Here is a 49,834-nt window from a genome sequence, read left to right as displayed (position 1 = left end):
AGCGAACTAGGTATTAACATAGAAGGCGGTGACGATGTTACCGTTGACCTTTCCGCTCTTGAGGAATCAGCGGATATTACAGCTGTGGACAATAAAGTGGATGCTCACATTCTTGCAGATGAAGATGTTTCTGCAACGAACGAACTTTCAGATCTGAGCTTGAGTGCGACCAACATTCTTACCTTAACGAATCCTGCAACGGGTACGAACCAAGTTGATTTGAGTACTGTTTCTACGGATGATCAAACAGTTGAAATGTTTGCTTTTAATGGTTCTACATTTGAACTATTATTAAAAATTGAAGATGACCCTACAACTCAGGTAGCAAATTTATCATCTTTATATGCAGATGGAACTGAAACTGTAATTACAGCAGGTACTGGCATTCAAATATTAGGTGATGGTTCTAGCTCTTTACCATATACGATTACTAATGTTTTCACAGAGATTGATGGAAGTGTAACCAATGAAACTAACACTAGTTTTTCTACAGTTGACGTTGCTGGCACAGATTACTTAAGAATATCAGATTCTAATGGAGACTTAGACGTACCGCTTTCAGACTTATCACATACAGGTACTACAGGTTCTATTTTCTTTGCTGATACCGACGGAACGCCAACAGAAAATAACGGTCAATTATTCTGGGATAATACCAATAACAGATTAAGTATAGGCAATCCGCTAGCTGGCACGAACAAATTAACTGTAAACGGTGCAACAAGAACTAGCGGCTTGAATAACTCTGACGGTACTTTAAGCTTACCATCATATAGGTTTTCTGACGATTCCGATACAGGTACTTACAGTCCTGCAGCAGATGAAATAGGTTTAGTTGTTGGTGGTATAGAAGCTTTAAAAGTTGAAGAAACATCAAATAAAACTTCTGTAATTATAAACGAAACTTTAGAATTAGAGGGTACCGTATTAGATAAAAATGATTCTGCCGGTACAGCTAGGCAAGTACTTAGTTCTACGGCTACAGGTACAGAATGGGTAGATAATTACAACCCAGTTAAAGCAATAGGTAAAATCAGCTCCACCGGTACAGTTACCAAGGCAACAGCCGGAGTTACTGTTGCTAGAATTAGCGTTGGTTACTATCGTGTAACCTTACCTGCAGGTTCAGTCTCTGATGCAGATTACATTATACAATTATCGCAACCAGGTAGAAATGGTGTTGGTAATGATGACCCAGGTATTTCTTATTCTAACCAAACTGCAACTAGCTTTGAGGTAATTATTGGAGATAATGATAATGGAGGTACTGATAGAAGTCGTTTCGATTCTGAATTTATGTTTACCATTTTAGATTTATAGTAGTATGAAAAAAATATTAATTACATTATTCATTCTTTGCTTTAGCTTCTGCTATTCGCAAGCACCTACTGCAGGTGATCTTGTAGCCATACATTCAGCTACTTTAGCTGAAATAAATGCAATTGCCGGTCCGCATGAAGGCTCCTTAATCTACAATTCTGATGACAGTTTTCTGTATCAGTTTACAGGTAGTGCATGGCAAAAACTAACCCCAGAAGGTAATGAGACAAAAATTATATCTGACGGAAATGTCAATGTTACCGGTACTGGTACATCGGCAGATCCTTATATTGTTTCGTCTATAAAGCCCACGTTCACAACAAATCCTGATGGGTCTTTTACCTTTTCTAATGGTGTTGACCCAGATGTAGACTTCTTACCAACTATTCCAGGTAATACTCCTATTGTTTCAAATTCTGATGCTGGTACAGGCAACTGTTCTTTATTTGGAACTAATGAAACCAGAAATGTAATTATTCAAGGAGCTTATTTTGATGGTGCTTCTACAGTAGCTATTACAGGACAGACAGTAAATTCAGTAGTTATTAACAGTTCTTCTCAAATTACGGCTAATGTAACTTCTGGTTCTTCTTTTGGTAATTATGACATTTCAGTGACTAATAATGCCGGTACTAGCACATTATCAGGAGGGTTTGTTTTACAGTCATCTACAACTTTAACGACCAATAGCATTGGTATTGCAGATATGATTTTGACTGGTTCTATGACATATGATGGAAACAAATTATTAAAGACAGCCACAGCAGGTTGGAATGCACAAGGATATTCTTCAACTCATGCCATTAGCGCTACTTCAGGCGGACACTTAGATTGGACTGCCGATCAATCTAACAAATACGTTATGATCGGTTTAAGCACTACACCATCAACTTCCGCATCTTATACTAATTTAGATTATTCCATGTATATGGTCACTAACAGTCAAATTCAAATACGAGAAAACGGAGCAAGCTTAGGATATGTTAGTGGATATTCAGCTGGAGATAGATTAACGATCAATGTAGATTGCTTAGGTAATGTAACCTATTTAAAGAATGATATTGTCATATATTCTTCATCTAAAAAAGCAACTAACCCATTATATTTTGACTCTTCATATCATAGTGTAGACGCATCAATTTCTAATATAACAATGACATATTAAAATCATGAAAATATTAAAAATCATACTTGCCTGCTTACTACTACAACATACCATTGTAGCACAAGATGCTGTGCATAATTATGGTAATATTCAAATTCATGACGATGGTTTAGTCGGTTTTCATATGGATGTTATAAATAATGGCGCATTCAATCAAAACAAAGGTCTAGTTGGTTTTTATTCTTTCGACAAGGCTTTAACAATATCGGGCGGATCCAATCCTATTTTTTATGATTTTGAAGTTGCAGTAGATAATGATCTTTATATTGATAATACGGTGGGCATTCAAAATAACGCAAACTTTATTGCGGGTGACATAGTTACATCAAGAGTAGCATCTGAAGTAAACATCAATTTTATAAATGATTCATTTTATACAGGGGAAGCAAATTTCACAAAGGTTGATGGTTACACTGCCATAAGCAAGAAGTCTGAATTTACGTTTCCTATAGGGCAATTTGATAAAATACGTCCTTTAACCATTGAATCAATAGGTTCTAACGATTATGCAAAATCTGCTTATTATTATGAGGACCCTAATACCCCAAGTGTATTTAATACAAGTTTTAGTACATTCATTAAAGAGAACGAAGCCTTATCAATTAGTGAGTATGAATTTTGGCATTTAGAAAGCACTATACCTTCAAAAGTAACTTTAACCTGGGACGAAGAAAGCAATGCATATCTATTTGGAGAAACTATTGCGGAAATAAAAGTGGTAGGCTGGAGTGTTATTGATAATATTTGGGTCGATTTAGGAAACACAAATGTTGAAGGTGATTTCACAAATGGATCGGTAACTTCTGTAGAATTTATACCTAGCGATTATGAAATCATAACTCTTGGCGGTAATTCTGATATTATAGAAACTCTTGACAATATTACTCTAGATAATTATTACATGACCCCTAACGGCGATGGCATTAATGACTATTTAGAAATTGAAGGTATTGACAGTTCACCCAACAATGTTTTACAAATCTATAATAGATATGGCAGGTTGGTATTCTCTAAGAACAACTATAGCGATGAGTTTACGGGTATATCAAATGTAAATGGTGTAATTGCTAAAAATATTGGTTTGCCTTCTGGCATCTATTTTTATATAGTATCCTTGAATGATCTAAACTATAAACATCAAGGGTATTTATACCTTACTACATATGACGAAAATTGACCATAAATTCTATTAAGATCAATTTTCATTACTTTTACTTTAAGATTGCATGATTTACTACTTTCAAAAGTTTTTCTCTTTTGATATAGTTTGGCAAATCTTTTGCATTACATAACACAACATACAATTATGCAGAGAAGAACATTTATTAACAGAAGTAGTTCGGCAGCTTTGGCGCTTGCCCTTGCCCCTACTCTTTTTATTCAAGAAGATACAGAGTATAGTATTTTAGAACTTATGGGTAAAGAAGATATTGAGTTGTACGGAAAAGATATCAACCTACGAAAAGAAGCCCATGATGCCTTTGTAGAAATGAAAAAGGCTGCTTATAAAGACGGTATCGATTTAAAAATAGTTTCAAGCTTTAGAAGTTACGATAGACAAGAAGCAATTTTTGAACGTAAATATTTAAAATACACCGACGATGATGGCATGAACCCTACAGATGCTATTGACAAAATTATTGAATACTCTACCATACCTGGTACGAGCAGACATCATTGGGGTACCGATATTGATGTTGTAGACGGATATAGAAAAGTAGATGGTGATGTTCTTGTACCACATAAGTATGAAGGTGAAGGCCCTTATGTTGATTTTAAAAAATGGATGGATGAAAACTCTGAAACTTACGGATTTTTCTTAGTTTATACCAACGAAGCTAAAAGAAGAGGTTTCAAATACGAGCCATGGCACTATAGCTACGCCCCATTATCGATACCAATGCTTGAACAGTTTAGAAGTAAAAACATCGCATCTATTCTTATTCGTGAAGATTTTTATGGTGCCGAAAATTTTACAATGAGCTTTTTAAAATCTTACATACAAAATAATATTTTAGACATTAATAGAAACCTACTGTAAGCATTTCGTACATTAGAGCCTGTACTATAATACATTACCATGAGAAGAGGAAGTTGGAAAATTAGAATATTTATCGGTTTAGCAATTGTTGCCTTTGCATTTATACAAAAATGTAGCAACACCGAAGAGAATCCATATACTGGTCGTTCGCAACATATTACTATGTCTTCTGAACAAGAAATAGCTATTGGTTTACAAAGTGCTCCGGAAATGGCGCAACAACATGGTGGTTTATATCCTGATCAACAATTACAGGCATTTGTTGAATCTGTTGGTAACAAACTGGTTCAAAATAGTATTGCCAAAGAAACGCCTTACCAATATGATTTTCATTTATTGGCAGATGATCAAACCATAAATGCCTTTGCATTACCAGGCGGTCAATGTTTTATTACATACGCCTTATTCTCACAACTTAACGAAGCACAATTAGCTGGCGTTTTAGGTCATGAAATTGGTCATGTAATTGGTAGACATTCTGCAGAAAGAATAGCCGACAGCCAAACTTGGCAGACAGCAACTATGGGTGCTACTGTTGGTGCTGGCGATATGGGTAGTATTTTAGGAAGTATTGGTCAAAACACACTACTAAAAAATGGTCGTGGTGATGAATTGGAAAGTGATGAACTAGGAGTGCTATTTATGATCCAATCTGGATATGATCCTTACGAGATGATTAAAGTGATGGAAATTTTAAAAGCCGCTGGCGGTCCAGATCGTACTCCTGAATTTCAGAGCACCCACCCTGATCCTGAAAATAGAATAGAAAAAATCAGAGAAGCCATAGATAAATACAAAAACCAAGGTTAATCGGTTTTTTAGTACACTTAATCTAGAGGACCATACGCAGTGTTTATATTTTTGTACATTTGGCGAAGTCCCAAGCTTATTTTGCCATATTGAATTACCTTTATAGCTATGATTTAATCATAGAAGAACACTATAATGGGAACAATTACACATTTCAGAAACTTATACGTGCAGGCGTTTGAGAACTGTAAACCAATAGTTTTGGTTACATTTTTAAAAGTCTACTCAGTATTTTGTGCCCTAATGATATTTTCGGCACTGTATGCGTTTGTTGTTAGAGCAGCAAATGGATTTGATTTTTAACGCGTTTTACTCTTTTACCTGAACACTATTTGAAGTAGAATTACGTAGTATTAAAAAGGGCTCATTGATATTTCAATGAGCCCTTTTTATTTTCATAAAAATATAACTATGAATCTTGCTTAATTACATCTAATACATCTTTAGCATTCGACATTTTCGCATAGTCTTTTGCAGTATAACCTTGATCGCTTTTAATACTTAAATTAGCGCCGTTCAGTAATAACACCTTTAATACTTCTGCCTTATTGTATCTGGCAGCGTACATTGCAGGTGTAAGTCCTAAAGACTTTTCGTTTAATTCTTCCCCTATAGCGATAAGACTTCTAACTTGGTCAATATCCCCTTTCATTACCGCCTTGCACAATGAGCTAATTTCATCATTTATCGAAACAGATACCGATTCATTTAAATTGATGAGATTACTAGTATTTGCATAAACCCCTGTTAATGTAAACACGCTAATGAATAACAAAATTGAAATTGATTTTTTCATAATATTTACGTTGTTTTGATTAATAATTTTATTGATAACGTAAATTTACACATATAATTATATTAATTTCATTAAATTAAGAAAGAAATAATAAATATTTAACAATTAAAAAACATTAAAAAAAACCCTATACCCCAATTTCTTTAAAAATCGGGGTATAGGGTTTAGTTTCTACAAGTAGAAATCTTTTAAAATGAACTTAGCTTCCTACTGCTATTTCAATTAATTCAAGTGCCTCAGAAGCATTTGATAACTCTGCATAACGCTTAGCAGTATACCCTTGACTACTTTGAGCTTTTAAATCTGCACCGTTATTAATAAGCATTTCCAACACCGCTACTTTATTATAACGAGCAGCGAACATAGCGGGTGTCATACCTAGAGACTTTTGATTAACATCTTCGCCTAAATCTATCAACCGTTTTACAGTCTCTAAATCGCCTTGTATAACAGCTTTACAAAAAGAGCTAATATCTACTCTTGACACAAGGTCAATAGTATTCGTTGGTGCTAAAGTTTCATTTTCAGCAGCTAAAACAGTTGTTCCTATGGTAAGAACTACCATAGATAATGTTAGGATTACTTTTTTCATGATGATTGATTTTTAATTGATGAGTACAATAGTGTACATTTAAAAGACGCTAGTTATCGCCAATTGTTTCATCCTTTAACATTGTTATAACTAAACTTTAACAAACAAATCTTCACCCAAACTGAAAAAATGTTGCGATACACTACCAAAATGAAAAAGGTAGGTAATCTAGTAGCTTAACTTGGCAGAACATAGTACTTTTGTACTCCTAAAACCTTATGAAGATGAACAAAAAAGTAATCTTAATGATATTAGATGGATGGGGCAAATCTCCTGATCCATCAATATCTGCAGTAGATAAAGCCAACACACCTTTTATAGATAGTTTATATACAAAATATGCTAATTCTAACCTTCTTACAGATGGTATGAACGTAGGGCTACCTGAAGGTCAAATGGGTAATAGCGAAGTTGGTCATATGAATTTAGGGGCTGGTCGTATTGTTTATCAAGATTTAGCTAAAATCAATAAGGCTGTAAAAGAGAATACCTTAAGTTCTGAACCGGTTTTAAAAAGTGCTTTCGAATACGCGAAAAAGAATAATAAAGATGTTCATTTTTTAGGGCTTTTAAGTGATGGTGGCGTACATAGCCATACCAATCATATTAAAGGACTTATTAAAGCTGGCAAAGAATCTGGTGTTGAAAATATGTATTTACATGCTTTTACCGATGGTAGAGATGTAGACCCAAAAAGTGGAAAAGGTTTTTTAGAAGATATCGTACATTTTGGCGCTGACAAAAACACGAAACTAGCTACCGTTATTGGTAGATATTACGCTATGGATCGTGACAAACGATGGGAGCGAGTTAAAGAAGCTTATGATGTTATTGTAAACGCAGAAGGTGAAAAATCGACTGATATTGGCAAAACCATTCAAAAAAGCTATGACAATGACATTACCGATGAGTTTATAAAACCAATAGTAATGACCAGTACAGATGGCACTCCTGTTGCTTCTGTAAAAGAGGATGATGTGGTTATATTCTTCAACTTTAGAACTGATCGCGGTAGAGAATTAACACAAGTACTAAGTCAAGTAGATATGCATGAGCAAAACATGCACAAACTCAACTTATACTACGTTACGCTTACTAATTATGATGAATCTTACGAAAAGGTTCATGTTGTCTATAATAAAGATAATATCGTTGAAACTTTGGGTGAGGTATTAGCTAACGCAGGTAAAAAGCAAATACGTATTGCGGAAACTGAAAAGTACCCACACGTTACTTTCTTTTTCAATGGTGGTAGAGAAGTTCCTTTTGATGGTGAATCGCGTATTTTATGTCCGTCACCAAAAGTGGCTACATATGACCTTCAACCAGAAATGAGTGCTTATGAGATTAGAGATAAAATCATTCCTGAAATTCAAAAAGGAGATGTTGACTTTATTTGCTTAAACTTTGCCAACCCTGACATGGTAGGTCATACTGGTGTTATGGAAGCTGCAATTAAAGCTTGTGAAACAGTTGATGAATGTGCAAAAGATGTTATAACAGCAGCTATCGAAAAAGATTACTCTGTAATTGTTATTGCCGATCACGGTAATTGTGAAACTATGTTAAATGAAGATGGAAGCCCTAACACGGCACATACCACCAACCCTGTTCCTCTAATTTTAGTAGACAAAGATATTCACCATATCAAAGATGGTGTATTAGGAGATATTGCACCTACCATCTTAAAAATGATGGGTGTAGAAAAATCGAAATTTATGACCCAAAATTCATTGGTATAAATTTAGGTACAACCGAAAGTATTTTATTTTATGATTAAATTAAAAACAGCCGAAGAGATTGAATTAATGCGCGAAAGTGCGCTTATTGTTTCTAAAACTTTAGGAATGATAGCCTCTGAAGTTAAACCCGGAGTCACTACACTTCAATTAGACGCTATGGCCGAAACTTTTATTCGTGACCATGGTGCAGTACCTGGTTTCTTAGGTCTATACGATTTCCCGAACTCATTATGCATGAGTCCAAATGCTCAAGTAGTACATGGTATTCCAAATAATACCCCTTTGGTTGAAGGGGATATTATTTCAATTGATTGTGGTGCTTTAAAAAATGAATTTTACGGTGACCATGCTTACACTTTTGAAGTGGGAGAAGTTAGCCCAGAAATCAAGAAATTATTAGAGGTTACCAAAAAATCGTTATATGTAGGTATACGAGAATTTAAAGTTGGTAATCGCGTTGGTGATGTTGGGTATGCCATTCAGAAATTCACTGAAGACCATGGTTATGGTGTAGTTCGTGAATTGGTTGGTCATGGTCTTGGTAAAAAAATGCACGAAGGTCCTGAAATGCCTAATTACGGCAGACGTGGTAGAGGCAAGAAATTTGTTGAAGGCATGACGGTTGCTATTGAACCTATGACCAATATGGGGACCAAGAATATCAAACAGCTTAAAGACGGTTGGACTATACTTACTGCAGATGGTAAACCGAGTGCTCATTTTGAACATGATGTTGCCATAGTCAACGGAAAACCTGAGTTACTTTCTACCTTCAAATATATTTATGAAGCTTTAGGCATTGTAAGTGATGAAGAAGATGAGTTCACAAAATCTACCTTAAAAAGTTAGAAAATACAGATGAAGAAAATTTTTAAATTTTTTCTTAACCTTGTTCCAAGGCCTGTATTAATTTCTTTAAGCTATATAGTAAAGCCTTTTTTTAAGGCTTACTATCGTGGTAACACCTATGAAGACCCTATTGACGGTAATACTTTTCGTAGCTTTTTACCTTATGGATATGAAAAACCACGTGAGAACGTGCTTTCACCTTCTACCCTATCATTAGAACGCCATCGTTTACTGTGGTTATTTTTAAAGGAAGAGACAGATTTTTTCACTGCTCCGTTACATGTTTTGCATTTTGCACCTGAACAAGCTTTCTATAAAAGATTCAGAAAATTGAAAAATCTAAACTATGTAACTACAGATCTAAATTCTCCTTTAGCAGATGTTAAGGCAGATATTTGCAATCTTCCGTTTGAAGATAATATGTTCGATGTAATTCTGTGTAATCATGTACTAGAACACATACCAGATGACACAAAAGCAATGTCTGAATTGTATAGAATTTTAAAACCTGGTGGCTGGGGTATTTTTCAAATTCCGCAAGATTTAAATAGAGAATCAACTTTCGAAGACGACTCCATAACCGACAAAGTCGAACGCGCAAAAATATTTGGTCAGTACGATCATGTACGTATTTATGGCAAAGACTACTTTAATAAATTAAGAAGCATAGGTTTTAAAGTCGAAGAAATAGATTTTACAAAGCTTATGAGCCAAGAAAACATCAACAGATATCGCTTAGCTCCCGGAGAGATAATTCCGTTCGTAAAAAAATAGTTATTTCACTACAAGCGCTTTAAATCCTTCTGTTGAAAACTCTTTTGTTTCACCATTCTCATCTAAATAAACAATATAAGCTTCTAGTTTTTTATTTTCTTCAACGAGATTAAAAGCATCATCTAAATTCATCGCCATTAAAGCCGTAGCATAAGCATCTGCAGTAGCACAGTTATCTGCCAATATAGTTACGGCAAGTGTTTTGGACACCTGTGTATAGCCTGTTTTTGGATTTACAGTATGCACGAATTTTTTACCGGTTTCTTCATCAATTCTAAACTTTCGATAATTGCCTGATGAGGCTAACGCCCTATCATTTAAATGAATTAATATTTTCGTAGCTCTATTCATTTGCTCTTCTGGATCATCAATACCAACTACCCAAAATTTATCTTTAATTGTATTCTTTCCTTTAGCCACCAATTCTCCGCCTACTTCAATTAAATAGTTTTCTATACCCTTAGCATCTAACATAGCCGCAAGCCTATCTATAGAATAACCTTTAGCAATAGCATTAAAATCTAAGTAGATATTAGCATTAGCTTTTACTATATGATTGCTTTCATCTAAAGTAACTTTATGCAATCCAACAAAATTCAGTAAACTATCAATTTTTAGACTATCCATTGATATTTGACGTTCAGGTCCGAAACCCCATGCGTTTACAAGAGTACCTACCGTTGGATCAAAAAAGCCATTAGTTTCTTTGTGTATTGTTTTAGACAAATCAAATACTTCTCGAAACATCATATCAACAGCAACAGTACTATCTCCTTTATTAATTCTAGAAATATCAGATTCCGGAATATAAGTGGATAGAGAGTGGTTAATTACTGCGAATACGGAATCTATATCCTTTTGTAAATCTAATTTCTCGCTAGAGATTGAAATTATACTATAAGAAGTACCTAAAGCACCACCTACATTTTCATTTCTAAATTTAGCGTCATTATTCTTCTTACAAGATTGAAACAATCCTATTATGGCAACGATTACTAAAATACATTTCTTCATAATTCTATTAAACCATCAAAATCAACAATATACTCTTCATCTAAATATACTGGCAAATTGTGATCTACAGCATTTAACAGTCCTACACCTGCATAAAAGGTAGTTGCTTCAAATTTAACAGCATGTTCTTTCATTTTAGTAAGGTCAGACATAAAGAAATCCATATCCTTGGGATCACCCGGGTATTCAATTGCCTTAACTACCACAAAGCGCATCTTCTTATCTTTTGTACAAACAAACTGCGGATTCTTGCGCAATTCACTGTTCACAGCTAAAAATTCAAAACCTTCATCTTCTAATTGCTTACCAACAATATTCATTGCCAAATTATGGAGTTCTTGTTCTGTTAATACATGCATACTTAACTATATTTTATAAAAAAACCGATACATTACATATCGGTTAGTTTTAATTATTTAAAAGACTTAAAGCTTATCCACCAAAGTCATCAAAACGTATATGTTCATCTGGGATACCGAAATCTTCACCCATTTTCTGAACAGCTTTGTTCATCAAAGGAGGTCCACAGAAATAAAGTTCAATGTCTTCAGGAGACTCATGAAGGCTTAAGTAGTTATCAATTACACAATTGTGAATGAAACCTACGAAACCATCACCTGGAGCATCAATATTCTCTTTTACCTTCCAGTTATCTTCTTCTTGTGGTTCAGATAATGCTAGGTAAAATTTGAAATTCGGGAATTCTTCTTCTAATTTATAAAAGTGATCTAAATAGAATAATTCTCTTTTAGAACGACCACCGTACCAGTAAGATACTTTTCTATTAGTTCTTAATGTTTTGAATAGGTGATATAAATGAGAACGCATTGGCGCCATTCCAGCTCCACCACCCACGTATAACATTTCTGAATCTGACTCATTGATAAAGAATTCACCGTAAGGTCCAGAAATAGTACAATCATCACCTGGCTTTAAATTAAAAATGTAAGAAGACGCAACACCAGGGTTAACATCCATCCATCCATTTTTAGCACGATCCCATGGCGGAGTAGCGATACGTACATTCAACATAATCTCTCTTCCTTCCGCAGGAAAAGAAGCCATTGAATACGCTCTTTCAACCGTTTCTGGATTCTTCATTGTTAAAGGCCAAAGGTTGAATTTATCCCATTCTGCTTGAAATTTATCTGGAGTTTCATGTTCCTCAGGGTGTGCTGTAATATCAATATCAGCATATTTTACTTCACACTCAGGAATTTCAATTTGAATATAACCACCAGCTTTGTAACCCATATCCTCAGGGATTTCAACTACAAATTCTTTAATAAAAGATGCTACGTTATAATTACGAACAACTTTTGCTGGCCATTTCTTAATACCGAATACCTCTTCAGGAATGGTAATATCCATGTCTTGCTTCACCTTAACTTGACAAGCTAAACGTGCACCATGGTTTAATTCTTTTTTAGAGAAATGCGGAGTTTCTGTAGGTAATGCTTCACCACCACCAGAAAGTACATGACACTCACATTGAATACATGTTCCACCACCACCACAGGCAGATGGCAAGAATATTTTTTGGTTACCTAAGGTAGATAATAAAGATCCACCTGAAGAAACTTCAATTTTCTTCTCTCCGTTAATTGTAATGGTTACAGGACCAGATGGAGATAGTTTTTGTTTAGTAAACAGAAGTAATGCTACTAATGCCATCAAAAGGATTAGAAATGCGACAACAGTTATTAGAATAGTTCCGCCTGTACTTGCAGCTAAAATCATGTTTATTTATTTACGTCGTTATAAGAAATTACCTTTTCGTCAATTTCTTCGTTTTTTTCTACTACTACTTCCTCTACAGGTGTTACCATCTCTGGTTTAACAGACTGAATAACTTGCTCATTAGCTTCTTCAGCATCATCACCACCACCGGTTAACATACCTCCAAAACTTTGAAAGCCAATACCCATAAGACCAGTGATAATAAACGTAATACCTAACCCTCTTAAAGGAGCAGGAACATTACTATATCTAATTTTCTCACGAATAGCTGCAATCGCTAAAATTGCTAAGAACCAACCAATACCAGAACTAACGCCATAATTGAATGCTAAGCCCAATGTTTCGATTTCTCTTGCCTGCATAAATAAAGATCCACCTAGAATTGCACAGTTTACTGCAATCAATGGTAAAAATATACCCAATGAGTTATATAAAGAAGGTGAAAATTTCTCAACTACAATCTCTACTAATTGTACCATTGTAGCAATGGTAGCAATGAATAAAATAAAAGATAAAAAGCTAAGGTTGTAATCTGCATACTCAGGACCTAACCAAACTAAGGCTCCGTCTTGTAACAAATACTTATCTAACAACCAGTTCATTGGTACAGTAACCGCCAATACAAATATAACAGCAGCACCTAAACCAACTGCAGTAGCCACTTTTTTGGATACCGCTAAATAAGAACACATCCCCAAGAACACGGCAAACACCATGTTATCGATAAAGATGGACTTAAAAAATAATTCTACATGTTCTAACATAATTTCTACTTAAATGTCTGTTTAACTCTCTTCTACTAGCGCAGGATTTCTTGAACGTTGTACCCAAATTATGATACCAACAACAATTAATGCCGCTGGTGGAATAATCATAAATCCATTATTCTCATAACCTGTTGCATACAAACCTGTTTTTGTTATTGGATCACCTAATACAGGATATCCAAAAAGTGTACCTGAACCTAAAAGTTCTCTAAAGAACCCAACAATAATTAGAATAACACCATAACCTAAAGAGTTTCCAATTCCGTCCAAAAATGAACGCCATGGTCCGTTTGCCAAAGCAAAAGCTTCAAAACGACCCATAATTATACAGTTTGTAATAATTAGACCTACGAATACAGCCAAGGTTTTACTCAACTCATAAGCATATGCCTTAAGGACCTGATCCACTATAATCACCAATGTAGCAACTACGATTAACTGAACAATAATTCTAATTTTCGATGGAATTATATTTCTCATCAATGAGATAACTACGTTACCTGCACCTAATACGAACATTACAGAAATAGCCATTACCAAAGACGCCTTTAGCTCTGCTGTAATTGCCAATGCCGAACAAATACCTAATACCTGAATAGTAATAGGGTTATTGTCTGCAAGTGGATCCGTAATAAGATTTGCATCTTTTTTTGATAGTAGTGCCATATTACTTTGCTCTAATTGTTTCTAAATAAGGTTTATATAATTTAACGGTTTCCTTAATCATAGCAGAAACACCATTACCTGTTATAGTAGCACCCGCTAAGGCATCTACTTCATTATCATCTTTTGTTTTGTTCAAAGGATCATTATTACCTTTAGCGACAGCAATACCTGCATATTGCGTACCATTTAAAATGGTCTCTCCGGTAAAATCATCCATGAAATAACGCATTTTAATGTTTGCGCCTAAACCAGGTGTTTCACCTTTATGGTCAAAATATACACCTTGAACAGTCATTGTGTCATCTAAAGCAATAAAACCCCAAATAGCATCCCAAAGACCTTTACCGTACATAGGGATGATGTAAAATTTCTTCCCATCTTTCTCCCCAATAAAAACTGGTAATTTATAAGGCTCTCCTTTTTTGATATTAGCCAATTGTTTTTTCAAATCAATCAAATATGCTTCGTTATCTTCAGTGATTTTATCACCTTGAATAACCAATTGCTCTTTGATATAACTTGCAAACTCATCTTCCACGACATCCGTAGGTATAAAGTTTACACTACCGGCATCATCACCATTTTCGTTAACACCCATTGCGTAAAGAATGTTCTGTTGCTTTTCAAAACGTTCATTCTCTTTGATATTAGGACGCAATGCTGAGGCCAAGAATGCTAGTATTGAACCAACTACCACAACCATAACAGCAGCAAAAACTACTGTATAAACGTTACTATCTGTTTTATTAGCCATAATTAAACTGTTTCAGCTTTAAGTTCTTCTGCCTTACCATCTGAATCTTTTGGATAGATAGTGGCATTTTTTAATCTGTTCATTCTTCTCTTAATATTACCCCTTACAACATAATGATCAATTGTTGGTGCAAATACATTCATTAAAAGGATAGCCAAGAAAACACCTTCTGGGTATGCAGGGTTGAATACACGAATCATTACAGAAATAAATCCTATAAAGAAACCATAATACCATTTCCCTTTATTTGTTTGCGAACCTGTAACTGGATCAGTAGCCATATAGACAATACCGAATGCTAAACCACCTACGATTAAATGTTTCCAGAAATCAAAACTCATCAATCCGTAAAACTTACTTGATTCACCTACCCAACCAAAATCTACTACTTGATTGAATATTAAGCCCATTACCAATGAACCAATAACGGCACTTACCATTATTCTCCAACTAGCGATCTTTGTGAAAATCAAGAACAAACCGCCTAATAAGATTAGAAATGCTGAAGTTTCACCTACAGAACCTGGTATAAAACCAAAGAACATATCTGAAACAGAATATGTCATTTCAGCCCCCTTATTCTGAGCTAAATAACCTAATATGGTTTCACCTGAAATTGCATCAACGTTTGCACCAGCTAAAATTTCTTCTGAACGCTCACGTGCACCGTAAACCCAAACTTTATCACCACTCATCCAAGTAGGATAAGCGAAGAACAAGAATGCTCTAATAGTTAATGCAGGGTTAAGGATATTCATTCCTGTACCTCCAAAAACTTCTTTACCAATAACAACACCAAAAACAACAGCTACAGACAACATCCAAAGTGGTGTATCTATAGGAACTATTAAAGGCACCAACATACCGGTAACCAAATATCCTTCTTCTACTTCATGACCTTTTATGACAGCAAAAATAAATTCTACTAAAAGTCCGACACCGTAAGAAACAACTACTAATGGTAATACCTTAATAATACCGATCCAAAAATTGTCCCAAGTAAGGAAATCGTTCATCAAAGAAAAATCTGCCGGAAAACCGTTAATTGCAGAAAAATGTTGATAACCTGCGTTGAACATAGAAAATATTAACACTGGTACCAGCGCCATTATTACCGTGTTCATTGTACGCTTTAAATCATCTGCCGATTTCACATGTGTACCACCTGCATGAGTAGTCTCATCTGGCGAAAACAAAAAAGTATGAAAGGCATTAAAGGCAGGAGCCATTTTCTTACCCTGATACTTCAGTTTAAGTTCGTGTAATTTGCTTTTTAAACTCATTTCTTATCCTATTTCTTTTTGCAATAAATCTAACCCCTCACGAATAATCTTCTGGTGCGGTTGCTTAGAAATACATATAAACTCAGTTAACGAAAAATCTTCTGGAGCCACTTCATATAAACCTAACTGCTCCATTTCATCCAAGTCTTTTACCATACAAGCTTTTAACAGTTGCATTGGAAAAATATCCATCGGAAAAACTTTTTCATATTGCCCCGTTACTACGAATGCTCTGTGCTCTCCGTTAGTATTGGTATCCAAATCATATTTTTTGTTTGGCTGCATCCAAGAGAACGTCAATGCTCTGGTAGCCGAAATTTTATTGAAAACTGGTTTATTCCATCCAAACAGTTCATAATCATCTCCTTCTGGAATAACCGTTACTGTATTATTATAATACCCTAGGTAACCGTCTGGTCTACTTTTAGAACCTGTAAGTACATCACCATTTATAACTCTAAAATTTTCTTCGTTTACACCACTAGCATATAAAAAGGTAGAAATCTCCGCCCCTATTTTAGTTGTATAATATTTAGGAGCCTTAACCGAAGAACCTGCAAGCGCGATTACACGCTCTGCATTGAACTTACCTGTCAATAAATATTCTCCTATAATGATTAAATCTTGCGGAGTAACCGTCCAAACCAATTCACCTTTATTAATAGGATCTAATTTATTGATCTGCGTACCTACTAAACCTGAAGGATGCGGACCAGAAACATTATGCAACTCTACCCCAGTCATTGAAGACAATGGCGATTTACTAGACCCTACAGATACATGAACTTTACCTGGCGTTAATTTACCTAAAGCTGTAATTGCAGTTTGCAATTCTTTTTCTCTACCCTGTAAAACATAATCCAAATCTGCCTGTAACGGACCACTTGAATACCCAGAAATAAAAATAGATTTAGGCGTTGTATCAGGATTAGCGACTACATCATAAGGCCTCTGTTTAATAAATGGCCAACAGCCACTTTTCAACAGAACCGCCTTCAATTCCTCTTTCGATGTATTCTCTACATCTAAAGCAGCTCCTGAAAACGCCTCTTGTGTTTTGTCTGCTAATATCTTTAAGGTCAAAATACGTCTTCTATCCCCTCTTTCAATCTCAATAAGCTCACCGCTTACTGGTGACACAAAGAGCATACTCTCTATGTTCTTATTATAAAACAAAGGTTCTCCCGCTTTTACTTCGGCGCCTTGCTTTACCAACATTTTTGGGGTAATTCCGTGAAAATCACTTAACTGTATAGCGTAAACATTACTTAAAACAGCTTTAGAAGTAGTCTGTTCTGCGGTTCCCACCAGATTAATGTTGAGCCCTTTTTTAATTCGAATGTCTTTTGACATGTGCGTTTAGACCTTTAGGTTATCAAAATTTGAGCAAATTTAAGTACAAAAACTTCGTTTTCATAATTATTGTCCCATAATTTAGACAATAGAACGAGCTATATTTTTTAGGCACCCTTTTTGTTTACCTTTACTTAAAAAAAACGGGGTATAATGCGCATTTTCTTCAAACATTTTATTTGTCTATTATTTTTGCAAAATATAGTTGCTCAAGTTCAAGAAGAGGTAAACCCACCAGAAAATATTAAATCGATCGTTTTCAAAGGACCTACCGAAGATCAATTTCCCGTTATTAAAATAGGCGAACCCTTATATTTAGAATTCGATGATATTTTAGCCAATGAACAAGACTATTATTATAAGGTAATTCATTGCGATTACGATTGGACCCCTTCTTCTTTATTAAAATCTCAATATTTAGACGGTGTCGACAACCAACGAATTACAGATTATGAGAACAGTTACAGCACTTTACAATCATACTCAAACTACCAACTTACCATACCAAATGACAATGTTAGACTAAAAGTTAGTGGCAATTATCTTATAGAAATATACAATAGCAGCAACGACTTACAGTTCTCAAGAAGATTTGTAGTATATAAAGACATTGTTTCCGTCTCTACTTCCATTAAACGTTCTAGAGATTTTAATTACATTAACGAAAAGCAAGTAGTTCAATTTAGTATCACTTCTGGATCATTACGCCTTATAAACCCAAAAAAAGAAGTTAAAGTTGCAATTCTTCAAAATCATTATTGGTCAACAGCTATTACCAACATTGCCCCGCAATACACAATGGGAAGCGAATTAGTTTATAAATATGATCAAGAAACTGCATTTTATGGTGGTAACGAATTTCTATTGTTCGATACTAGCGACCTTAGAGCTCCAAGTTCTCAAATTTCGAGTATTGATTTAACAGATTTATATAACCATTATTTATTCTCTGACGATTTTAGAAACGACAAACCATACACCTATTTTCCTGATATTAACGGGGATTTTGTTGTTAGAACTTTACAAGGCGACAATGCCTCTAGAGAAGCTGAGTACACCAACGTATATTTCAGTTTACCTTACACCGAATACATTGCCCTAGACGATGTCTATATTTTCGGTAAATTCAATAATTACGCGCTTACAGACCAAAACAAACTGGTATACAATGAAAAAAACGGCATGTTAGAAGCCACCCTAAAAATGAAACAGGGATTTTATAATTATAAGTATGCAGTAAAAAGTGGCGAAAAAATTAAATTAAATGAAGTAGGCGGCAACTTTCATTTTACTGAAAACAATTATTTGGTACTTGTATACTACCGCAACTTTGGCGACATGTACGATAGTATAATCGGTATTGGCTCTGCCAATTCTAGAAATATCACCAACTAGCTGTATATTTACGTTTTTCATTGATTTATGGAGAACAAACCAGCCGTTCAACCATCAGGCAGATTTAAACTAAAATACAGAGGTGTAGACTGCCTAAATTGTGGGCACCCACTAGAGTTAAGTGACAAATACTGCCCTAATTGCTCTCAAGCCAACAGCACAAAAAAACTCACCCTTTTTGATTTTTTTGAAGAATTTCTCGCGAATTATTTCTCATATGATTCTAAACTATGGAAAACCTTAACCGCCTTACTTTTAAAACCAGGTAAAATAACACGAGAATACATTAATGGGAAGCGTTTATCATACACAAATCCTTTTCGCTTTTTATTAAGTTTATCGATTATCTACTTTTTGATTATCAGTTTTAATAGTGAGTTTGAATCTTACAATAAATTTGGTTCAGAAAACAAAAAACCGATTTTTGACCTTAATGAGGAATTTGATAAAATTGAATTTGAAAATGAAGAAGAAAGACAGCTTGCGCTTACCCAAATGGACTCGCTTAAAATAAATAGATTTTTTAAAAACCAAATAAGCGATAAAGATTCTACCATTTTAAAAGACCCTAAGTCTTACTTTAAAGAAATAAATACAGAGAATCTCACCCGTCGATTTTTAGGGAAAATAGACTTTTTCAACTCTATTATTAAGCATGACACCATTTACTATTTTGAACAAGGTGTAACAAAATTTGAAATACCTGAAAACCGAGAAAACGAAATGGCTTTTAACTTGGCCAATAGCTTTGTTGACATTGAAAAACGACCTGGAACGTTCGTAAATTCTTTAATTTCAAAACTGCCATTCACCACATTTTTCTTTCTTCCGTTCTTTTCTTTTTTCATCTGGATGGTCTATATCAGAAAAAAATACACTTATACCGATCATTTAATCTTTAGTTTCCACAATCAGTCATTATTATTTATCTTGCTCATTGTTAGCAATTTGATCAACTCAGTGTTCAATATTAGTAGTGAAGGAGTATTTATTTTAATATTCGCAATCTACCTTTATAAAGCAATGCGGAATTTCTATCAACAAGGAAGAGTTAAAACGGTTATAAAATATTTTTTCCTGAATACAATATTTTTTATTTTAGGAATTATAGCGATAACTATATTAATCGCAGCAAGCGTATTTACATATTAAATATGATGATAACACAGGTAACTAAAGGCATTAAAATTTCGGTTCAAACAACTTTTGAAGGCACGTTCTTTAAAAACTACAAAATGCATTATGCATTTGGGTACACTATCACTATTGAGAACCAAAGTAAAGATGTTGTTCAGTTAACTTCTCGTCATTGGAAAATATATGACTCTTTAAATGAAATGGAAACCTTAGATGGCGAAGGTGTTATTGGAAAAAAACCAGTAATTCAGCCAGGGGAATCTCACACTTACAATTCAGGTTGCCTACTAACATCACCAATAGGTGCAATGAAAGGTCATTACAATATGGTCATTATGAGTAATGCAGAAAAGTTTAGAGTTTACATTCCTACTTTTAAATTTAGCGCACCTTTCGCCCTTAACTAAAGTCTTTTAATAATTTTTAGTCCAACACCCTTTTAGTACCTTTGATCAACTTTTTAATTTAAAAAAATTGACAATGGGTAAAGGATTTTTTCAAGTTCCTACAGCATTTAATGAACCAATTAAAAGCTATGCTCCTGGATCTCCAGAAAGAGAAGCAGTTTTGGAACAATACAAAGCATATTTCAACGACAAAGTTGACGTACCAATGTATATTGGTTCAGAAGAGGTACGCACAGGCAACACTAAGCCAATGTCACCTCCACACGATCACAAACACATTGTAGGCACCTATCATACTGCCAATAAAGAAAATGTACAGTCTGCAATTGACAACTGTTTATCATCTAGAGATGCATGGGCTAACTTAACTTGGGAGCAACGCGCAGCTATTTTCTTAAAAGCCGCTGAATTACTTGCAGGTCCTTACCGTGCGAAGATTAATGCAGCTACCATGATTGCACAATCTAAAAATATTCACCAAGCAGAAATAGATGCCGCTTGCGAGTTAATTGACTTTTTACGTTTTAACGTAGAATACATGTCTCAAATTTATGCAGAGCAACCAGATTCTGCCGAAGGTATTTGGAACAGGGTAGAATACCGTCCTTTAGAAGGATTCATTTACGCTATTACTCCTTTCAATTTTACTGCCATTGCCGGTAATTTACCTGCAAGTGCAGCTATGATGGGGAACGTTGTTGTTTGGAAACCGAGTGACTCACAGGTTTTCTCTGCAAAAGTTATTGTAGATGTTTTCAAAGAAGCCGGTTTGCCTGACGGAGTTATCAATGTTGTTTATGGTGATCCAGTAATGATTACCGAAACAGTATTGGCTAGTCCAGATTTTGCCGGTATCCACTTTACAGGTTCTACACACGTTTTTAAAGAACTTTGGAAGCAAATAGGAAATAACATCCATACCTACAAAACATACCCAAAAATAGTTGGCGAAACTGGTGGTAAAGATTTTATTCTAGCACACCCTACCGCTAACCCTAAACAAGTAGCTACTGCTATCTCAAGAGGTGCATTTGAATTTCAAGGTCAAAAATGTAGCGCAGCTTCAAGAGTATATTTACCAAAATCTACTTCTAAAGAGATTTTAGAACATGTTAAAGCTGATATCGCTTCTTTTAACAAACCTGGATCTCCTGAAGATATGAGCAATTTTATTACTGCCGTTATTCACGAAGGTTCTTTTGATAAATTGGCGAAATATATTACCCAAGCCAAAGAAGATAAAAATGCCGAGATATATGCTGGTGGTTCTTTTGACAAATCTAAAGGTTACTTTATCGAACCAACGGTTATCTTAACAACAGACCCTAAATACACTACTATGGAAACTGAATTATTCGGTCCTGTGGTTACTATTTACGTTTACGACGATAAAGATTGGAGCGAAACATTACAATTAATTGATGGCACTTCTGAGTATGCTCTTACTGGCGCTGTACTTTCACAAGATAGATATGCTATTGACGAAGCTACAAAGGCACTACAAAACTGTGCAGGTAACTTCTATATCAATGACAAACCTACAGGTGCTGTAGTTGGTCAACAACCTTTCGGTGGAGCAAGAGCTTCTGGAACAAACGATAAGGCAGGATCAGCCCAAAACCTTTTACGTTGGGTTTCTCCAAGATTAATCAAAGAGACTTTTGTTACCCCTGTTGATTACAGGTATCCGTTTTTAGGATAAAAAATAACTTAAAAGGCTGAATTTAAAATTCAGCCTTTTTTTTGGCATAGCGCTTCTTTTATATTACATTACAAGTATCACATAATACTTTTAACAACCTTAACACACTAATTATGAAAAAGTTACTACTCGCAGCATTCTTATTTGCAGGATGCTTTTCTTACGCACAAGAAGAATTAACTCAGAACACAATTAAAGCCGTATTAACCGGAAATCAATCTCAGGTGATACAGCTTGCCGAAGCTTTTCCTGAAGAAAAATACGACTGGAGACCGGCAGAAGGAATCAGCTCTGTTGGTGAAGCCCTTTTACACGTTGCAGGCGGAAATTACTTTTTAGCCTCTAAATTAGGATTTGCTCCTCCTGAAGATGTAGATGTTATGAACTTAGGTAAAATTACGGGTAAAGAAAATATCATTGCAGCTCTTAAAAAATCTAACGAATTTGTATTAGAAAACATTACGAAAGTTGAAGATGGTTCTTTAAATGAAGAAGTTGATTTCGGTTTTATGAAGTCGAATAAATTAGGCGGATTACTAGCTATTATGGAACATAATGGCGAACACAAAGGTCAACTTATTGCTTATGCAAGAACAAACGGAGTTGTTCCACCTTGGAGTAAATAAACAATTTTACAAATACAAAAAACGCCCATCGACACATAGTTGATGGGCGTTTTTTTTTATGATTTTAGAAGTATTAACACTTTACTCACACAATATCAATGTAAATTTAACGTTAATTAATTGTAAACTAATAGTAATTTAGCGAGATTTGTACTTCATTTAAAATCAATAACTTATGACTACTAAAAATATAAGATTACATTTAATAAGCACTCCTACTCAAACTTGGAACTATCTAAAAGAGTTTGCTCGCAAATACAAAAAGGCTTATTACGGTGCTTTTCTACTATAATTTTATGCTGTTATCCTTTAAACTTTAGAGGCAAGTAGACCATTTTCTTTGTTTCAAAGAAATCTTCTTTAAAATAATCGGTCAAATTGTAAACCTCAGCGGTTCTATAATCTTTTAATTCCTCATTTAAATCACCACCTTTTAAGTATAATATTCCATTACGAATAGGGTGTTTAGATTCCTTTTTAATTTTCCCTTTTATCCAATGCACAAAAGTCGGCATCGCGGCAACAGCCCTACTGACAATAAAATCGAATTGACCAGGTATCTCCTCTACTCGCGCGTTTATGGTAGTAACATTGGTTAGTTGCAAACCTTCAACTACCTCATTAACTACTTTAATCTTCTTACCTATAGAGTCAACTAAAGTAAAATGGACTTCAGGAAATAAAATAGCTAATGGAATTCCAGGAAAACCACCTCCGGTACCAACATCTAGTATAGATGAACCATCTTTAAAAGTGATGAATTTTGCTATTCCCAAAGAATGCAAAACATGTCTTAAATAGAGTTCATCTATGTCTTTTCTTGAAACGACATTAATTTTTTGATTCCAATCTTTATATAGTTCCTCTAATTTTATGAAGTTTTGTTTCTGATCTTCAGATAAATTGGGAAAATTTTCAAATATGATTTCAACAGTCATGCGTATATTTGTAAATAGATAATATTAGTATTTTCACTGATGCAAAGATTTAGCTTTTAATTAAGCTATCAAACTATTATAGATTCAATTACAAAATATTAAGTAAAAGATTACCTAATTATGGAACAAAATACCATTCGTTTTCCAAGAACAGATTCTGCAAAGTTTTTTAAAACTTTGAACAGTAGAGTTAACGATTATTTCAAAACAAATAAATTAAAGAAAACAGGCAACTGGAAATTACATCTTAAGACTGTAGTTATGTTTGCTCTTTTTCTTGCCCCTTATTTTTTAATACTGACATTAGGCCTACCTAATTGGGCTAATTTTCTATTAACCATAGTTATGGGTATTGGCATGGCCGGCGTTGGCATGAACGTAATGCATGATGGTAACCATGGCGCATACTCCAACAAGAAATGGGTAAACAAGTTAATGGGGAGTAGTATCTACATTCTTGCAGGTAATGTATACAACTGGCAGGTACAACACAATGTACTTCACCATACATACACCAACATTCATGAACATGATGAAGATATGGAAGCGGGTAGAATTTTACGTTTCTCTAAACATGCAGAATGGAAAAAACACCATAGATTTCAACATTTCTACTCGGTACTTCTTTATGGCTTGCTAACTTTTAACTGGGCAATTACTACAGATTTTCAACAGATGTATCGCTACATGAAACGTAAATTATCTTACGGTAAATTACCAAGTGCTAGAATGAACTGGAGCACTCTAATTATTACAAAATTACTTTACGTAACTATTTGGATCGTATTACCAATGTTGATTTTAGATATTGCATGGTGGAAAATCTTAATCGGCTTCTTTTTAATGCATTATGTTGCAGGGGTAATATTAAGTGTTGTATTTCAATTAGCTCATATTGTAGATGATGCTGACACACCATTACCTGATGAATCTGGTACTATGAAAAATACATGGGCAATTCACCAATTGTTCACTACTGTAAACTTCGGCACTAAAAACAAGATTGTAAATTGGTTTACAGGTGGTTTAAATCACCAAGTTGAACACCATATATTCCCGAACATTAGTCACGTACATTACACAAATATTTCGAAAATTGTGAAACAAACGGCACAGGAATTTAATTTACCATATCACGAGTATAAAACTACTAGAAAAGCTATAATTTCGCATTTTAAACATTTAAAAGAATTAGGCAAGGAGCCTACATTACAATACTAGAAATTAAGAGCAACCATGAGCAATCAACTTTCGGACAGAATAAACAGCGTTACACCGTCAGCTACTTTGGAAATGGCCGCTAAGGCCCGTGAATTAAGAGCACAAGGAAAAGATATTATTGGTTTAAGCTTAGGCGAACCAGATTTTAATACTCCAGATTATATTAAAGATGCTGCGATTCAAGCAGTAAAAGACGATTACAATTCTTACACACCTGTTGATGGTTATGTAGATTTAAAAAAGGCTATTATCACTAAATTTAAAAGAGATAACAACCTATCATACGAACTACCACAAATTGTTGTCTCAACGGGTGCTAAACAATCTTTATATAACGTTGCACAGGTTATTCTAAACCCTGGTGATGAAGTTATTTTGCCATGCCCTTACTGGGTTAGCTATAGTGATATTGTAAAATTAGCAGATGGCGTACCTGTAGAAGTACCTACTTCTTTAGAGAACGATTTTAAAATGACCCCGGAACAGTTAGAGGCTGCTATTACACCTAAAACAAGAATGTTATGGTATAGCTCTCCTTGCAACCCAAGCGGATCAATTTATAGCAAAAAAGAATTACGTGCACTTGCAGATGTTTTAAAAAATCACCCACAAATTATTGTGGTAAGCGATGAAATTTACGAGCATATCAATTATGGTGTTACCGCACATGCTTCGATGGCAGAATTTGAAGATATGTTTGATCGCACGGTTACCGTAAACGGAGTTGCAAAAGCATTTGCGATGACCGGATGGCGTATTGGCTATATTGGTGCACCTGCTTACATAGCTCGCGCAACCAACAAACTACAAGGTCAAGTTACCAGTGGCGCAAATTGTATTGCTCAGCGTGCTGTAATTACTGCTTTAGAAGAATCGCCAGACCGTATTAAATACATGGTAGATGAATTTAAAGAAAGACGTAAACTTATTTTGGGCTTGCTAAACGATATTGAAGGATTTAAATGTAATGAGCCAGAAGGTGCTTTTTATGTTTACCCAGATGTAACCGCTTATTTTGGCAAAACATTCAATGGTACAACTATCAATAATGCTTCAGATTTCTCAATGTACATTTTAGAAGCAGCTAACGTTGCAACCGTAACCGGTGATGCTTTTGGAAATGGCAATTGCATCCGTATTTCTTATGCTGCATCGGTAAAAGAAATTAAAGAAGCGATATCAAGAATAAAAGAAGCGCTGAAATAAACCTCAGCTAAATCATATAATAAAAAAGCCCCTTCATTCGAAGGGACTTTTTTATGCTTTATACTTTCATTAAACCTAAGTTCTTTTCCAAAAATATGGGGTCAATAATATCAGTACCGTAAAAAGTTCTAATCTACCTGCCAACATTAAAAAACCGCACCACCACTTTGCCAAATCGGGTAAACTATTAAAATTACTCACCGGATTCAAACTTCCTAACGCCGGACCAACATTACCCAAAGATGATGCAGCACCCCCAATGGCAGATTCAAAATCTAATCCTAAAAAGCCCAAAACTAAAGCTCCAATAATAAAGAGTAGCATGTACAGTACAAAGAATCCTATAATATTATAAACTATTTTCTCTTTTACAGTCTTATTGTTATATCGTACAGGTATAATGGCATTAGTATGCAAAGTTCGCTTAAACTCCAACACACCATTCTTTATAATCAATAAGTGTCGCATTACTTTTATACCACCTGCAGTTGATCCCGCCGACCCTCCTAAGAAGAACAATCCAAAGAAAAACACCGTCAAGAAAGGTGTCCACTGCGTAAAATCTGCACTTACAAAACCTGTTGTCGTAATCACGGAGATAATTTGAAATAGCGAATGCCTGAATGCGCTTTCTGCCTTACCTAAAACCATAGGGTAACCAGGAGTAAGCTCTGTAATATTAGCTTGGTAATACACTACCAGCGCCACGATAATAGTAAAAACAATCGTAAAACCTGCGTAGTATTTAAACTCTTCATCTTGTATTACTTTCTGAACTTTTCCTTTAAAGGCAAAATAGCTAAGTACAAAATTACTACCTGCCAGAAACATAAAGAATATGATGATATATTGAATGACAGGTTGATCATTCCAATGTGCTACACTTGCATTTTTAGTTGAAAAACCACCAGTAGATAGCGTTGCCATAGCGTGATTGATAGCATCAAAAAATGACATTCCCGCTACTTGAAGTAAAATAGTTTCTGCTACAGTATACCCGAAATAAATTAACCACAAACGTTTTGCCGTATCTGTAATTCTTGGATGTAATTTATCTCCTGTAGGTCCCGGTGCCTCCGCAGAAAACAACTGCATACCTCCTATTCCCAACAATGGTAATATGGCAATCGCCAAAACGATGATACCCATACCACCAATCCAGTGGGTTAAACTTCTCCAAAACAAAATACCTTCTGGCATCGCTTCTATATCATCCATAATTGAAGCTCCGGTGGTTGTATAACCAGAAATGGTTTCAAAAAAAGCATTTGTTACCGTAGGTATAGCCCCTGAAAACAAATAAGGCAGCATACCAGAAATAGACATCACTATCCACCCGAAGGTTACAATAATATAGCCTTCTTTCTGCTTTACTTCCTTTTTATGACCTCTAGTATAGTACATCATAAAAACCCCTACAAACATTGTGCTTATAGATGCCAAAGCTATACTCAAAGTAGCCCCGTCTTGATATACACCACTAACAACAGCTGCCAAAAGCATAAAGCCCCCATTGCACAGCAATAGAAGCCCCATTATATGAATTATGATTCTTAAATTAAGCCGCATCTTACAGGAACATTCGTTCTATTTTTTGAATTTCGTTTGGCAAACAACAAACTACTACTCGGTCACCTTCTTGGATTTTAAATCCACCAAGTGCAATATGCCCAACACCATCCCTAACAACACCACCAATAGTAGCCGCTTTCGGAAAATCTAGCTCCCTAATTGTTGCACCGGTTACTTTTGAATTCTTTTTTACTATAAATTCCAAAATCTCAGCATTTAAATTATTCAAACGCATTAAGGCAACAACCTCTCCTTTTCGTATATGCCTAAAAATATTATTAGCCGCTAAAAGTTTTTTGTTGATCAATGTATCAATACCAATAGAATGAGAGAGCTGAAAATAATCCATATTCTCAACTAGGGCTATCGTCTTTTTTATATACTTTGATTTTGCTACCAAGCAAGACATAATATTCGTTTCAGAATTTCCAGTTACCGCAATAAAGGCATCCATAGATTCTAAACTCTCTTCATCTAACAATTCAACATTTCTGCCATCACCATTAATTACAAGTGCATTTGGCAACTCATCTGCTAAATCAAAGGCTTTTTCTTTGTTTTTTTCTATCAACTTTACGTTGAATTTGTTAGCACATAGATCTCTAGCTGTTTTATAACCTACTTTACTTCCTCCAAGAATCATTACATTCTTGATTTCGGCTTTTTTCTTTCCGGTTAATTTATAAAGCTCATCTACACCTTTTTTTACGGTTATAAAATACACTTGATCACCTTCTTTAAATACAGTATCACCTCTAGGTATTACCGTATACTGAGTACCTGTTCGCTGTAATGCAATTGGCATAAAGTGTAATTCTGGAAAAATCTTAGCCGCTTCTTTTACTTGCTTACCTACAAATGGTGCCGACTTCAATAATGATACACCTACCATGATCAACTCTCCATCTTCAAATTCATAAGTATCATTAAACGCAGATTTATTTAAAAGCATCTGAATTTCAGTTGCTGCCAAAGCTTCCGGAGATATCAACTCATCGATACCTAAATCTGAAAACCTCAATAAATCTTTATTCTTAATAAACTCTGTATTCGATATTCTGGCAATAGTTCGCTTACAGCCTAATTGCTTAGCCAGCATGCAAAGTGTTAAGTTCGTAGTTTCTGAAGAAGTTACTGCAATAACCAAATCTGAATCTTTTACCTGAGCATCATTTAATACCGCAATAGAAGTTGCATCACCTTTTAAAACTCGAATATCTAGATGATTATCTGCGTAAGCAAGACTTTCTTTTTTAGAATCGATTAAGGTAATATCCTGTGATTCATAAGAGAGTAACTTGGCTAAATGAAAGCCTACTTCCCCAGCACCAGCAATTATAATCTTCATTTATTTTATTAGACCGCTAATTATCAAGCACTAATTTTCTTCTCTTAACTATTATATATACTTAAAAGTAGTGTTGAAATATATAGCATTTATTATGGGGCAAAATTACATAATTAAATTAGTTTATTCTTTATTTTCAATTCTTTAACCATCAACAACCAACCTAAATGGTTAAAAAGGAATAAAGCACTAGCTATATCGTATATTTGCCAAAAAAATAGCAATAAAATGCCCCAAAAAGTTACGCCATATAAAGATTCTAACCTGGGAAAAAAGGAACAGGTTACTAAAATGTTCGATACTATCTCTAAAAATTATGACGGTCTAAACCGCGTAATATCGTTTGGCATAGATATTAAATGGCGTAAAAAAGTTGTTGAAATATTAAAAAAAGAAAAACCACAATCTATTCTGGACATTGCTACAGGTACAGGAGATCTAGCAATTGCTCTTGTTAAAACAGGTGCAAAAAAGATTGTAGGTCTAGATATTTCTCCAGGCATGCTAGCTGTTGGTAAAGACAAAGTCACCGATAAAAAACTAAACAGCACTATTGAAATGGTTGTTGGTGATAGTGAGAAACTAACTTTCGAAGACAATTCTTTTGATGCCGTAACTGTTTCTTTTGGAGTAAGAAATTTTGAAACTTTGAATACCGGTATGGCAGAAATTCTACGTGTCTTAAAACCAAATGGCACGTTGGTTGTTTTAGAAACTTCTGTACCTACCAAAACGCCTTACAGACAAGGCTATAGCTTTTATACTAAAAATATACTCCCACTAATAGGAAAATTATTCTCGAAAGACGATTCTGCTTATGGCTATTTAAGCGAATCTGCTTCTGTTTTTCCACATGGCGAAAATTTCAACAATATTTTACGCGAAATTGGGTTTATAGATGTAACGAATAAACCTCAAACATTTGGGGTTGCATCAATTTATGTTGCGAAAAAGGCTAATATTTATTTTTAGCATACTCACAATATATATTTGACGTTTTACAATCGTAAACCAGCATATATGAAGAAGTGGTTTTTTATAAGCCTAACGTTGTTGATAACGAATATATTGAGTGCTCAATTCAACGAAAGTCCCATATTGAACAAACAGAACGAGGATAAAAAACTCATTAACTGGGGTTATTTCTTAGGTTTAAATCAGTATGATTTCAAAATTGAATACAAGGAAAATGCACAAGATGTCTTAGTTAGCAAAAGTTTTGGATTTAATGTTGGATTGATTGGCGAACTGCGACTTAATGAATTTTTAGACCTGCGCTTTGAACCAGGTCTACATTACGGATCAAGATTAATGGGTTTTCCTGGCTTTGATGATGAACGTGATGCTATTCGAGAAGTTAAATCTACTTATATAAATTTTCCTGTTCTACTTAAAGCAAGTACACGAAGATTCGGGAATTTTAAACCATTTTTATTAGCTGGTGGCTCACGTAGTTTAAATCTAGGTAGTAATGAAGAAAGTCTAGATGATAACAGCTCTGGTACTTTTAGAATGAAAAAATGGGTTTATAATTACGAACTAGGTTTTGGCATAGATTTTTATTTGGAATACTTTAAATTCACTCCATCCATACGAGGTGTTTTTGCCTTAACCGATGAACTAGTACCAGATCAAGACCCAAATAGTCCTTGGACCGGAAATATTGAATCTTTAAAAACTCGTGGTCTTTTCATCAATTTTACTTTTGAATAGTAATTAGCAAAATTTAAGATCTTACTTTACTGTTACATCATGTAAATTAATAGCCTAATCTATTTTCTAATTTCGTGAAGCAATATTGCCGTAGCGGATGCCACATTTAAACTCTCTGTAGTTATATCACCAAATTGAGGAATAGCCAACCTGTCCGTACATAATTGAGCAATTGTATCTGAAATACCCTTACCCTCATTACCCATAATCATTATTCCTTTATTCGGCAGTTTTGTATTATTTACGCTAACCCCATCCATAAATGTTCCATACACCGGCAATTGTGTTGAATTTAAAAAAGCATCAAGACCCTTATATCGAACATTTACTCTGGTAATAGAACCCATAGTTGCTTGTAGCACTTTAGGATTATAACAATCAACAGTATCCGTTGAGCAAATAATATCTGTAATTCCAAACCAGTCACACAATCTAATTATGGTACCCAAATTACCTGGATCCTGCACACCATCCAATACTAAAATCCAATCTGAAAGAATTTGATCTGTTGGTTTAGGAATATGAAAAACCCCAAGATATCCATTAGGATTTTTAAGGCTACTTATTTGTGATAATTCCTTATTTGATATTGAATAGAACGGTACGTCACCAGTTTCCAATTCATTAGAATCAACAGTAAATAATTTATAAATCTCCATGTTGGAATTCAATACTTCCTCCACGGTCTTTTTACCTTCAACAACAAAAAGTCCATGCTCATTTCGGCACTTTTTTTGCTGTAGACTTTTGATAAGTTTCAATTCACTTTTGACAACCATTCAAATAATGTATTTTTGATTTATATGAGGATGGCACTTTGCTCCAAAAACAACATGGCTAAATTAAGCTTATTATCACTACTGGCAATAGTCTTGCTATCCTGTAACTCGCTTAAAAAAGTTGAGGAAGATGAATATTTGGTAATTAAGAACTCCATCTACGCCGATTCTATAAAAGTAAATAACGAAGAATTAGAAAGTCTTATCTATCAAAAATCCAATTCTACCGTATTAGGATATCCATTAAGACTTAATTTATATAACCTAGCCAAAGAAAATCCGGATTCCTCTTTTAATGAATGGCTTTATAAGAAAGAAAACAGAAAAAAGAGACTTACAAAATTACTTTCCGCTAAACAAGTAGAGCGTTTAGGGGAGTCTTTTATGGTAAAAGGTCTTAGCAACTGGCTTAAAGATATTGGAGAAGAACCTACTATTCTTGATACTACAAAAACACGTTTAACTTTAGCAAAATTAAGTGCCTATTATCAGAGTAAGGGTTTTTTCACCAACTCTACCACATACCTTATTGACAGTACTAAACATAAGAAAGCAAAAGTAAATTATCATATAGCACTAGGAGACCCTTATATGATAGATTCTCTTGGCAACAATATTTCATCAACCGCAATCGACTCGCTTTATTTTTTAAATTCTGCAAACTCACTAATAAGAGAAGGCCAGCAATTCGACTTATCTAACTTTAACAGCGAAAGAGAACGACTAACAGGTATTTTTAGAAATAGTGGTATTAGAAATTTTCAAGAAAGCTCCATTACTTTCGATATATTAAGGGATACCACTAGATCTGCAGATGACCAAAAAATGAATATCACCCTTAATATTGGTGATTTAAAAACTAGAGGTGAAAACGAAGTAACGACATCTGCTTATAAAGTTGAAAAAATTAATAAGATTAATATCTATACAGACTACCTATCTACAAGCACCCAAGATTCTCTTTACACACTAGATTACCAAGATTATACCATTCATTACTCTAAGAATTTTGACATTAAACCAAAAACTTTGGCAAATGCCATCTTTTTTAAAAAGGATAGTATTTATAGAGATGTAGATAAAATTAGAACTTCTAGACAGTTAAACGCACTTAATGTTTTTAAGTATCCAAACATTATTTTTGAAGCGGACTCCTTAGGCAACCAAGTAAATACCAATATTTATTTAGCCCCAAAAACCAAATATACGCTCGGGACTGATTTTGAAGTTAGTCGTTCTAACTTACGTAGATTAGGTGTTGGCCTAGGTACTACCCTACTTATAAGAAACATTTTTAAAGGAGCAGAAAACTTAAGTATTTCTGCAAATGGATCTTATGGTCTTTTGAGCAGCAATACTTTTGAAGCCAACTATTTCTCAGAATTTGGTGGAGATGTAACTTTAGATTTCCCAAGAATTTGGTTTCCTTTCATTAATACGTCTAGAATAATACCTAATTACACGCTACCTAAAACTAGAATTGCTATTGGAACCAATTTTCAGAATAATATTGGTCTAGACAAGCAGACATTCAACACCGTTTTAGGCTACAGCTGGACACCAAGCGATTTTGTAAATCACGATGTTGAATTATTGAATATCCAATTTGTAAGAAACGTAAACAGTAACAGGTTCTATAATGTCTATACAAACACATATGAACTCTTAGACGATATTGCTGACACATATGAGGACGCTGATTTATACCCAGAATTAGCCGATTATTTTGAAACAGGAGATAGCGACACTGAACTTAATTTAATAATTCCATCAGGTACAAAAGGATTCACAAGTGCTATTTTAGATAATGAAGTAGCTTCTACTACCAGCGATTTTGATGATGTTAGTTCAATTGAAGAAAGAAGAATTAGACTTACTGAAAACAATTTAATTTTCGCAACAAACTACACGTTCAATAAAACGAATAGAACAGGAATCATCGATAATTCATTTTATCAATTTCGCTGGAAGATTGAAGGCGCTGGAAATGTTTTATCTGCATTTTCATCATTTATACCCTTTAACAAAAATGACAATGACCAACTTTTAGTTTTTGGTGTTCCATTTTCACAGTACATTAAAAATGAATTTGAGTATGTTAAATATTGGGACTTATCACGTTCAAATGTATTAGCTGCGCGAGCTTTTTTCGGTATTGCTATACCTTACGGCAATTCTGACAACATCCCTTTTGTACGAAGTTATTTTGGTGGTGGCTCAAACGATAACCGCGCATGGTTCCCTTACTCATTAGGTCCTGGTAGTGTATCTGCAGTAAATGATTTTAATGAAGCAAATTTAAAATTAGCATTAAACTTAGAATATAGATTTCCTGTTGTTGGTGACATTAACGGAGCAATTTTTGCCGATGCCGGTAACATTTGGAACGTTCTAGATAATGTAGAAGACCCTGACGCTACTTTTGACGGATTGGGATCTTTAAAGGATATTGCTCTTGGTACCGGTGTTGGGCTGCGATACGATTTTACCTACTTTCTTTTTAGGTTAGATTTAGGCTTTAAAACCTACAACCCTGCTGAAATTCAGTCTAAACGTTGGTTTAGAGATTATAATTTTGCGAATTCTGTATTGCAAATAGGCATCAACTATCCCTTTTAAATATAATTGTTTTATTACTTTTGTTTTTCATTTTTTTTTAGAAACAAACAACTACATAATTATGGCTCACAATATCAAACCGGGAGTTGCAACCGGAGACGAAGTTCAAGCAATTTTCAACTACGCAAAAGAAAAAGGATTTGCATTACCTGCGGTAAACGTTATTGGTTCAGATACTATTAATGGTGTTTTAGAGACAGCAGCAAGCTTAAATGCTCCTGTTATCATTCAATTTTCTAATGGTGGAGCTCAGTTTAATGCTGGTAAAGGTCTTTCTAATGATGGGCAAAAAGCAGCTATTTTAGGTGCAGTTGCTGGTGCAAAACATGTTCACCAATTAGCAGAAGCTTATGGTGCTACAGTTATTCTACATACAGATCATTGTGCAAAAAAATTATTGCCTTGGATCGACGGTCTTCTAGATGCTAGTGAAAAACATTTCGCTGAAACTGGTAAATCATTGTTCAGTTCACATATGATCGATCTTTCTGAAGAGCCTTTAGAAGAGAACATTGAAATTTGTAAAGGTTACCTAGAGCGCATGAGCAAAATGAACATGACTTTAGAAATCGAATTAGGTATTACAGGTGGTGAAGAAGATGGTGTTGATAATTCTGATGTAGATGATTCTAAATTATATACACAACCAGAAGAAGTAGCATATGCTTACGAAGAGCTTTCTAAAGTTAGCCCTAAGTTTACAATTGCCGCTGCATTTGGTAATGTTCATGGTGTATATAAGCCAGGTAACGTAAAATTAACTCCGAAAATCCTTAAGAATTCTCAAGAATACATTTCTAAGAAATACGGGGTTGAGCATAACCATATCGATTTTGTATTCCATGGTGGTTCTGGATCAACAGTAGAAGAAATTAGAGAAGGTATCAGCTACGGTGTTATTAAAATGAACATTGATACTGATTTACAATATGCATTTTTAGCAGGTGTTCGTGACTACGTACAGGATAATAAAGATTACTTGCAGGCACAAATTGGAAATCCTAAAGGATCAGATGAGCCTAACAAGAAATATTATGACCCAAGAGTTTGGTTAAGAAAAGGTGAAACTGCTTTTATTGAGCGTTTGAAAAAAGCGTTTGAAGATTTAAATAACGTTAATACGCTTTAATAAACTTTAGATTAACCAATAAATGGATGATATGACGGCTTGGTTTAAAAGAAAAGAAAAAGGGATACAAACCTCTACCGAGGAAAAAAAAGACACTCCAAAAGGCTTGTGGTACAAATCGCCCACAGGTAAAATTGTCGAGTCTGATGATCTTGCAAAAAACTTTTATGTAAGCCCAGAAGATGATTATCATGTAAGGATCGGTAGTAAAGAATACTTTGAAATCCTGTTCGATAACAATAAGTTTACTGAACTTGATGAAAAGCTTACCTCTAAAGACCCTTTAAAATTTGAGGATACCAAGAAATATAGCGAGCGTTTAAAAGCTGCACAGAAAAAAACCGGACTTAAAGATGCTGTAAGAACAGGATACGGAAAGTCCTTTGGTAAAGATATCGTTATCTGCTGTATGGATTTTAAATTCATTGGCGGTTCTATGGGTAGTGTTGTAGGTGAAAAGATTGCTCGTGGTATTGACCACGCCATCAAAAAGAAAACACCATTTATGATGATTTCTAAATCTGGTGGGGCACGTATGATGGAGGCTGCGCTTTCATTAATGCAATTAGCTAAAACATCTGCTAAATTGGCTCAATTATCTGATGCTGGTTTACCATACATTTCATTATGTACAGATCCTACAACAGGTGGTACAACGGCATCATATGCTATGTTAGGCGATATTAATATTGCCGAACCAGGTGCTTTGATCGGTTTTGCAGGTCCTCGTATAGTTAAAGATACTACCGGTAAAGAATTACCTGAAGGTTTTCAATCTTCAGAGTTTTTATTGGAGCATGGCTTTTTAGATTTTATTTCTCACAGAAGAGATTTAAAGAAAAAGGTTAACCTATATATTGACCTAATTCAGAACAACCCTGTGAGATCTAAAGAAGCCTAAATTTATTTCTTGATTCGATATAGTTTCTTATATTAAAAAAAGAGTATCTTTGCGCCCTGATTGAAAATCAATCATAATACATAAAAATCATTTAAAATAATATTGGAATGTATCTTACAAAAGAAGTAAAAGCAGAAATTTTCAAGAAACACGGTGGTAAAGCAGAAAACACTGGTTCTACAGAAGGGCAAATTGCCTTATTTACACACAGAATCAACCACTTAACTGGTCACTTGAAAAAAAATCATAAAGATTACAACACTGAGCGTTCACTTGTGAAACTAGTAGGTAAAAGAAGAAGTCTTCTTGATTACATGATTAAAAATGATATTGTAAAATACAGAGAGCTAATTAAAGAGCTTGGTATTAGAAAATAATATTGCAAAAAAGGGGATAGTTAACTATCCCCTTTTTTTTAATTACTCCATGCCTTGGGAGATTAAGCCAAACACTTTGGCAAAGGCGAACAAAAAGCTACACACGGTTTTTCATTGGTCAACACAACACAACACAACAACTCCGACCAGAGAAATTTCAGTCGGAAAGACCATTGTTTAACAAATCTGCAATACGCAGGTTTTAATCGAATTTTATGATTCCAAAAGTATTTAAAGAGGTCATAGACCTTGGTGACGGTAGAGAAATTTCTATCGAAACAGGAAAATTGGCAAAACAGGCTCACGGCTCTGTTGTTGTTCAATCAGGAAAATGTATGTTATTATGTACAGTAGTTTCCAATTACAAACAAAGTGATGTGGACTTTCTTCCACTTACGGTAGATTACCGTGAAAAATTTGCAGCTGCAGGTCGTTACCCAGGTGGTTTCTTTAAAAGAGAAGCAAGACCAAGTGACGGTGAAGTATTAACTATGCGTTTAGTGGATCGTGTTTTACGTCCGTTATTCCCAAAAGATTACCACGCAGAAACACAAGTTATGATTCAGTTAATGTCTCATGATGATGACGTTATGCCAGATGCAATGGCAGGTTTAGCTGCTTCTGCTGCTATTCAATTATCAGATTTCCCATTTGAATGCCCAATTTCTGAAGCTAGAGTTGCTCGTGTAAATGGCGAATTCGTTATTAACCCAACTCGCGCTCAATTAGCAGAGTCTGACATCGATATGATGATTGGTGCTTCAGCTGATTCTGTAATGATGGTTGAAGGTGAAATGGATGAAATTTCTGAAGAAGAAATGACAGAGGCTATCAAATTTGCTCATGAAGCAATTAAAGTACAATGTGCTGCTCAAGTTGCATTGGCTAAAGCTTTTGGTAAAAAAGAAGTTCGTGAATACCAAGGTGAAAGAGAAGAAGCTGATCTAGCTAAGAAAATTCACGACATGGCTTATGATAAAGTATATGCTATTGCTCAAGCAGGTTCTGCTAAGCATGAGCGTAGTGCTGCTTTTGGTGAAATCAAAGAAGAAATCAAAGCGTCTTTCTCTGAAGAAGAGCAAGCTGATTTTGGCGGATTAATTTCTAAATATTACAACAAAGCTGAAAAAGCAGCTGTACGTGATTTAACATTAAACGAAGGTTTACGTTTAGATGGTCGTAAGACTGATGAAATTAGACCTATTTGGTGTGAGGTTGATTATTTACCATCTACTCATGGATCTGCAATCTTTACTCGTGGAGAAACTCAAGCTTTAGCTACAGTAACTTTAGGTACATCTAGAGATGCAAACAAAATAGATATGCCATCTTATGAAGGCGAAGAGAACTTCTATTTACATTATAACTTCCCTCCTTTCTGTACAGGTGAAGCAAGACCTATTCGTGGAACATCTCGTAGAGAAGTTGGTCACGGTAACTTAGCTCAACGTGCCTTAAAAGGTATGATTCCTGCAGATTGTCCTTATACAGTTCGTGTTGTATCTGAAGTTTTGGAATCTAACGGTTCTTCTTCTATGGCAACAGTTTGCGCTGGTACAATGGCTATGATGGATGCTGGTGTTAAAATGAAGAAACCGGTTTCTGGTATTGCAATGGGCTTAATTTCTGATGCTGATTCTGGAAAGTATGCTGTTTTATCTGATATTTTAGGTGATGAAGATCATTTAGGAGATATGGATTTTAAAGTAACTGGTACTGCTGATGGTATTACAGCTTGCCAAATGGATATTAAAGTAAAAGGATTGTCTTACGAAATTCTTGTTAATGCTTTAAAACAAGCTAGAGATGGTCGTTTACATATCTTAGGTAAAATTACCGATACGATTTCTGCTCCTGCTGAAAGCGTTAAAGATCACGCACCTACAATGGTTACTCGTAGAGTTCCTAACGAATTCATTGGTGCTTTAATTGGTCCTGGTGGAAAAGTAATTCAAGAGATGCAAAAGGAAACTGAAACGACTATCGTTATAAATGAGGATCCTGTTACTGAAGAAGGTATTGTAGAAATTTTAGGTGTTGGTAGTAAAGGTATTGATGCTGTTATGGCAAAAATAGATTCTATCTTGTTTAAGCCTGAAGTTGATAGCGTTTATGAAGTAAAAGTTATTAAAATGCTTGATTTTGGTGCCGTTGTAGAATATATGGATGCACCTGGTAACGAAGTATTATTACACGTAAGTGAATTAGCTTGGGAACGTACAGAAAATGTATCTGATGTTGTAAACATGGGCGATGTATTCGATGTTAAGTATTTTGGCTTAGACAAACGTACACGTAAAGAGAAAGTATCTCGTAAAGCGCTTTTACCAAAACCTGAAGGTTTTGTAGAAAGACCGCCACGTGATGATAAACGTAGAGATGACCGTCGTGGAAACGATCGTAGTCGTGATCGCGATAGAAAACCAAGAAGAGATTAATACTCTTGTAAGTTTATAAAGTAAGCCCCGACATATATGTTGGGGCTTTTTTTATGCATTTCAACAGATTTATGAAGTTTTTTGCCTCCAATTGTAACATTCGGAAGATTTTTACGTATAAGTATATGCAGTCTATGCAAATTGAACTTAATTTATTTTAATGAGACAGCTTAAGATTACAAAACAGGTCACCAATAGAGAGACCGCATCTTTGGACAAGTACTTACAAGAAATTGGAAAAGTTGACTTGATTACCGCTGATGAAGAAGTAGAATTGGCACAACGTATTAAGGCAGGCGATCAGCGTGCACTTGAACAACTTACGAAAGCCAACCTCAGATTCGTGGTTTCAGTTGCTAAGCAGTACCAAAACCAAGGCCTTACTTTACCAGATTTGATTAACGAGGGAAACCTTGGTCTTATCAAAGCTGCACAGCGTTTTGACGAAACGCGGGGATTTAAATTTATCTCCTACGCCGTATGGTGGATCCGTCAATCTATATTACAAGCTTTGGCAGAGCAATCTCGTATCGTTCGTTTGCCATTGAACAAAATTGGTTCTATCAACAAAATCAATAAGACTTTTGCTTTCTTAGAGCAGGCGCATGAAAGAATGCCTTCTCCTGAAGAAATTGCTAAAGAATTGGATATGACTGTTGATGACGTAAAGCAATCATTAAAAAACTCAGGTAGACACGTATCTATGGATGCGCCTCTTATAGACGGTGAAGATTCTAACCTTTATGATGTACTTCGTAGTGGAGAATCTCCGAATCCAGATAGAGAATTATTACATGAGTCTTTACGTACAGAAATAGAGCGTGCTTTAGAAACATTGACGCCTCGTGAGGCAGATGTTATTCGCTTATACTTTGGTCTTGCTAATCAGCATTCTATGACCTTAGAAGAAATTGGTGAAACTTTTGATCTAACAAGAGAAAGAGTTCGTCAAATTAAAGAAAAAGCTATTAGACGTTTAAAGCATACTTCTAGAAGTAAAATATTAAAAACGTATTTGGGTTAAAATTCCTAAGCGTTCAAGCTATAAAAATTACACGTTAAATATTCCTTAAATTGGCAATATTGGCATATTAGTTGTAATTTTAACGGTAACAACAGTTTATCATGACTGTTCGTTTTTTGATTGATGAATAAACTCCGGCTGATTACCGGAGTTTTTTCATTTATAATAGTTTATATTTTAATTTGAAAAGTTAAGTATCTATATACTGATATATACCCTAAATAATCTTTCCTTATCTTAGAGTATCAACATTAACCTAATGAAACATACAGTACTAATTCTAATGAGTTTTACGCTGTTCAACTCTTGTAACACAAAAAAGACTATTACTGATTTCAATAATTACCCTACCCCAATAAACGAAAATCTTTGGATACAATACACTGAAGACGCTACGGTCTTTAAACTTTGGTCACCAAATGCCGAAGAAGTAATTATAAGGCTCTATAAAGATGGATATAACTCTACTGTCTTTTCATACTATAACTTAAAAAAAAAGCATCAAGGTATTTGGCAAACAAAGGTAGATGGTGATTTAAACGGTATCTATTACACCTATCAAGTTAAAATTAATGATTTGTGGCTAAATGAAACTCCGGGAATTTACGCCAATGCTGTTGGAGTAAATGGCAATAGAGCAATGGTCATAGCTATGGAATCCACCAACCCAAAGGGTTGGCAAAAAGACATTTCCCCTACTCTCAAAAAATATAATGAAGCAATAATTTATGAATTACATGTTCGTGACATGACAATTCATTCGCAGTCTGGCTCAACACTACCTGGCACATATTTAGGGTTAGTAGAAGCAGAAACTAAAGGTCCAAATGATGTTGTTACTGGTATTGACCATTTAAAAGAATTGGGTATTACCCATGTGCATCTTTTACCTACTTTAGACCACTACTCCATTGACGAAACCAATTTAGAGACTCCACAATTTAATTGGGGCTACGACCCTAACAACTATAATGTACCTGAAGGTTCTTTTTCTACCAATCCCTTTAATGCCGAAGTGCGCATTAAAGAGTTTAAGCAAATGGTAAAGAATTTTCATGATAATGGTATTGGGGTTATTTTAGATGTTGCATATAACCATACTGGCAAAACAGAAGAATCTAATTTTAATCAAGAAGTACCTGGTTATTACTATCGCCACTGGGAAGATGGCTCTTATTCAGATGCTGCTGCCTGTGGTAACGAAACTGCATCAGAGCGGGTTATGATGCAAAAATTTATGATTGAATCTGTCTTATATTGGACGAAAGAATATCATATTGACGGATTCCGTTTCGACCTCATGGGAATTCATGACATTGAAACCATGAATAAAATTGGTGAAGCTATTATAGAAATAAATCCTGATGCACTTTTATATGGCGAAGGATGGACTGCTTCAGATTCACCCCTACCAGAAGAAAAACGAGCTCTTAAAAAACATATGCAGCAACTTCCAAAATTTGCTGCTTTTAGTGATGATTTACGTGACGGATTAAAAGGTTCAGTTTTCGAAGATGAAAGTTTAGGTTTTGTTAGTGGTGCCAAGAATACCGAGGAATCCATTAAATTCGGAATTGTAGGCGCCATTCAACATCCTCAAATTGAATATGAAGATGTAAATTATTCTGACGACCCTTGGACCTTAGAACCATGGCAATCTATCAACTATGTTTCATGCCACGATAACCACACCTTATTTGACAAACTTAAAATTTCAAGACCAGATGCAACATTAGAAGAATTAATTGCTATGGATAAATTGGCAACCGCCATTGTATTGACCTCACAAGGAACTCCGTTTCTTCATGCTGGATCAGAAATGCTTCGTACTAAAAACGGAGAACACAATTCTTACAACTTACCAGATAGCATCAACCAACTAAATTGGAATTGGAAGAATGACCATAAAGAGGTTTTTGACTACTATAAAAATCTAATAAAACTAAGAAAAGAACATCCAGCTTTTTATATGGCTACCTCCGATCTAGTAAGGGAACATCTAAAATTCCAAACAACTAACAATAATCTTGTTTCCTTTACAATAGAACGCAATGCAAACGATGATAATTGGAAAAACATCTTAGTGATTTACAACGCATCAAACAAAAAATTAAATTATAAAATTGATGGAGTTTGGCAAAAAGCTGTTTCTGGTAGTACCTTTGACTTTCAAGGGCTACATATATTGAAAAACAATATTGAAGTACCACCGCTATCAATGTACATTGCCTTTCAGAAATAATTATAAGTCTATAAAATTTCATAAAAACATGAGTTCAGATTCTCAACCCAATAATCCGCTTCATGGTATTAAACTAGCTACAATACTTGAAGAGCTTACAGAAAAATATTCTTGGGAAGATTTGGCTGGTCAAGTTGATATTAATTGCTTTAAAAGTAATCCGTCTATAAAATCAAGTTTAAAATTTTTACGTAGAACTCCGTGGGCTCGTGAAAAAGTTGAACATTTATACTTACAATCCTTCAAAAAATAATGAGTCTTAATATTGTACTTTTAGAACCAGAAATACCAAATAACACAGGTAACATCGGCAGATTAGCCCTTGGTACAGGATCTACATTGCATTTGGTAAAACCATTCGGATTTGAACTTACAGATAAACGCTTAAAAAGAGCTGGACTAGATTACTGGCAACACCTTAATGTACTTATGTACGAGAATGTTGATGAATTCTTTGCGCAGCATAAAGACAAAAAAATGATATTCTTTTCTGCCACCGCTACCAAAAATCATTGGGAAATGAATTTTGAAGATGATATGTTTCTAGTTTTCGGAAAAGAATCTGTTGGCTTACCAAAAGAATTATTACAGCAAAACATCGAAAATACTTCCAAGATTCCATTGTATAGCAAACATATTAGGAGTTTAAACCTAGCCAATGCTGTTGCCATTACTATCTACGAAGGTTTGCGGCAAATTAACTTGAAATAACTACTTTCTTTTAATAACTAAAATCGTAAACATTCCTAAAAACTGCTAACTAATCTATTGGCAGTAAAATTTAAGTTGCATTAATTCCCCTTTTACTAATTAATAACTTCAATCTAGTTATTCAATTTAAATATATCGCTTACCAAATTCCAAATAATAGCATTTCATATTATCTATATCGCAAAAAATCATAATGACATTACGATTCTATCATTCATGAAAAAATATTCAAATTGGTCTAGAAATTAGGTTTAACTAACTTCCCGTTAAAATTTAAAAATCATTCAGTATTAGCAGAATAATTGATTATTTTCAAAGTGAAATTCTTTTATTTCATCAATAGAACCAACCTAACTTCCACCTTATGAATACGAAAAGATGCTACCTTTTACTTGCATTTACATTGGTCGCTTTTAGCTCCAGTTTTGCACAAAAAAGATCAAAGAAAACAACCGCAACAATAACCCCAGAATTCTATCAGAATCTAGAATGGCGAAATATTGGTCCTGTACGTGGCGGACGTTCTTTAGGGTCGGCAGGTAGTCCTAGCAGACCTAATGAGTATTATTTTGGTGCAACCGGTGGCGGACTCTGGAAAACTACCGATGGCGGTAATGAATGGGAAGCTGTTACTGACGGGCAAATTACCAGTTCTTCTGTAGGCGCAGTTGCAGTAGCAGAAACGAATCCTGATATTGTCTACATTGGTATGGGCGAAGTGCAATTAAGAGGAAGCATTACCCAAGGAGACGGAGTTTACAAATCTACTGATGCAGGAAAAACTTGGAGTCATTTAGGACTTGAAGAAACCCAAGCCGTTTCAAGAATAAGAATTCACCCAACAAATCCAGATATTGTTTACGTTGCTGCATTAGGTCACCCTTATGGTGACAATGAAGAGCGCGGAGTTTTTAAAAGTACAGATGGTGGTAAAAATTGGAAAAAGACATTGTATGTAAGTGATAAAGCAGGTGCAGTAGATTTAATAATAGATAGAAATAACCCACAGGTTTTATATGCGAGTACTTGGCAAGTTCAAAGAAAAGCATGGAAAATGTGGGGCGGTGGACCAGATTGCAAACTTTGGAAATCTACAGATGGCGGAGAAACTTGGGCAGATTTATCAAAGAACCCAGGTATGCCAGAAGGACCTTTAGGAAAAATAGGGGTTACAGTTTCACCTGCAGATTCTAACCGTGTATGGGCAATAGTAGAGGCTAATGAAGGTGGTGTTTTTCGTTCAGACGATGCGGGTAAAACGTGGGAACGTACTAATGACGAGCGTAAATTAAGACAACGTGCTTTTTACTATTCTAGAATTTATGCCGATCCAATTGATAAAGAAACCGTTTACGGACTTAATGTAGATTTTTGGAAATCTACTGATGGCGGAAAAACATTTGACACTAAAATTAAGGTGCCACATGGCGATAATCATGATTTATGGATAGACCCTAATAATCCTGATCGTATGATTTCTTCCAATGATGGGGGTGGTGTTGTAAGTATTAATGGCGGTAAGTCATGGACAGAAGAAGATTACACTACCACACAGCTGTATCATGTAATGACCACCAATGATGTTCCTTATCATGTGGCGGGTGCACAACAAGACAATAGTACCATTGCAGTACCGAGTGATGGTTGGGGTCATATGCAGGCTAGAGGTCAAGGAGATGGCTGGGCGTATGCCGTTGGTGGTGGAGAAAGTGGTTGGATCACCCAACATCCTAAAAATCTAGATATTTTCTATGCAGGCAGCCAAGGTGCACTGTTAACGCGATACGACAGAAGTAACGGTCAATCTAGAGATATTCAAGTATACCCTAGGTTTTTCTCTGGTGAACCTGCAAGCGCATTACCTGAGCGCTGGCAATGGACATTCCCTATTATGTTTGCGCCACAAGATTCAAATGTAATGTATACGTGCTCTCAACATATTTGGAAAACAACCGATGATGGACAATCTTGGGAAAAGATAAGTCCAGATTTAACGTATGCCGACCCATCAACCTTGGGTAAAACAGGTGGCATTATCACCATGGATATGAACGGACCAGAAATTTATGCTACCGTTTTTGCGTTGGCTCCATCAAACCATAATATTAATACAATTTGGGCAGGTTCTGATGATGGTAAAATACATATCACAAGGGATGGTGGTAGAAACTGGGCAGACATTACCCCTAAAGAGTTACCTAAATTTTCTAGGGTAAGTATTATTGATGAATCGCTACACAACCCCGGTACTTTATATGTAGCGGCAAATAGATATCAAGTTGACGACAGACAACCTTATGTATTTAAAACGCATGATTATGGAAAGACCTGGACAAAAATAATAACCGGTATTGAAGATGGTCATTTTGCAAGAGCCGTACGTGAAGATCCTGTAAAAGAAGGTTTGTTATTTTTAGCTACAGAACATGGAGTATATTTTTCAATGAACGATGGTGAGCTATGGCAAAGTCTTCAACTAGAACTACCAGATACTCCTGTTAGAGATTTAGTCATTAAAGATAATGATGTGGTATTAGGAACACACGGAAGAGGATTCTGGATCTTGGATGACATTCAACCCATAAGACAGTTTACCCCAGAAATGGCAAAGCAAGATGCTGTTCTAATTAAACCTACAGACGCGCTTAGAGGTTTAACAAACGCCTCTATTCAATACTACTTAAAGGAACAAAAAGACACCATCACTTTTGAAATTTATGATGCTCAAGATAAATTAATCAACACCTTTACAGGCAGTAAACCAAAATATGAGGTAGATCCTAATATTCCTTATTGGCTGAAAGGCGGATCTACAAAGCCTACCACTGCAAAAGGAATAAATACGTTTACTTGGGATATGAGATATACAGGCGCCACCACTTTTGACGGTATGATAATTTGGAGCGCCAGACCTGCACGAGGACCAAAAGCTCCATTAGGAATTTATAAAGTAAAAATGAAATCTGGCGATTATGAAAAAACATATGCCTTCGAAATAAAAATGGACCCCAATCTTAAAGGTATTACTAAAGAGGATTTAGATGAGCAGTTTGAACTTTCGAATAAAATTATGGGTAAAACTACTGCTGCCAATGAAGCGGTGATTAAAATTCGTGAAATAAAAAAATCCCTTACAGCTTTGAAAAAGAGTATTGATACCAGCGACTATACTAATACAGTCACTCCATTTTTAAATGATTTATCAGAAGTTGAAGAAGCATTGTATCAAGTAAAAAACCAATCGGGTCAGGATCCTTTGAATTTTCCTATAAAACTAAATAATAGATTAGCTTCATTACGTCGCAGTGTTGAATCTGGCGAAGCAAAACCAACCAACGGTGCTTATAAAGTGTATGAAGAACTATCTGTAGAACTTAAGATTGAACTTGAAAAACTGGATAACATTTTAGATAAATACAAAACCAAAATAAATCCTATACTAACTAAAAATGGCGCATCAGAAATTGATTAATTGATGTTAACACAAAAACTAAAACACAAGTAGAACGAATTTCAAATTCGTATTTTTGTAATGTAAAATTAATGTTTATTCATATGAAAAAGGCAAGTATAGCGCCATCACTTTTAGCAGCAGACTTTGGAAATCTACAACGTGATGTTGAAGTGGTTAATTCAAGTGAAGCAGAGTATCATCATATAGATGTCATGGACGGAGTTTTTGTTCCAAATATATCTTACGGTATGCCTGTGGTTAAAGCAATACATAAATATGCCACCAAGCCTTTAGACGTGCATTTAATGATTGTAGACCCTGATAGATACCTTGAAGAATTTTCAAATCTAGGAGCTCATATATTGACAGTACATTATGAGGCATGCACGCACCTTCATAGAACTATACAAGCCATAAAGGCATTGGGTATGAAAGCGGGTGTTGCATTGAATCCGCATACAAATGTTATGCTTTTGGAAGATATCATTCAAGATATAGACGTTGTATTGATTATGAGTGTAAATCCTGGCTTTGGCGGACAGTCATTTATAGAAAATACCTATGATAAAATAAGAGCTACTAAAGCTTTAATCAACAGAAAAAAATCTGCTGCCTTAATTGAAGTCGATGGTGGAGTTACAACTGCCAATTCAAAAAAATTAGTTGAAGCAGGTGCAGATATTTTAGTTGCCGGAAGTTTTGTATTTAAAAGTGCCGATCCAATTAAAACTATAAAAGAATTAAAAGGATGAAAACTGAATATGATATGGTCATCGTTGGTGGTGGACCAATAGGAATTGCATGTGGCCTAGAAGCAAAGAAAAACGGACTCAATTACCTTATTTTAGAAAAAGGTCCTATTGTGAATTCACTTTTTCACTACCCTAGTAACATGCAGTTTTTCTCTTCATCTGAAAAATTAGAAATAGACGAAATTCCTTTTATTAGCAATGAAGCTAAACCTAAACGAGATGAAGCATTAGAATACTATAGACGTATTGTAACCTCTAATAAATTGAATATAAATCTATTTGAAAAAGTAGAAAATGTTCAAAAAAATGAAAATGTATTTACAATAGTTTCAGATAAAGCCACTTATACTTCTAAACGAGTTGTTGTGGCTACTGGTTTCTATGACCTACCTAATTTATTGAATGTACCCGGAGAAAATTTAGAAAAAGTAGTACACTATTATGACAACCCACATTATTATTCAGGTCAAAAAGTAGCCGTAATTGGAGCTAGTAATTCTGCTATTGACGCAGCACTTGAATGTTGGCGTAAAGGTGCAGAGGTTTCTTTAATAATTCGTGGCTCAGAAGTTGGTCAACGCGTTAAATACTGGGTGCGTCCAGATATCATTAATAGAATTGAAGAAGGTAGCATTAAAGCTTATTACAACACAACTTTAAAATCAATTTCAAAAGATAAAATCAATTTAACCACAACAGATGGTGATGAAGCAATTGAAAATGATTTTGTTTTAGCATTAACAGGATATAAACCTAATTTTAATTTTTTAGAAAAACTAGGTGTCAATATTAGTAATGACGCAAAGAAATTACCTGAATACAATCCAGATACTATGGAAACCAATGTAGCAGGTCTATATCTAGCCGGTGTAATATGTGGAGGGATGGAAACCCACAAATGGTTTATAGAAAATTCTAGAATTCACGCAAAAATGATTGTTAAGAGTATTATTTCGAATGCTATAACTACCTCGTAATTGACTGATATATTGGTGTTCAAAGTTTTTATAACAATAGATAATTTTTAAAAACGTTATATTTACTTAATAACAAAACCAAACCACATGATTTTTTTCGGTACCGGATCAGCTAATCTTGACTCGGTAAAAACTAGAAATATTATTTGTCAACACTGCAACAATCAAGATACTATTTACATCAATATTTACAGAAAGCATGCTCATGTTTTTTGGATTCCCATGTTTCCATTAGGAAAAAGTGGTAGTTCTTATTGCACCCATTGTAAAGAGACCTTATCGCCAAAACAAATGCCCGAGGCACTTAAAATGCAATATAAAAACATTAAAGGTGAAGCGAAGGGACCTATATGGCAGTTTTCAGGACTTTTAGTATTAGCTCTCTTGATAGGCTTTGCAATTTATTCTGGTGGAAAAGACAAAGAAAATACGCAGCTATATTTATCAGCTCCAGCAGTTGGTGATATATATGAGTACAAAGCTGATAATGGTAGTTATTCCACGATGAAACTTGAGAAAGTAACTTCAGATAGTTTATACCTTTCTTTAAACGATTATGAAATATCAAAAAAGTCTAGACTTTATAAAATTGATAAAGACGAGAACTATTCTGAAATAACTTATGGATATTCAAAAAATGAGATTTCTCAAATGCAGAAAGAAGGTATCATCTTCGATATCAATAGAGATTAAGATTAAATATACGTTGTAGACTACAAATTAATTTTCAATATCTATTCATAACAATCAAAAACCTGAAAAGCTAGCTTCTCAGGTTTTTTTTATAAATGTTCTTTAAACTCAATTTACTTTATACTCACCTTATAAACTATGTAATTATACATTAAAAGATATAGCATCAGGGATTCTTTTATGCAAAGTCCTAAATAAAACAGAAGGAACATTTAAAAACTGGAAATACTAGCATACCTCTTATTTGCTGATTCACTTTCAGATATACAACCATCTAAGTTTGATTATGCGTAGACTATGTCCTTATAAGAGTTTTACACTTCTTAAACATAGAACACTTGATAATCGATACAAAAGATATGAAATTTCTATCCTAGGTAGAGATGAGTTACCGTAGAAATGACTTATCCATATGATTTAATTTCAAGTAGTAGTAGTAGTAGTAGTAGTAGTAGTAGTGGAATAATCTCTTGTTACCTAGCGTATATGCAGTATAGTTTGTTGACTTTATGGTATAAAAAAAGCCCTTTACATTACTGTAAAGGGCTTTCGAAAAAGGCGGCTACCTACTCTCCCACTTGATATAGCAGTACCATCGGCGCAAACGGTCTTAACTTCCCTGTTCGGAATGGTAAGGGGTGGGCCCCGTCGCCATGGCCACCTAAGTTTTAGATCGGGCATTCCCGATCGCGGCCTTCGCCGCAATATCGTTGACATGAATGGAACAGGATCCTATAAAGGAAAGAAGCACTTATAGTATTAAGCAATTTTCGTAATAAAAAGAAAGAAGTAAAGATCGTCGTCCGC

Annotated in this window: 45 protein-coding genes and 1 rRNA gene; 31 read left to right on the top strand and 15 right to left on the bottom strand. The window is 34.9% G+C overall.

Annotated elements, in window-relative coordinates; all coding sequences use genetic code 11:
- The 6 genes from BUC31_RS20410 to BUC31_RS20645 form a co-directional block, all read left to right on the top strand.
- A partial coding sequence (locus BUC31_RS20410) for a hypothetical protein (protein ID WP_170861986.1) occupies positions 1 to 1,320 on the top strand: 1,320 nt, incomplete at its 5' end.
- A gap of 4 nt (positions 1,321 to 1,324) precedes the next feature.
- A complete protein-coding gene (locus BUC31_RS19625; protein WP_073247454.1) occupies positions 1,325 to 2,485 on the top strand; it encodes a hypothetical protein in 1,161 nt (386 codons plus the stop codon).
- A 4-nt stretch (positions 2,486 to 2,489) separates the two neighbouring features.
- The gene (locus BUC31_RS19620) at positions 2,490 to 3,662 is read left to right on the top strand and encodes a T9SS type B sorting domain-containing protein (protein ID WP_073247452.1); all 1,173 of its coding nucleotides are present in this window, start codon (positions 2,490 to 2,492) and stop codon (positions 3,660 to 3,662) included.
- 129 nt (positions 3,663 to 3,791) lie between these two features.
- Positions 3,792 to 4,526, top strand: coding sequence for a M15 family metallopeptidase (locus tag BUC31_RS19615; RefSeq protein WP_073247451.1), 735 nt, complete (start codon positions 3,792 to 3,794; stop codon positions 4,524 to 4,526).
- Between the two features lie 39 nt (positions 4,527 to 4,565).
- On the top strand, positions 4,566 to 5,336 hold the full coding sequence (locus BUC31_RS19610) for a M48 family metalloprotease (protein WP_073247449.1): 771 nt from the start codon (positions 4,566 to 4,568) through the stop codon (positions 5,334 to 5,336).
- Positions 5,337 to 5,471: 135 nt separating this feature from the next.
- On the top strand, positions 5,472 to 5,639 hold the full coding sequence (locus BUC31_RS20645) for a DUF6747 family protein (RefSeq protein WP_317614972.1): 168 nt from the start codon (positions 5,472 to 5,474) through the stop codon (positions 5,637 to 5,639).
- A gap of 106 nt (positions 5,640 to 5,745) precedes the next feature.
- On the opposite strand, the gene BUC31_RS19605 is transcribed toward BUC31_RS20645, so the two are convergent.
- Together BUC31_RS19605 and BUC31_RS19600 are read right to left on the bottom strand one after the other, a co-directional pair.
- A complete protein-coding gene (locus tag BUC31_RS19605) occupies positions 5,746 to 6,132 on the bottom strand; it encodes an ankyrin repeat domain-containing protein (RefSeq protein WP_073247447.1) in 387 nt (128 codons plus the stop codon).
- Between the two features lie 199 nt (positions 6,133 to 6,331).
- A complete protein-coding gene (locus BUC31_RS19600) occupies positions 6,332 to 6,724 on the bottom strand; it encodes an ankyrin repeat domain-containing protein (protein WP_073247445.1) in 393 nt (130 codons plus the stop codon).
- Positions 6,725 to 6,948: 224 nt separating this feature from the next.
- On the opposite strand from BUC31_RS19600, the gene gpmI reads away from it, so the two are divergent.
- The 3 genes from gpmI to BUC31_RS19585 are packed head-to-tail and all read left to right on the top strand — an operon-like array spanning position 6,949 to position 10,089.
- Positions 6,949 to 8,466: a 2,3-bisphosphoglycerate-independent phosphoglycerate mutase gene (gene gpmI / locus BUC31_RS19595; RefSeq protein ID WP_073247444.1), complete on the top strand. Its 1,518-nt coding sequence runs from the start codon at positions 6,949 to 6,951 to the stop codon at positions 8,464 to 8,466.
- Between the two features lie 30 nt (positions 8,467 to 8,496).
- Positions 8,497 to 9,315: a type I methionyl aminopeptidase gene (gene map, locus BUC31_RS19590; RefSeq protein ID WP_073247442.1), complete on the top strand. Its 819-nt coding sequence runs from the start codon at positions 8,497 to 8,499 to the stop codon at positions 9,313 to 9,315.
- Positions 9,316 to 9,324: 9 nt separating this feature from the next.
- On the top strand, positions 9,325 to 10,089 hold the full coding sequence (locus tag BUC31_RS19585) for a class I SAM-dependent methyltransferase (RefSeq protein WP_073247440.1): 765 nt from the start codon (positions 9,325 to 9,327) through the stop codon (positions 10,087 to 10,089).
- Here BUC31_RS19585 and BUC31_RS19580 read toward each other — a convergent pair whose 3' ends face one another.
- The 8 genes from BUC31_RS19580 to BUC31_RS19545 all read right to left on the bottom strand — a co-directional run bounded on the left by BUC31_RS19580 (position 10,090) and on the right by BUC31_RS19545 (position 17,666).
- Positions 10,090 to 11,103, bottom strand: coding sequence for an FAD:protein FMN transferase (locus BUC31_RS19580; RefSeq protein WP_073247438.1), 1,014 nt, complete (start codon positions 11,101 to 11,103; stop codon positions 10,090 to 10,092).
- Positions 11,100 to 11,462, bottom strand: coding sequence for a Na(+)-translocating NADH-quinone reductase subunit F (locus BUC31_RS19575; protein ID WP_073247436.1), 363 nt, complete (start codon positions 11,460 to 11,462; stop codon positions 11,100 to 11,102). The genes BUC31_RS19580 and BUC31_RS19575 overlap by 4 nt, the downstream gene beginning before the upstream one ends.
- Before the next feature lie 73 nt (positions 11,463 to 11,535).
- Entirely contained in the window at positions 11,536 to 12,843 is a 1,308-nt protein-coding gene (gene nqrF, locus BUC31_RS19570; RefSeq protein ID WP_073247434.1) for an NADH:ubiquinone reductase (Na(+)-transporting) subunit F, read from the bottom strand.
- Positions 12,844 to 12,845: 2 nt separating this feature from the next.
- A complete protein-coding gene (gene nqrE / locus BUC31_RS19565) occupies positions 12,846 to 13,607 on the bottom strand; it encodes an NADH:ubiquinone reductase (Na(+)-transporting) subunit E (protein WP_073247432.1) in 762 nt (253 codons plus the stop codon).
- Positions 13,608 to 13,628: 21 nt separating this feature from the next.
- Entirely contained in the window at positions 13,629 to 14,276 is a 648-nt protein-coding gene (locus tag BUC31_RS19560; RefSeq protein ID WP_073247430.1) for an NADH:ubiquinone reductase (Na(+)-transporting) subunit D, read from the bottom strand.
- A 1-nt stretch (position 14,277) separates the two neighbouring features.
- On the bottom strand, positions 14,278 to 15,030 hold the full coding sequence (locus tag BUC31_RS19555) for a Na(+)-translocating NADH-quinone reductase subunit C (protein WP_073247428.1): 753 nt from the start codon (positions 15,028 to 15,030) through the stop codon (positions 14,278 to 14,280).
- Between the two features lie 2 nt (positions 15,031 to 15,032).
- Positions 15,033 to 16,313 (bottom strand): NADH:ubiquinone reductase (Na(+)-transporting) subunit B, encoded by a 1,281-nt coding sequence (locus tag BUC31_RS19550; protein WP_073247426.1) that lies wholly within the window; start codon positions 16,311 to 16,313, stop codon positions 15,033 to 15,035.
- A 3-nt stretch (positions 16,314 to 16,316) separates the two neighbouring features.
- The gene (locus BUC31_RS19545; RefSeq protein WP_073247424.1) at positions 16,317 to 17,666 is read right to left on the bottom strand and encodes a Na(+)-translocating NADH-quinone reductase subunit A; all 1,350 of its coding nucleotides are present in this window, start codon (positions 17,664 to 17,666) and stop codon (positions 16,317 to 16,319) included.
- A 153-nt stretch (positions 17,667 to 17,819) separates the two neighbouring features.
- Between BUC31_RS19545 and BUC31_RS19540 the strand changes: the two genes are divergently transcribed.
- The 5 genes from BUC31_RS19540 (at position 17,820) to BUC31_RS19520 (ending at position 22,933) form a co-directional block, all read left to right on the top strand.
- On the top strand, positions 17,820 to 19,061 hold the full coding sequence (locus BUC31_RS19540; RefSeq protein ID WP_073247422.1) for a type IX secretion system plug protein: 1,242 nt from the start codon (positions 17,820 to 17,822) through the stop codon (positions 19,059 to 19,061).
- 27 nt (positions 19,062 to 19,088) lie between these two features.
- Positions 19,089 to 20,213 (top strand): DUF3667 domain-containing protein, encoded by a 1,125-nt coding sequence (locus BUC31_RS19535; RefSeq protein ID WP_073247419.1) that lies wholly within the window; start codon positions 19,089 to 19,091, stop codon positions 20,211 to 20,213.
- A gap of 5 nt (positions 20,214 to 20,218) precedes the next feature.
- Positions 20,219 to 20,605, top strand: a complete 387-nt coding sequence (apaG, locus tag BUC31_RS19530) for a Co2+/Mg2+ efflux protein ApaG (RefSeq protein ID WP_073247456.1) — start codon at positions 20,219 to 20,221, stop codon at positions 20,603 to 20,605.
- Between the two features lie 73 nt (positions 20,606 to 20,678).
- Positions 20,679 to 22,307, top strand: a complete 1,629-nt coding sequence (gene pruA, locus BUC31_RS19525) for an L-glutamate gamma-semialdehyde dehydrogenase (protein WP_073247417.1) — start codon at positions 20,679 to 20,681, stop codon at positions 22,305 to 22,307.
- A gap of 113 nt (positions 22,308 to 22,420) precedes the next feature.
- Entirely contained in the window at positions 22,421 to 22,933 is a 513-nt protein-coding gene (locus BUC31_RS19520) for a DinB family protein (RefSeq protein WP_073247415.1), read from the top strand.
- 302 nt (positions 22,934 to 23,235) lie between these two features.
- Here the strand turns inward: BUC31_RS19520 and rsmG are convergent, their stop codons facing one another.
- Complete coding sequence (gene rsmG / locus BUC31_RS19515) at positions 23,236 to 23,871, bottom strand: 16S rRNA (guanine(527)-N(7))-methyltransferase RsmG (protein ID WP_073247413.1); 636 nt, start codon at positions 23,869 to 23,871, stop codon at positions 23,236 to 23,238.
- Positions 23,872 to 23,991: 120 nt separating this feature from the next.
- Here rsmG and BUC31_RS19510 point away from each other — a divergent pair, with 120 nt between their 5' ends.
- Both BUC31_RS19510 and BUC31_RS19505 read left to right on the top strand, forming a co-directional pair.
- Positions 23,992 to 25,092 carry a fatty acid desaturase family protein gene (locus BUC31_RS19510; RefSeq protein WP_073247411.1) on the top strand — a complete coding sequence of 367 codons (1,101 nt, stop codon included), beginning with the start codon at positions 23,992 to 23,994 and terminating at the stop codon, positions 25,090 to 25,092.
- 15 nt (positions 25,093 to 25,107) lie between these two features.
- Positions 25,108 to 26,298: a pyridoxal phosphate-dependent aminotransferase gene (locus BUC31_RS19505; RefSeq protein ID WP_073247410.1), complete on the top strand. Its 1,191-nt coding sequence runs from the start codon at positions 25,108 to 25,110 to the stop codon at positions 26,296 to 26,298.
- 75 nt (positions 26,299 to 26,373) lie between these two features.
- Here BUC31_RS19505 and BUC31_RS19500 read toward each other — a convergent pair whose 3' ends face one another.
- Positions 26,374 to 27,867: a TrkH family potassium uptake protein gene (locus BUC31_RS19500; RefSeq protein WP_073247408.1), complete on the bottom strand. Its 1,494-nt coding sequence runs from the start codon at positions 27,865 to 27,867 to the stop codon at positions 26,374 to 26,376.
- A 1-nt stretch (position 27,868) separates the two neighbouring features.
- A complete protein-coding gene (gene trkA / locus BUC31_RS19495; protein ID WP_073247406.1) occupies positions 27,869 to 29,218 on the bottom strand; it encodes a Trk system potassium transporter TrkA in 1,350 nt (449 codons plus the stop codon).
- A 228-nt stretch (positions 29,219 to 29,446) separates the two neighbouring features.
- Here trkA and ubiE point away from each other — a divergent pair, with 228 nt between their 5' ends.
- Positions 29,447 to 30,190 carry a bifunctional demethylmenaquinone methyltransferase/2-methoxy-6-polyprenyl-1,4-benzoquinol methylase UbiE gene (gene ubiE, locus BUC31_RS19490; protein ID WP_073247405.1) on the top strand — a complete coding sequence of 248 codons (744 nt, stop codon included), beginning with the start codon at positions 29,447 to 29,449 and terminating at the stop codon, positions 30,188 to 30,190.
- Between the two features lie 48 nt (positions 30,191 to 30,238).
- On the top strand, positions 30,239 to 30,931 hold the full coding sequence (gene porT, locus BUC31_RS19485; protein ID WP_027067974.1) for a type IX secretion/gliding motility protein PorT/SprT: 693 nt from the start codon (positions 30,239 to 30,241) through the stop codon (positions 30,929 to 30,931).
- Between the two features lie 59 nt (positions 30,932 to 30,990).
- On the opposite strand, the gene BUC31_RS19480 is transcribed toward porT, so the two are convergent.
- Complete coding sequence (locus BUC31_RS19480) at positions 30,991 to 31,710, bottom strand: TrmH family RNA methyltransferase (RefSeq protein ID WP_073247403.1); 720 nt, start codon at positions 31,708 to 31,710, stop codon at positions 30,991 to 30,993.
- A gap of 54 nt (positions 31,711 to 31,764) precedes the next feature.
- Here BUC31_RS19480 and tamL point away from each other — a divergent pair, with 54 nt between their 5' ends.
- The 13 genes from tamL (at position 31,765) to BUC31_RS19415 (ending at position 49,027) form a co-directional block, all read left to right on the top strand.
- Entirely contained in the window at positions 31,765 to 34,329 is a 2,565-nt protein-coding gene (gene tamL, locus BUC31_RS19475) for a translocation and assembly module lipoprotein TamL (RefSeq protein WP_244534081.1), read from the top strand.
- Between the two features lie 61 nt (positions 34,330 to 34,390).
- Positions 34,391 to 35,458 (top strand): class II fructose-bisphosphate aldolase, encoded by a 1,068-nt coding sequence (fbaA, locus tag BUC31_RS19470; RefSeq protein WP_027067977.1) that lies wholly within the window; start codon positions 34,391 to 34,393, stop codon positions 35,456 to 35,458.
- A 31-nt stretch (positions 35,459 to 35,489) separates the two neighbouring features.
- Positions 35,490 to 36,359, top strand: coding sequence for an acetyl-CoA carboxylase, carboxyltransferase subunit beta (gene accD / locus BUC31_RS19465; RefSeq protein ID WP_036147529.1), 870 nt, complete (start codon positions 35,490 to 35,492; stop codon positions 36,357 to 36,359).
- Between the two features lie 107 nt (positions 36,360 to 36,466).
- Positions 36,467 to 36,736, top strand: coding sequence for a 30S ribosomal protein S15 (rpsO, locus tag BUC31_RS19460; protein WP_027067979.1), 270 nt, complete (start codon positions 36,467 to 36,469; stop codon positions 36,734 to 36,736).
- 215 nt (positions 36,737 to 36,951) lie between these two features.
- Positions 36,952 to 39,174 carry a polyribonucleotide nucleotidyltransferase gene (locus tag BUC31_RS19455; RefSeq protein ID WP_073247399.1) on the top strand — a complete coding sequence of 741 codons (2,223 nt, stop codon included), beginning with the start codon at positions 36,952 to 36,954 and terminating at the stop codon, positions 39,172 to 39,174.
- 160 nt (positions 39,175 to 39,334) lie between these two features.
- Positions 39,335 to 40,198: a sigma-70 family RNA polymerase sigma factor gene (locus BUC31_RS19450; RefSeq protein ID WP_073247398.1), complete on the top strand. Its 864-nt coding sequence runs from the start codon at positions 39,335 to 39,337 to the stop codon at positions 40,196 to 40,198.
- Between the two features lie 259 nt (positions 40,199 to 40,457).
- Positions 40,458 to 42,440 carry a type I pullulanase gene (gene pulA, locus BUC31_RS19445; protein ID WP_073247396.1) on the top strand — a complete coding sequence of 661 codons (1,983 nt, stop codon included), beginning with the start codon at positions 40,458 to 40,460 and terminating at the stop codon, positions 42,438 to 42,440.
- 28 nt (positions 42,441 to 42,468) lie between these two features.
- Positions 42,469 to 42,693: a VF530 family protein gene (locus tag BUC31_RS19440; protein WP_073247394.1), complete on the top strand. Its 225-nt coding sequence runs from the start codon at positions 42,469 to 42,471 to the stop codon at positions 42,691 to 42,693.
- The gene (locus BUC31_RS19435; RefSeq protein WP_073247392.1) at positions 42,693 to 43,151 is read left to right on the top strand and encodes a tRNA (cytidine(34)-2'-O)-methyltransferase; all 459 of its coding nucleotides are present in this window, start codon (positions 42,693 to 42,695) and stop codon (positions 43,149 to 43,151) included. The genes BUC31_RS19440 and BUC31_RS19435 overlap by 1 nt, the downstream gene beginning before the upstream one ends.
- Before the next feature lie 364 nt (positions 43,152 to 43,515).
- Positions 43,516 to 46,623: a WD40/YVTN/BNR-like repeat-containing protein gene (locus BUC31_RS19430; protein ID WP_073247390.1), complete on the top strand. Its 3,108-nt coding sequence runs from the start codon at positions 43,516 to 43,518 to the stop codon at positions 46,621 to 46,623.
- A gap of 83 nt (positions 46,624 to 46,706) precedes the next feature.
- Entirely contained in the window at positions 46,707 to 47,357 is a 651-nt protein-coding gene (gene rpe, locus BUC31_RS19425; RefSeq protein ID WP_073247388.1) for a ribulose-phosphate 3-epimerase, read from the top strand.
- Positions 47,354 to 48,334 carry a YpdA family putative bacillithiol disulfide reductase gene (locus tag BUC31_RS19420; protein ID WP_073247386.1) on the top strand — a complete coding sequence of 327 codons (981 nt, stop codon included), beginning with the start codon at positions 47,354 to 47,356 and terminating at the stop codon, positions 48,332 to 48,334. The genes rpe and BUC31_RS19420 overlap by 4 nt, the downstream gene beginning before the upstream one ends.
- Positions 48,335 to 48,421: 87 nt before the next feature.
- Positions 48,422 to 49,027, top strand: a complete 606-nt coding sequence (locus BUC31_RS19415) for a hypothetical protein (protein ID WP_073247384.1) — start codon at positions 48,422 to 48,424, stop codon at positions 49,025 to 49,027.
- 553 nt (positions 49,028 to 49,580) lie between these two features.
- On the opposite strand, the gene rrf is transcribed toward BUC31_RS19415, so the two are convergent.
- A 5S ribosomal RNA gene (gene rrf / locus BUC31_RS19410) occupies positions 49,581 to 49,692 on the bottom strand.
- Positions 49,693 to 49,834 lie beyond the last annotated feature (142 nt).

Source organism: Maribacter aquivivus, assembly GCF_900142175.1.
Taxonomy (GTDB): Bacteria; Bacteroidota; Bacteroidia; order Flavobacteriales; family Flavobacteriaceae; genus Maribacter; species Maribacter aquivivus.
The sequence above is the reverse complement of the archived record's forward strand: the minus strand, read 5'-3'. Positions and strand labels throughout refer to the sequence as shown.

Coding starts and splice junctions, on each gene's coding strand:
- BUC31_RS19625 (WP_073247454.1), top strand. CDS start 1,325: ATGAAAAAAATATTAATTACATTATTCATTCTTTGCTTTAGCTTCTGC.
- BUC31_RS19620 (WP_073247452.1), top strand. CDS start 2,490: ATGAAAATATTAAAAATCATACTTGCCTGCTTACTACTACAACATACC.
- BUC31_RS19615 (WP_073247451.1), top strand. CDS start 3,792: ATGCAGAGAAGAACATTTATTAACAGAAGTAGTTCGGCAGCTTTGGCG.
- BUC31_RS19610 (WP_073247449.1), top strand. CDS start 4,566: ATGAGAAGAGGAAGTTGGAAAATTAGAATATTTATCGGTTTAGCAATT.
- BUC31_RS20645 (WP_317614972.1), top strand. CDS start 5,472: ATGGGAACAATTACACATTTCAGAAACTTATACGTGCAGGCGTTTGAG.
- BUC31_RS19605 (WP_073247447.1), bottom strand. CDS start 6,132: ATGAAAAAATCAATTTCAATTTTGTTATTCATTAGCGTGTTTACATTA.
- BUC31_RS19600 (WP_073247445.1), bottom strand. CDS start 6,724: ATGAAAAAAGTAATCCTAACATTATCTATGGTAGTTCTTACCATAGGA.
- gpmI (WP_073247444.1), top strand. CDS start 6,949: ATGAACAAAAAAGTAATCTTAATGATATTAGATGGATGGGGCAAATCT.
- map (WP_073247442.1), top strand. CDS start 8,497: ATGATTAAATTAAAAACAGCCGAAGAGATTGAATTAATGCGCGAAAGT.
- BUC31_RS19585 (WP_073247440.1), top strand. CDS start 9,325: ATGAAGAAAATTTTTAAATTTTTTCTTAACCTTGTTCCAAGGCCTGTA.
- BUC31_RS19580 (WP_073247438.1), bottom strand. CDS start 11,103: ATGAAGAAATGTATTTTAGTAATCGTTGCCATAATAGGATTGTTTCAA.
- BUC31_RS19575 (WP_073247436.1), bottom strand. CDS start 11,462: ATGCATGTATTAACAGAACAAGAACTCCATAATTTGGCAATGAATATT.
- nqrF (WP_073247434.1), bottom strand. CDS start 12,843: ATGATTTTAGCTGCAAGTACAGGCGGAACTATTCTAATAACTGTTGTC.
- nqrE (WP_073247432.1), bottom strand. CDS start 13,607: ATGTTAGAACATGTAGAATTATTTTTTAAGTCCATCTTTATCGATAAC.
- BUC31_RS19560 (WP_073247430.1), bottom strand. CDS start 14,276: ATGGCACTACTATCAAAAAAAGATGCAAATCTTATTACGGATCCACTT.
- BUC31_RS19555 (WP_073247428.1), bottom strand. CDS start 15,030: ATGGCTAATAAAACAGATAGTAACGTTTATACAGTAGTTTTTGCTGCT.
- BUC31_RS19550 (WP_073247426.1), bottom strand. CDS start 16,313: ATGAGTTTAAAAAGCAAATTACACGAACTTAAACTGAAGTATCAGGGT.
- BUC31_RS19545 (WP_073247424.1), bottom strand. CDS start 17,666: ATGTCAAAAGACATTCGAATTAAAAAAGGGCTCAACATTAATCTGGTG.
- BUC31_RS19540 (WP_073247422.1), top strand. CDS start 17,820: ATGCGCATTTTCTTCAAACATTTTATTTGTCTATTATTTTTGCAAAAT.
- BUC31_RS19535 (WP_073247419.1), top strand. CDS start 19,089: ATGGAGAACAAACCAGCCGTTCAACCATCAGGCAGATTTAAACTAAAA.
- apaG (WP_073247456.1), top strand. CDS start 20,219: ATGATAACACAGGTAACTAAAGGCATTAAAATTTCGGTTCAAACAACT.
- pruA (WP_073247417.1), top strand. CDS start 20,679: ATGGGTAAAGGATTTTTTCAAGTTCCTACAGCATTTAATGAACCAATT.
- BUC31_RS19520 (WP_073247415.1), top strand. CDS start 22,421: ATGAAAAAGTTACTACTCGCAGCATTCTTATTTGCAGGATGCTTTTCT.
- rsmG (WP_073247413.1), bottom strand. CDS start 23,871: ATGACTGTTGAAATCATATTTGAAAATTTTCCCAATTTATCTGAAGAT.
- BUC31_RS19510 (WP_073247411.1), top strand. CDS start 23,992: ATGGAACAAAATACCATTCGTTTTCCAAGAACAGATTCTGCAAAGTTT.
- BUC31_RS19505 (WP_073247410.1), top strand. CDS start 25,108: ATGAGCAATCAACTTTCGGACAGAATAAACAGCGTTACACCGTCAGCT.
- BUC31_RS19500 (WP_073247408.1), bottom strand. CDS start 27,867: ATGCGGCTTAATTTAAGAATCATAATTCATATAATGGGGCTTCTATTG.
- trkA (WP_073247406.1), bottom strand. CDS start 29,218: ATGAAGATTATAATTGCTGGTGCTGGGGAAGTAGGCTTTCATTTAGCC.
- ubiE (WP_073247405.1), top strand. CDS start 29,447: ATGCCCCAAAAAGTTACGCCATATAAAGATTCTAACCTGGGAAAAAAG.
- porT (WP_027067974.1), top strand. CDS start 30,239: ATGAAGAAGTGGTTTTTTATAAGCCTAACGTTGTTGATAACGAATATA.
- BUC31_RS19480 (WP_073247403.1), bottom strand. CDS start 31,710: ATGGTTGTCAAAAGTGAATTGAAACTTATCAAAAGTCTACAGCAAAAA.
- tamL (WP_244534081.1), top strand. CDS start 31,765: ATGGCTAAATTAAGCTTATTATCACTACTGGCAATAGTCTTGCTATCC.
- fbaA (WP_027067977.1), top strand. CDS start 34,391: ATGGCTCACAATATCAAACCGGGAGTTGCAACCGGAGACGAAGTTCAA.
- accD (WP_036147529.1), top strand. CDS start 35,490: ATGACGGCTTGGTTTAAAAGAAAAGAAAAAGGGATACAAACCTCTACC.
- rpsO (WP_027067979.1), top strand. CDS start 36,467: ATGTATCTTACAAAAGAAGTAAAAGCAGAAATTTTCAAGAAACACGGT.
- BUC31_RS19455 (WP_073247399.1), top strand. CDS start 36,952: ATGATTCCAAAAGTATTTAAAGAGGTCATAGACCTTGGTGACGGTAGA.
- BUC31_RS19450 (WP_073247398.1), top strand. CDS start 39,335: ATGAGACAGCTTAAGATTACAAAACAGGTCACCAATAGAGAGACCGCA.
- pulA (WP_073247396.1), top strand. CDS start 40,458: ATGAAACATACAGTACTAATTCTAATGAGTTTTACGCTGTTCAACTCT.
- BUC31_RS19440 (WP_073247394.1), top strand. CDS start 42,469: ATGAGTTCAGATTCTCAACCCAATAATCCGCTTCATGGTATTAAACTA.
- BUC31_RS19435 (WP_073247392.1), top strand. CDS start 42,693: ATGAGTCTTAATATTGTACTTTTAGAACCAGAAATACCAAATAACACA.
- BUC31_RS19430 (WP_073247390.1), top strand. CDS start 43,516: ATGAATACGAAAAGATGCTACCTTTTACTTGCATTTACATTGGTCGCT.
- rpe (WP_073247388.1), top strand. CDS start 46,707: ATGAAAAAGGCAAGTATAGCGCCATCACTTTTAGCAGCAGACTTTGGA.
- BUC31_RS19420 (WP_073247386.1), top strand. CDS start 47,354: ATGAAAACTGAATATGATATGGTCATCGTTGGTGGTGGACCAATAGGA.
- BUC31_RS19415 (WP_073247384.1), top strand. CDS start 48,422: ATGATTTTTTTCGGTACCGGATCAGCTAATCTTGACTCGGTAAAAACT.